The organism is Hyphomicrobium sp., from assembly GCF_051860585.1.
Taxonomy (GTDB): domain Bacteria; phylum Pseudomonadota; class Alphaproteobacteria; order Rhizobiales; family Hyphomicrobiaceae; genus Hyphomicrobium_C.
The window spans coordinates 232,381-290,051 of sequence record NZ_JBHYDS010000006.1; the positions used below are offsets into that span (position 1 = coordinate 232,381).

46 protein-coding genes, 1 tRNA gene and 1 pseudogene (1 of these 48 running past the window's edge) are annotated in these 57,671 nt (G+C 63.3%); 16 read left to right on the forward strand and 32 right to left on the reverse strand.

Annotation, left to right across the window (positions count from 1 at the left end; all coding sequences use genetic code 11):
- Positions 1-153: 153 nt before the first annotated feature.
- The 8 genes from ACTIFK_RS11840 to ACTIFK_RS11875 form a co-directional block, all read right to left on the reverse strand.
- Complete coding sequence (locus ACTIFK_RS11840) at positions 154-1,326, reverse strand: biotin/lipoyl-containing protein (RefSeq protein WP_439543274.1); 1,173 nt, start codon at positions 1,324-1,326, stop codon at positions 154-156.
- A 178-nt stretch (positions 1,327-1,504) separates the two neighbouring features.
- A complete protein-coding gene (locus ACTIFK_RS11845) occupies positions 1,505-2,527 on the reverse strand; it encodes an alpha-ketoacid dehydrogenase subunit beta (RefSeq protein ID WP_439543275.1) in 1,023 nt (340 codons plus the stop codon).
- A 159-nt stretch (positions 2,528-2,686) separates the two neighbouring features.
- Positions 2,687-3,574: a thiamine pyrophosphate-dependent dehydrogenase E1 component subunit alpha gene (locus ACTIFK_RS11850; RefSeq protein WP_439543276.1), complete on the reverse strand. Its 888-nt coding sequence runs from the start codon at positions 3,572-3,574 to the stop codon at positions 2,687-2,689.
- A 228-nt stretch (positions 3,575-3,802) separates the two neighbouring features.
- Complete coding sequence (locus tag ACTIFK_RS11855; protein WP_439543277.1) at positions 3,803-4,075, reverse strand: hypothetical protein; 273 nt, start codon at positions 4,073-4,075, stop codon at positions 3,803-3,805.
- Positions 4,076-4,187: 112 nt separating this feature from the next.
- Positions 4,188-5,456: a flavodoxin-dependent (E)-4-hydroxy-3-methylbut-2-enyl-diphosphate synthase gene (gene ispG, locus ACTIFK_RS11860; protein WP_439543278.1), complete on the reverse strand. Its 1,269-nt coding sequence runs from the start codon at positions 5,454-5,456 to the stop codon at positions 4,188-4,190.
- 84 nt (positions 5,457-5,540) lie between these two features.
- On the reverse strand, positions 5,541-6,344 hold the full coding sequence (locus ACTIFK_RS11865; RefSeq protein ID WP_439543279.1) for a metal ABC transporter permease: 804 nt from the start codon (positions 6,342-6,344) through the stop codon (positions 5,541-5,543).
- Complete coding sequence (locus ACTIFK_RS11870; RefSeq protein WP_439543280.1) at positions 6,341-7,303, reverse strand: ATP-binding cassette domain-containing protein; 963 nt, start codon at positions 7,301-7,303, stop codon at positions 6,341-6,343. The genes ACTIFK_RS11865 and ACTIFK_RS11870 overlap by 4 nt, the downstream gene beginning before the upstream one ends.
- A 12-nt stretch (positions 7,304-7,315) precedes the next feature.
- Positions 7,316-7,822, reverse strand: a complete 507-nt coding sequence (locus tag ACTIFK_RS11875; protein ID WP_439543281.1) for a Fur family transcriptional regulator — start codon at positions 7,820-7,822, stop codon at positions 7,316-7,318.
- A 492-nt stretch (positions 7,823-8,314) separates the two neighbouring features.
- Between ACTIFK_RS11875 and ACTIFK_RS11880 the strand changes: the two genes are divergently transcribed.
- Together ACTIFK_RS11880 and ACTIFK_RS11885 are read left to right on the forward strand one after the other, a co-directional pair.
- A complete protein-coding gene (locus ACTIFK_RS11880; protein WP_439543282.1) occupies positions 8,315-11,629 on the forward strand; it encodes a hypothetical protein in 3,315 nt (1,104 codons plus the stop codon).
- A 166-nt stretch (positions 11,630-11,795) separates the two neighbouring features.
- Complete coding sequence (locus ACTIFK_RS11885; protein ID WP_439543283.1) at positions 11,796-13,163, forward strand: vWA domain-containing protein; 1,368 nt, start codon at positions 11,796-11,798, stop codon at positions 13,161-13,163.
- Between the two features lie 290 nt (positions 13,164-13,453).
- Here the strand turns inward: ACTIFK_RS11885 and infC are convergent, their stop codons facing one another.
- Together infC and ACTIFK_RS11895 are read right to left on the reverse strand one after the other, a co-directional pair.
- Positions 13,454-13,981, reverse strand: coding sequence for a translation initiation factor IF-3 (gene infC / locus ACTIFK_RS11890; protein ID WP_439543284.1), 528 nt, complete (start codon positions 13,979-13,981; stop codon positions 13,454-13,456).
- A gap of 214 nt (positions 13,982-14,195) precedes the next feature.
- The gene (locus tag ACTIFK_RS11895; protein WP_439543285.1) at positions 14,196-15,389 is read right to left on the reverse strand and encodes a glycosyltransferase family 4 protein; all 1,194 of its coding nucleotides are present in this window, start codon (positions 15,387-15,389) and stop codon (positions 14,196-14,198) included.
- Positions 15,390-15,454: 65 nt separating this feature from the next.
- Here ACTIFK_RS11895 and ACTIFK_RS11900 point away from each other — a divergent pair, with 65 nt between their 5' ends.
- Positions 15,455-16,249, forward strand: a complete 795-nt coding sequence (locus ACTIFK_RS11900; protein ID WP_439543286.1) for an alpha/beta hydrolase — start codon at positions 15,455-15,457, stop codon at positions 16,247-16,249.
- Between the two features lie 71 nt (positions 16,250-16,320).
- Here the strand turns inward: ACTIFK_RS11900 and ACTIFK_RS11905 are convergent, their stop codons facing one another.
- The 7 genes from ACTIFK_RS11905 to ACTIFK_RS11935 all read right to left on the reverse strand — a co-directional run bounded on the left by ACTIFK_RS11905 (position 16,321) and on the right by ACTIFK_RS11935 (position 25,759).
- Positions 16,321-17,694, reverse strand: a complete 1,374-nt coding sequence (locus ACTIFK_RS11905) for an oligosaccharide flippase family protein (protein ID WP_439543287.1) — start codon at positions 17,692-17,694, stop codon at positions 16,321-16,323.
- A complete protein-coding gene (locus ACTIFK_RS11910) occupies positions 17,684-18,889 on the reverse strand; it encodes an O-antigen ligase family protein (protein ID WP_439543288.1) in 1,206 nt (401 codons plus the stop codon). The genes ACTIFK_RS11905 and ACTIFK_RS11910 overlap by 11 nt, the downstream gene beginning before the upstream one ends.
- A 78-nt stretch (positions 18,890-18,967) precedes the next feature.
- Positions 18,968-20,494: an undecaprenyl-phosphate glucose phosphotransferase gene (locus ACTIFK_RS11915; RefSeq protein WP_439543289.1), complete on the reverse strand. Its 1,527-nt coding sequence runs from the start codon at positions 20,492-20,494 to the stop codon at positions 18,968-18,970.
- Between the two features lie 389 nt (positions 20,495-20,883).
- On the reverse strand, positions 20,884-22,719 hold the full coding sequence (locus ACTIFK_RS11920; protein ID WP_439543290.1) for a hypothetical protein: 1,836 nt from the start codon (positions 22,717-22,719) through the stop codon (positions 20,884-20,886).
- 134 nt (positions 22,720-22,853) lie between these two features.
- A complete protein-coding gene (locus ACTIFK_RS11925) occupies positions 22,854-23,726 on the reverse strand; it encodes an SDR family oxidoreductase (protein ID WP_439543291.1) in 873 nt (290 codons plus the stop codon).
- Positions 23,727-23,885: 159 nt separating this feature from the next.
- On the reverse strand, positions 23,886-25,040 hold the full coding sequence (gene queG, locus ACTIFK_RS11930) for a tRNA epoxyqueuosine(34) reductase QueG (protein WP_439543292.1): 1,155 nt from the start codon (positions 25,038-25,040) through the stop codon (positions 23,886-23,888).
- A gap of 14 nt (positions 25,041-25,054) precedes the next feature.
- A complete protein-coding gene (locus ACTIFK_RS11935; protein WP_439543293.1) occupies positions 25,055-25,759 on the reverse strand; it encodes a glutathione S-transferase family protein in 705 nt (234 codons plus the stop codon).
- Positions 25,760-25,969: 210 nt separating this feature from the next.
- On the opposite strand from ACTIFK_RS11935, the gene ACTIFK_RS11940 reads away from it, so the two are divergent.
- Positions 25,970-26,767 carry an undecaprenyl-diphosphate phosphatase gene (locus ACTIFK_RS11940; RefSeq protein WP_439543294.1) on the forward strand — a complete coding sequence of 266 codons (798 nt, stop codon included), beginning with the start codon at positions 25,970-25,972 and terminating at the stop codon, positions 26,765-26,767.
- Between the two features lie 140 nt (positions 26,768-26,907).
- Here the strand turns inward: ACTIFK_RS11940 and ACTIFK_RS11945 are convergent, their stop codons facing one another.
- The 5 genes from ACTIFK_RS11945 to ACTIFK_RS11965 form a co-directional block, all read right to left on the reverse strand.
- Positions 26,908-27,372 (reverse strand): PTS sugar transporter subunit IIA, encoded by a 465-nt coding sequence (locus tag ACTIFK_RS11945; protein ID WP_439543335.1) that lies wholly within the window; start codon positions 27,370-27,372, stop codon positions 26,908-26,910.
- A gap of 523 nt (positions 27,373-27,895) precedes the next feature.
- On the reverse strand, positions 27,896-29,404 hold the full coding sequence (gene rpoN, locus ACTIFK_RS11950; protein WP_439543295.1) for an RNA polymerase factor sigma-54: 1,509 nt from the start codon (positions 29,402-29,404) through the stop codon (positions 27,896-27,898).
- 331 nt (positions 29,405-29,735) lie between these two features.
- Positions 29,736-30,581 (reverse strand): LPS export ABC transporter ATP-binding protein, encoded by an 846-nt coding sequence (gene lptB, locus ACTIFK_RS11955; RefSeq protein ID WP_439543296.1) that lies wholly within the window; start codon positions 30,579-30,581, stop codon positions 29,736-29,738.
- A 122-nt stretch (positions 30,582-30,703) separates the two neighbouring features.
- A complete protein-coding gene (lptC, locus tag ACTIFK_RS11960) occupies positions 30,704-32,737 on the reverse strand; it encodes an LPS export ABC transporter periplasmic protein LptC (RefSeq protein WP_439543297.1) in 2,034 nt (677 codons plus the stop codon).
- A gap of 346 nt (positions 32,738-33,083) precedes the next feature.
- A complete protein-coding gene (locus ACTIFK_RS11965; protein ID WP_439543298.1) occupies positions 33,084-33,704 on the reverse strand; it encodes a ribonuclease D in 621 nt (206 codons plus the stop codon).
- A 255-nt stretch (positions 33,705-33,959) separates the two neighbouring features.
- Between ACTIFK_RS11965 and ACTIFK_RS11970 the strand changes: the two genes are divergently transcribed.
- Positions 33,960-35,381 (forward strand): DUF2793 domain-containing protein, encoded by a 1,422-nt coding sequence (locus ACTIFK_RS11970; protein ID WP_439543299.1) that lies wholly within the window; start codon positions 33,960-33,962, stop codon positions 35,379-35,381.
- 276 nt (positions 35,382-35,657) lie between these two features.
- Here the strand turns inward: ACTIFK_RS11970 and ACTIFK_RS11975 are convergent, their stop codons facing one another.
- Positions 35,658-36,308 carry an SDR family NAD(P)-dependent oxidoreductase gene (locus ACTIFK_RS11975; RefSeq protein WP_439543300.1) on the reverse strand — a complete coding sequence of 217 codons (651 nt, stop codon included), beginning with the start codon at positions 36,306-36,308 and terminating at the stop codon, positions 35,658-35,660.
- Between the two features lie 90 nt (positions 36,309-36,398).
- Here ACTIFK_RS11975 and ACTIFK_RS11980 point away from each other — a divergent pair, with 90 nt between their 5' ends.
- Positions 36,399-37,325, forward strand: a complete 927-nt coding sequence (locus tag ACTIFK_RS11980) for a LysR family transcriptional regulator (RefSeq protein WP_439543336.1) — start codon at positions 36,399-36,401, stop codon at positions 37,323-37,325.
- Between the two features lie 67 nt (positions 37,326-37,392).
- Here the strand turns inward: ACTIFK_RS11980 and ACTIFK_RS11985 are convergent, their stop codons facing one another.
- The gene (locus ACTIFK_RS11985) at positions 37,393-38,694 is read right to left on the reverse strand and encodes a PepSY-associated TM helix domain-containing protein (RefSeq protein ID WP_439543301.1); all 1,302 of its coding nucleotides are present in this window, start codon (positions 38,692-38,694) and stop codon (positions 37,393-37,395) included.
- Between the two features lie 151 nt (positions 38,695-38,845).
- Positions 38,846-41,128: a TonB-dependent siderophore receptor gene (locus ACTIFK_RS11990; RefSeq protein ID WP_439543302.1), complete on the reverse strand. Its 2,283-nt coding sequence runs from the start codon at positions 41,126-41,128 to the stop codon at positions 38,846-38,848.
- Between the two features lie 815 nt (positions 41,129-41,943).
- On the opposite strand from ACTIFK_RS11990, the gene ACTIFK_RS11995 reads away from it, so the two are divergent.
- The 3 genes from ACTIFK_RS11995 (at position 41,944) to ACTIFK_RS12005 (ending at position 44,040) form a co-directional block, all read left to right on the forward strand.
- Positions 41,944-42,627 (forward strand): hypothetical protein, encoded by a 684-nt coding sequence (locus ACTIFK_RS11995; protein ID WP_439543303.1) that lies wholly within the window; start codon positions 41,944-41,946, stop codon positions 42,625-42,627.
- Between the two features lie 80 nt (positions 42,628-42,707).
- Entirely contained in the window at positions 42,708-42,923 is a 216-nt protein-coding gene (locus tag ACTIFK_RS12000; protein ID WP_439543304.1) for a hypothetical protein, read from the forward strand.
- Between the two features lie 340 nt (positions 42,924-43,263).
- Entirely contained in the window at positions 43,264-44,040 is a 777-nt protein-coding gene (locus ACTIFK_RS12005; RefSeq protein ID WP_439543305.1) for a hypothetical protein, read from the forward strand.
- Here ACTIFK_RS12005 and ACTIFK_RS12010 read toward each other — a convergent pair whose 3' ends face one another.
- The gene (locus ACTIFK_RS12010; protein WP_439543306.1) at positions 44,041-44,382 is read right to left on the reverse strand and encodes a hypothetical protein; all 342 of its coding nucleotides are present in this window, start codon (positions 44,380-44,382) and stop codon (positions 44,041-44,043) included. It lies immediately after the preceding gene.
- A 146-nt stretch (positions 44,383-44,528) separates the two neighbouring features.
- On the opposite strand from ACTIFK_RS12010, the gene ACTIFK_RS12015 reads away from it, so the two are divergent.
- Entirely contained in the window at positions 44,529-45,140 is a 612-nt protein-coding gene (locus ACTIFK_RS12015; RefSeq protein WP_439543307.1) for a recombinase family protein, read from the forward strand.
- Between the two features lie 13 nt (positions 45,141-45,153).
- On the opposite strand, the gene ACTIFK_RS12020 is transcribed toward ACTIFK_RS12015, so the two are convergent.
- On the reverse strand, positions 45,154-46,320 hold the full coding sequence (locus ACTIFK_RS12020) for a hypothetical protein (RefSeq protein ID WP_439543308.1): 1,167 nt from the start codon (positions 46,318-46,320) through the stop codon (positions 45,154-45,156).
- A gap of 225 nt (positions 46,321-46,545) precedes the next feature.
- Complete coding sequence (locus tag ACTIFK_RS12025; RefSeq protein ID WP_439543309.1) at positions 46,546-49,788, reverse strand: hypothetical protein; 3,243 nt, start codon at positions 49,786-49,788, stop codon at positions 46,546-46,548.
- A gap of 227 nt (positions 49,789-50,015) precedes the next feature.
- Here ACTIFK_RS12025 and ACTIFK_RS12030 point away from each other — a divergent pair, with 227 nt between their 5' ends.
- A complete protein-coding gene (locus ACTIFK_RS12030; protein WP_439543310.1) occupies positions 50,016-50,774 on the forward strand; it encodes a hypothetical protein in 759 nt (252 codons plus the stop codon).
- Positions 50,775-50,803: 29 nt separating this feature from the next.
- Here ACTIFK_RS12030 and ACTIFK_RS12035 read toward each other — a convergent pair whose 3' ends face one another.
- On the reverse strand, positions 50,804-52,045 hold the full coding sequence (locus tag ACTIFK_RS12035) for a Fic family protein (protein ID WP_439543311.1): 1,242 nt from the start codon (positions 52,043-52,045) through the stop codon (positions 50,804-50,806).
- A 244-nt stretch (positions 52,046-52,289) separates the two neighbouring features.
- Between ACTIFK_RS12035 and ACTIFK_RS12040 the strand changes: the two genes are divergently transcribed.
- Positions 52,290-52,607, forward strand: a complete 318-nt coding sequence (locus tag ACTIFK_RS12040; RefSeq protein ID WP_439543312.1) for a hypothetical protein — start codon at positions 52,290-52,292, stop codon at positions 52,605-52,607.
- A pseudogene (locus tag ACTIFK_RS12045) lies at positions 52,604-53,626 on the forward strand (recombinase family protein); the annotation flags it as partial. The gene ACTIFK_RS12040 and the pseudogene ACTIFK_RS12045, both read left to right, overlap by 4 nt.
- 132 nt (positions 53,627-53,758) lie before the next feature.
- On the opposite strand, the gene ACTIFK_RS12050 reads toward ACTIFK_RS12045, so the two are convergent.
- A complete protein-coding gene (locus ACTIFK_RS12050) occupies positions 53,759-54,082 on the reverse strand; it encodes a hypothetical protein (protein ID WP_439543313.1) in 324 nt (107 codons plus the stop codon).
- Positions 54,083-54,125: 43 nt separating this feature from the next.
- A tRNA-Leu gene (locus ACTIFK_RS12055) sits at positions 54,126-54,210 on the reverse strand.
- A gap of 190 nt (positions 54,211-54,400) precedes the next feature.
- On the opposite strand from ACTIFK_RS12055, the gene ACTIFK_RS12060 reads away from it, so the two are divergent.
- On the forward strand, positions 54,401-55,384 hold the full coding sequence (locus ACTIFK_RS12060) for a complex I NDUFA9 subunit family protein (protein WP_439543314.1): 984 nt from the start codon (positions 54,401-54,403) through the stop codon (positions 55,382-55,384).
- Between the two features lie 56 nt (positions 55,385-55,440).
- A complete protein-coding gene (locus tag ACTIFK_RS12065) occupies positions 55,441-56,229 on the forward strand; it encodes a DUF2939 domain-containing protein (protein WP_439543315.1) in 789 nt (262 codons plus the stop codon).
- Positions 56,230-56,251: 22 nt separating this feature from the next.
- Here the strand turns inward: ACTIFK_RS12065 and ACTIFK_RS12070 are convergent, their stop codons facing one another.
- Complete coding sequence (locus ACTIFK_RS12070) at positions 56,252-56,899, reverse strand: tetratricopeptide repeat protein (RefSeq protein ID WP_439543316.1); 648 nt, start codon at positions 56,897-56,899, stop codon at positions 56,252-56,254.
- A gap of 179 nt (positions 56,900-57,078) precedes the next feature.
- On the opposite strand from ACTIFK_RS12070, the gene coaBC reads away from it, so the two are divergent.
- Positions 57,079-57,671, forward strand: the start of a protein-coding gene (gene coaBC, locus ACTIFK_RS12075) for a bifunctional phosphopantothenoylcysteine decarboxylase/phosphopantothenate--cysteine ligase CoaBC (RefSeq protein WP_439543317.1). 670 nt of this gene lie beyond the right edge of the window; only the first 593 of its 1,263 coding nucleotides appear in the window; the start codon lies at positions 57,079-57,081; the stop codon falls past the right edge of the window.

The following is a 57,671-nucleotide window of genomic DNA, read 5'->3' on the forward strand; positions in this document are numbered from 1 at the left end:
CGGCGCGGGCCTCAGCCCTCGCGGCAATCCAAGCAGGACGGCAAACGGAGATCACCGTAGCGGAGTTGGCTGCACTACCATTACCGCTCGTTAAGCTAATGCTTTCGGACGAATGGCCGACGATCTGCGAAGAATTTCTAAAAGATTGTTAAATCAGCGTTGGCGGAATTCGTTCGTCGAGCGCGCCTTGACGATCGTGTTCGCCGGGACGGAGCTCGTGAGCGTCGTTCCCGAGGCGATGATGCAGCGGTCGCCGATCGACAGGTACGGCTCGATGCCGACGTGCATGCCGAAGCGGATGAAACTGCCGATCGTGACGCGTCCACAGGCGGTGCAGCGCGGACCGAAGGCGTTGTGGTCGCCGACCGTGCTGTGATGCTCGATCACGTTATGGCTGGCAAAGAAGTTGTTGTTGCCGATCTCCGCTCCGGCCGCGATGAAGCCGTTCGACATGATGGTGTTGCCGACGCCCATCTTGACGTCGGACCGGATCGAGACCGAAGGATCGATCACGTTCGTCATGCGCACGCCCTCAGCGATGAGGCCGTTGAACAGCTCGGCCCGGTCGTCGATGTCGTCGGTGAACAGGATGATGGCGCCGTCGAAGCGACCCTCGTTCCAGAGCGTCGGAATGGCGGTGCGGTCGCCGAGCACCGGCACGCCGTGAACGATCTGTCCGTGCGTTTTTGGGTTGGTGTCGATGATGCCGGCCGGGCGCTGATGCGATGTGCGCAAAATCGCCTCGACGGCGATGGCGCCGGCGCCGCTCGCGCCGCCGATTAGGAGAACCCGTTCGAAATGCTGGCCGACGCCAAGATAGGCGCGCGGCGCGACCGGCACGGCCGGGGCGACCGGCGCTGCCAGGGCTGAGACCGCCGGCGCCGCTGCGGACGCTTCGTTCGGCTCGCCGGATTGCGCTGCCAATACGTCGGCTTCGGTGAGAGTCGTGCCGGGCTTCTGCTTTGCCAGCGCGTCGATGTCGATGCCAAGCCTGCGGGCGACGATGGCGGCTTTCTTGGTCCAGCGCTTGTCGGCCTCTCCCTTGGCCGGAGTGCCGTCGGCGGCGAGCAGGGCTGAGTGATCAGCCGCGAGATCAGCTTTGATCACCGCGATGGGCGCGCCGACCTGCTGGCTCGCTCCGGGCGCCGCAAGCGGGACGAGGTAGCCGTCGGCGTCGGCCTCGACTTCGACCGTGCTCTTGGTGGTCTCGATCTCGCAGACGAACTGGCCTTTTTTGACCGCCGCGCCTTCGTCCACCATCCAGCGTACGAGGATGGCGCTGTCTTCGTTGGCGTTGACGCCCGGCATACGCATCACATGGATCATGCTCGTGCTCCCGACGATCGAGCCTTTTCCCCTCCCCCTCGTGGGGAGGGGTTAGGGGTGGGGGGAATCCCGACGGAAATGCTGCGGGTTGCCCCCCACCAAGCCACCCCCACGAGGGGGGAGGGATGGTAGAGCGAGGGGCGGGAGAGAACGGCAAGCTTCGCCGTCGGGTGGATCATTATTCGAGTTCCTCGTAGACGGCCGCCTCGATGTCGTCGGCGCCGATCAGGGTTGCGGCTTCGCCGTCCTTGGACGTCGGGATGATCGCCGGCTTGGACGCCAAGCGTCGCACGGGACGATCGAGCTTGCCGAACAGCGTCTCATGCAAGCGCGCCGCAACCTCGGCGCCCCAATCGAAACCGGCCGTGCCTTCTTCGACGACGATCGCGCGGCGGGCGCGAGCTGCTTCGCGGGCGATAGGCGCGATATCGAGCGGCGAGATGACGGCCGGCAGCACGACGGAGATGTTGATCTCCTCATCCGCAAGCCGTTCCGCCACTTCGAGCATCAGCGGCGCGACGCCGCCATAACCGATCAGCACGGCATCCGGTTCGCCGCTCTCGAAATTGCGCACGATGCGCGTGGCATATGGCTCGGCGGCGGGCTCGACGGTCAGGCTGTCGCTGCCCGTGAACAACGGCATCGGGTAGAGCGCCTTGTATTCGATGAAGAGCACGGGCTGGGTTTCGCTGGCGATGGCGTGGCCGAGGAGATCGCCGGGGCCGTGCACGTGCGACGGCGAGATGATCTTCAGTCCCGCGATGCCGCAGAAGTGCTTCTCGATACTCTGGCTATGCGTCGGGCCATAACCACGACGGCCGCCCATGGGTGTGCGGATCACCATCGGGACGGACACGTCCTGGCCGTACATGGCGCCGAACTTCACGGCATGATTCAAAATCTGATCGAATGTCAGCGTCAGGAAGTCGCCGAACATGATCTCGACGACGGGCTTCAAGCCGCGCAACGCCATGCCGCTCGCGAGGCCGGTGATCGCACCCTCCGAAATCGGCGTCGTGTGGACGCGGTCCGGGAAACGCGTCGAGAGGCCGGCCGAGACCTTGAACGCGCCGCCGTAAGGATCGAGGACGTCTTCGCCCGCGAAGTGGACGCGGGTATCGGCCTCCATCGCCGCGTGCAGGCCGCGATTGAGGCTTTGCAGATAGGTCGAGGCCGGGGCCGGTGCGGTGTGTGCTGTCATGCTAGTGGCCCGATTCCGAAGTTCGCTTGAGTTTGCGGCTAGGTCCCGGAGCGAACTTCGGAATCATAAGGGACACTAGAAGCATCGACTTGCTCGTGTGATTCAGATCGAGAAATTCGCTCGATACCTGGTCGCTCGATGTGGCGAATTTCTCGATCATCACACTAGTGCTTCGATGATGTCACGGACCTCATTGGCGACCGATTGGTCGACGGCGTCGCAGAACTCGCCGGGGAGTTTTTCGCGGGCGCGGACCATCGGCTCGCGCGTCCAGGCGTCGGCGATCTCCTGCTTGTCGCGGATGTCGTCACCCTTCGAGTGCGGCGCGAGGCGATAGGTCGTGCAGTAGAGCATGCCGGGGCCGTCACCGGTGCGGATGCGTTCGATCATGGCTTCGGCGGCCTCGTGGACCGCTTCCGCGTCGTTGCCGTCGACCTCGGCCACCGGGATGCCGAAGGGCTTCGGGCGGTCAGCCAGCCGGCCGGCCTGCTCAAGGGCTTTCGGCGTGCTCTGGGCGTAGCCGTTGTCTTCGACCACGAGCAGGTACGGCAGCTTCCAGAGGGCGGCGATGTTGAAGCTTTCGTAGAATGCGCCTTCGGCGAGCGCGCCGTCGCCTGCAAACTGGACGACGACGGCGCCGGACTGCGCGGTCTTCTCGGCCATGGCCATGCCGACCGAGACGGGCGCCATGCCGCCGAGGATGCCGTTGGAATAGAAGTTGCGCTTATGAAGGTGCTGGCTGCCGCCGACGCCGCGGCAGACGCCATGGGGCAGGCCCATGACTTCCGCGATGAGGCCCTTCGCGTCGCCGCAGTAGGCGAGGTAATGGCCGTGGCCGCGATGGTTGGAGCAGATCACGTCGCGGTCGAGATCGAGGGCGGCGATGACGCCCGCGGCGATGGCCTCCTGGCCGATGCCGGTGTGCACGGTGCCGCGCAGCTTGCCCTTGCCGAAGAGATCCAGGAGGTTGGTCTCGACCGTTCGGATCAAGGCCATCGTCTCGTACATGGCTCTCAAAGAGCCGCGATTTTCGAGGGTTTTCAGCATCCGCGCGCGCTTTTTTCAGCGTGCTTCAAACCGGACTTATGTGTCTGCATGGCTGCGCCATGACCGCTCCACACTTTCCGGAAGCACTGTGGGTCGATGCAACTCAGACGCAAACGGTTGCTCGTGCTCCGGGAGCACGTGACGCGGCACAGATCTAGCGGTAAGCGGCCAAGCTTTCGGGGAGCTTACGGCCTTGGCTTGGTCCCGGTCGGATCGGCTTAAGCCGGATCAAGCCAGGCGCGCTTCGCCGGTCTTGAGGCCGACGTGGGCGACCTCGGATGGCGACAGGCGACGGACGGCCGTCATCGGCGCATCTTCCGCCGCGCCGGCTTTCTTGCGCGCCGCCTCGATGGCCTTTTCGCTAACCGCGACGGCCACATTGTAGAACTGGAAGGTCGGAGCGTCCGCAAGAGCGGGGCCGCGCCATTGATCGCCTTCGACGGCTTTTCCCGGGATCGAAAGTTGGACGACCCATCCGGCAGCTGATGATTTTTCTGTCATGGCCGGACTATGGGGCCAGCCGGGTTCGCGCGCAATCAGGATCGGTGGAACTCTGCCGCGACACAGCGGTGGTGGCACGCGTGAGGCGGGGCAAAGATGGCGAACGGGGGCGCTAGACCGCGGTTTCGGTCGTCTCGCGGCGGGCGCCGACGCCGAAGCGGCGCTCGATGTAGTCTTCCACCAACGTCTTGAAGTCGGCGGCGATATTGGGGCCGCGCAACGTCATCGCCTTCTTGCCGTCGATGAAGACGGGAGCGGCGGGACTTTCGCCGGTGCCGGGCAGCGAGATGCCGATGTCGGCGTGCTTCGATTCTCCTGGGCCGTTCACGATGCAGCCCATGACGGCGAAGGTCAGCGCCTCGACGCCGGGGTAGCGGACTTTCCAGTCCGGCATGCGGTCGCGGATCATGTCCTCGACGTCGCGGGCGAGCTCCTGGAATACCGTCGAGGTGGTGCGGCCGCAGCCGGGACACGCGGCGACGACGGGCACGAAAGTCCGCAGTCCCATGGTCTGCAGGATCTCCTGGCCGACCTTCACCTCCAACGTGCGGTCGCCGCCGGGCTCGGGGGTCAGCGAGATGCGAATGGTGTCGCCGATGCCTTCCTGCAGCACGATGCCGAGCGCGGCCGTGGAGGCGACGATGCCCTTCGAGCCCATGCCGGCTTCGGTCAGCCCGAGGTGCAGCGCATAGCGGCAGCGGGCCGCCAGCATGCGGTAGACCGCGATCAGATCCTGGACGGCCGAGACCTTGGCCGAGAGGATGATCTTGTCCGCGCCCATGCCGAGCGTTTCGGCCAGCTCGGCCGACAGCAGCGCGGACTGCACGATGGCCTCGTGCATCACGTGCCGCGCATCCTTGGGTGTGGCGGACGCCGCGTTCTCGTCCATCAGGCGCGTCAGCAGCTCCTGATCGAGCGAGCCCCAGTTGACGCCGATGCGCACCGGTTTGTCGTGCTTGAGCGCGATGGCGATGATGTCGGCGAACTGGCGGTCCTTCTTGTCCTTGAAGCCGACGTTGCCGGGATTGATGCGGTATTTGTCGAGCGCTTCGGCGCAGGCCGGGTTTTCGGCGAGCAGCTTGTGGCCGATGTAGTGGAAGTCGCCGACGAGAGGCACGCGCACGCCGCGCTTCAAGAGCCCATCGCGGATGTGGGGCACGGCCTTGGCGGCCTCGTCGCGGTCGACGGTGATGCGGACCAGCTCGCTGCCGGTGCGGGCGAGGGCGGCCACTTGCGCGATAGTGCCTTGGATGTCGGCGGTGTCGGTGTTGGTCATCGATTGCACGACGACCGGGCTTGAGCCGCCGACGACGACGCCTGCGACGTCGACCGGTACGGACCAGCGGCGTGGCGCGATTTGGGAGTGCGAGGCGTCGGTCATGAATTCATGGGTCCAGGGCGTGGCCGAAGTGCCTTACAAGCTCTCATTTAATCCAGGTCGCCGCCGTCTGCCAGCGGCCCGAAGTCACGTCCGCCGCGCGAGGGCTGCGGAGGCGACGGACAGGCCAGCAATGATGGCCATGAAGACGACGATCGCAGGGCCGCCAGGGACGTCGAAATTGACCGAAAGGCCAAGGCCGAGCAGCACGCTGACAGCGGCGATCAGGGCGGCGAGGATCGCCATGCGCTCGGGTGTAGACGACAGCGGACGGGCGGCGACGGCCGGGACGATCAGGAAGGCGATCACGAGCAGTGCGCCGACGATCTTGATGGCGATGGCTATGGTCAGCGACAACAGCACGATGAAGATCGCTTTCACGGCGTCGCGGTTGACGCCTTCCGCGGAGGCCAGCTCCTCGTGCACGGCGAGGCGCAGCATCGGCTGCCACAGCCAAGCCAGGACGGCGAGCACCAGCGCTCCGCCGCCGAACACCCAGTAGAGATCGGTCGTGGTGACGGCAAAGATGTCGCCGAACAGGTAGCCCATGAGATCGACGCCGGGGCCGCTCAGGCTCAGGGTGGCGATGACACCGAGCGCGAGCGTGCCGTGGTGCATCAGGCCGAGGATGGCATCCAGCGGCACGATCTTCTGGCGCGAGAGCAGAATGAGAAGGCCCGCCATCGCGAGCGTGACGGCAATGACGGGTGCGGTGATGTCGATGCCGAGGGCCAGGCCGAGCGCGATGCCGAGCAGGCTCGCCGTCGAGATCGTCTCGCCGAAATAGGCCATCCGGTTCCAGATCACGAGCGAGCCGAGGGGGGCAGCGACGACGGCAAGCGCCAGCGACGCGGCGAGTGCGCGGAGGAGAAACGGCTCGAGTTCGATCACGGTCTGCCTCCGGCAGGGCCCTTTCGCTCGGCGGAGCCGGTGTCTTCGGCAGAGCTCCTGCCCTCGGTCAGGGAGGGCGCGGGATCGCCGGCCAGATCGTGGCGATGATCGTGGTGGTGCTGGTAGACGGCGAAGTTGCGCGCCTGGTCGGGGCCGAAGAGGCGCATGTATTCGGGATGCTGCGCCACGGTCTCGGGTACGCCCGAGCAGCAGACGTGACGGTTGAGGCAGATGACGCGGTCACTCTGCGCCATGACGACGTGCAGGTCGTGCGAGATCAAGATCACGCCGAGGCCGCGCGTGTCGCGCAGGCGGCCGATCAGCCCGTACAGTTCCGCCTCGCCGACGTAGTCGACGCCGCGAACCGGCTCGTCGAGGACCAGGAGATCCGGATCGTTCAGGAGCGCGCGGGCGAGCACGACGCGCTGCAGTTCGCCGCCCGACAGCTCGACCAGTTGCTGGCCGGCGACGCGTTCGGCGCCCACTTCTGCCAGTACGCCGGCCACGCGCGGTTTGCGTGACGTATCGCCCAGGGTCAGAAAGCGCGCGACCGTCATCGGCAGCGTGCGGTCGACGTCGAAGCGTTGCGGGACGTAGCCGATGCGAAGGCCTTTCCTGCGCAGGATCGCGCCGCCGTCCGGGGGCTCGAGGCCGAGCAGGGTGCGTACGAGGGTGGTCTTGCCGGCGCCGTTGGGGCCGATCAGGGTCAGGATCTCGCGCGGGTGAATGTCGAGGTCGATGTCGGTCAGGATGGTGCGTCCGCCGCGAACGACCTTGAGGCCGCGGGCGCTGATCAGGGCGCTGGGATCGGGCGGCAGGCTGGCCGATGGGCCGTGGCCGCCGCAGCAGGCGCCGGCATGGACGTGATGATGATGGGCATGACCCGACGATGCGCCGGCGCCGCCCGCAAGGGATGCGCCGCCAGCCCTCGCGGAGTCTCCAAGGCGCTGCTCAGTCATTCGGGGCGTAGCCTATTCCTTTTCGACCGCCGCGGCGCAGCGGGGACAGAGGCCCTGGACTTCCACGAACTTAACACGAGCCTGGAATTTCGCGCCAACAGCGGCTTCGCCGATCAGGTCGAAGATGTGCTGCCCGTCCACCTCGCCCACGGCGCCGCATTTCTCGCACGAGAGAAACAGCGGACGGCGTCCGGTGCGATGATCCATGCGGCGGCAGGCGAAGAACGCGTTCTTGCTTTCGAGGCGGTGGATGACGCCCGCTTCGAGCAATGCGTCGATGGCGCGATAGATCGAAATGGGCGCGACGCGCGTGCCCTTGTCGGCGAGGCGCGCGAGGATTTCATAGGCGCCAATCGATGCGTAGGTGGCCGCGATTTCCCCGTAGACCATCTGGCGCAGCTTGGTGAAGCGCAGGTTCTTGGCCGCGAATTCCTCGCTCGCGCGCTCGACCGCTTTCGCCAAGCGCTTGCCGTTCGTCTTGTCCGGCGGGGGAAATGCAATGCGTGCAACTTCAGACATCGGTGCCCGTGAAGTTTCTGATGGCCTTCCGTTACAAGATACCATGACGGACCCGGCTGCCCAGGAAAATCGCACCGGATGCGATCGCGGGCGCTGAATACATCGTGATGTGCCGTGTAACTCCGAGTGGGGGATCGGGCCGCGTCTGTATAGCGCCAGTACATTTGGCGGACCGGCCCGATCGAAACCGCGTTTTATTGCAGTCCGTCCGATATTTGGCGGTGCGTGTGAAGGGGCTTTGCGCGCTCTCGCGCCAGCGCTGGCGGGGCTTCGCGACGGATTCCCGATGTCCGCGACGTCTCGTGTTAACGACATTAAATCGCAGTCATGTGCTTCAAGCGCCGCAATCCCGCCGCGATGAAGCTGGGGAATAGTCGGACCTGTACATACGGGGCCTTGCCGTCGGGGCGACCGGATGCGGTTCGCCACGGGGCCAGAGATGCGCCGCGCCCCTCGATGGATGACAGCCGGCGCGAGCGAGGATTTCGACACATGGGCTGGGACGTCAAGGCCACTGCCGACGGGGTTGTTCAGTCGCTGCCGTCACTTCCGAGCCTGCCGCAGGACGTTTCCCTGCCCCAGGCCGCCAACTGGGTCATGATGGGCCTCGTGGTGCTCGCGGTGGCGAGCGTGCTGGTGCGGCTGCTGCCCAAGGTGTGGGCGGCGATCGAGCACAGCCTGTTCACCAACTGGCGGCTGGCGCTGATCGGCAGCTCCGCGCTCATCCTCTCGCTCGCGGGTGCGTGGACGACGTGGGACGGCATGCGGAACTTCACGGGCGAATCCGTGCTGTCGGCGATGTTCACGTTCGGCATCCATGGCGTGATGCTGATCGTTGCGTGGCTGATCGGCGAAAGCTTCGCCACCGGCATGAACCAGGTGCAGGGCCGGCATGGCCGCCGCGTCAGCCCGCCGATGGTGGCGCTGACGGTGCTGGGCGGGGCGCTGCTGGTGATCGCGGCGGCGGTTGCGATCCTGCACGCCGGGTTCTCGAGCGATCAATTGCTCTATGGGTCAGCCGGCGCCGGCGCGTTTCTGCTGGCGGTCGCGGCGATCATGCTCTTTTCCAAGAGCGACGTGATCCAGCCCTATGCGCAGGGGCTGCGCATCGTCGCCAAGAATTCGATGCTGTGGGTGATGTTCCTCGCCTGCATGGCGACGAGCGTGTTTTTCTCGTTCGACAGCCGGTTCAACGTCATCTTCCCGAAGGACCAGCGCGCGCGCGCGGCGGAGATCCGCACCAAGAACCAGGTCGCGGGCGTCGTCGCCGATATCGGCGAGACCATTTCCACGCGGCGCATGAGCGAAGCCGAAAAGCTTTTCCAGAGCGAAGGCTGGGCCGCCTACGAAGGCCAGCTCGCCAATCTCTCGCGCGCGTCGGAAGGCGCGGAGGCAGAGATCGAAGCGCATTTCACGCGCCAGATGGAGTCGCATCGCTCGTCCATCGCCCAGCAGCAGGAACGCGTGGCCACGGCCACCAGCGGCCAGGCCGGGCTCGCGAGCAAGAAGACGGTTCTGACCGACGAGCTGTCGCGCCTCAAGGCCGAGCGGCCGGGGTTGGCTGCTGACTATTCCGGCAAGAAGAGCGAACTCGACGCGCGCGCCAAGGAGATCGACGCCAAGCGCGTCGAGGCGATGGCCGAGGACAAGGGCGTCGAAGGTTCGCTCAAGGCGGGCAAAGGGCCGATCTACCGCGAACGCGTGGGCGAGATGAGCCGGCTGCGCGACTACTACAAAATCGGCGAAGAGCGCGTGCGTGACGCGCAGAAGCGGTTGGATGCGGTCGACACGCGCGTGACGCAGATCGAGCGCGAGCTGGCTGGCGTCGACGGCGAACTTGCCAAGCTCAAAGGCGAGGCGGTGACGGCCGAGCAGCGCATCGTGGCGGCGGAATCGTCCCAGCTCGGCCAGGAGGGCCAGAAGGTCGATCCGGCCCGCGTGCGCGCCGCGTTCGAACAGGCCAGGGCCGGGTTTCGCCAGCAGCCGGACGCCGAGCATCTGAGCACCCTGCATCAGTATTGCACCCAGCTTTACGATGCGATGATCTCGACCGCGGCGACCAAGGATCGCGTCCGCAACATCGATTGCGATCCCAAGCAGGCGGTGGAAGCCGCTGCCGCGATCTTCACGCTCAATGCCGGACTGCAGGCCTTCGCGGCCAACTGCGCGGGCGGCGACAAGGTGCCGACGACAGGCGGCGTCGATCCGTTGCTGACGTTCGGCCGCAAGTGCCTGCGCGACTCCGGCCTGCCGAGCAACGACGCCAACGTGATGGGCGAGCGGCTGTCGGCGATCGATCTCAATCGTGACGACAAGGCACATAACTTCGTCGTGTCGCTCAACGCCTTCCAGGACGGCAACCGGCTGGCGTATCTCGCGCTTGCCATCGCCATCGGCATCGACAGCCTGATCTTCATGACCGGTCTGTTCGGCGCCAATGCCGTGCGGTCGCCGCTCTCGGACGTGCCAAGCCTGAAAGCTCGCAATTCGCAAGAGCTGAACGCGATGATCGAGACGGCGCTGCTGCCGGACACGTTCCGCAAGGCGCGTCTCGTCGGGCAATCGATGCATCCGATCGAGAACGTGGACGGCTATTCGAACGAGGTGCGGCTGCGCGAGCTCGATCCGGAGACGGCGGTGCAGGTGCGCGAGGTGCTCAACGCGGGGGCGATCATCGGTGCGGTGCGGCGCGGCGACGACCCCGGGCATTTCCTCGTGCGGTCCGAACTGCTGGAGTTCCTCAACAGCGTCATCAAGCGCGAGCTGGAAGCCAATCCGGAGAAGGCCGCGCGCGGCCTGACGATGGATCAGCTCGAGGATCAGGTCGTGGTGGCCCTGCTGCCGCATGTCGGAGACTCGTGCGCGGCGGTGATGAACGAGCTGGTGCCGGTGGATGACGTCAAGGCGACCGGGTTCACGTCGATGCTGTCGCTGGACGAGGCGCCCGAAGAGTCTCGCCCCGCGATTCTGAACGTGCTGAATACCGGCGCGACGTTCTCCGTCGTGCAGCGCGACACCAAGAGCGACGACTCCTATTTCGTGCATAAGGATCTTTACAAAACGCTGGCCCGCATCCGTGCGCGCGAAGTGGGACGAGGACAGGCCGTGAATTTCGATCGGCACCCGCAGCTCGTCGCGGGCCAGGATGCCCGGGCCGGCGGCTCACTTACTCCGGATAGAGCGCCTCAGCGCGCCATTGCCGACCAGACCCAACGGGGAGGCGAGGCAAAGGCCTCCACCAACCCGGACGACGAGCGGGCGGCGGCAGTCGAAGCACTTTTGACGCCGCTCGGCATCCGCCCCGAAGACTTCCTCGACATCGAGCAGGACGGATATCAGGCGGCGCTGGCGGCCGTGAAGGTGTTCCAATCGCTGCGCGGCGTCCATCGCGCGTTCGACCGCGCCCTGGTGGAGCGAGAAGAGACGGCGCGCGGCGTGTTCGAGCATGCCCTCGCCCATGAAGAGGATGCTTTGCAGGCGAATGCGGGCTGGAAGTTGCAGACCCTGAGAGCCGCGATCGACGAGATCGACCAGAGCTGGCCGATTGTGATGCTGTTGCCGCGCGGGCCATACGAGGAGGCGATCCAGTCCGTCGTCGATACGCTCGAGCCGGACAGCGCTTCGGGTACGCTTCGCCGCGAGGACCAGGCTTTGTTCACGATGGCTCAGGCGCTCGCCAACGAACTCGCGAAAAATCCGCGCCGCAGCGCGAGCGATTGGATGCAGCTCGAGGTGCTGTTCCACAAACTGCCGCGCGCACCGTCCCAGCAGGTTGCCAGCGGCGATGCCAAGCGCACGCTGAACTGACGGCCAAAAAAATCGTCTAAGGAAAAGCCCGCGTGGCGCGTTTGCCTCACGCGGGCTTTCTTATTTTTGCCATCGGCGCTGCGCCGTTCCGACACAGCATCCGCACCATTCCGCCAGTCCTCGCAATTATTCTGAGTACTCATTTATTTGATCGAGGAGATTTCCAATGTCGCTCAAGCGGACGCTTTCTTCTCTCGTTGCCCTCGCCGCTCTCGCCGGCGCCGTATCCCCAAGCCGTGCACACGCCGCCGAGATCCAGTTCGGCGCCGAACTCAGCCAGTCGACCATCGACCGCAAGAGCCGCGACCGCGTTTACCTGCGGCTGTCGCTCAAATCGCTTGCCGCGGCCGAGCGACGGAAGCGGCCGCCGATCAACGTCGCGCTCGTGATCGACCGGTCCGGCTCGATGAGCGGCGACCGGCTCGCGGCGGCGAAGAAGGGCGCACACGTGGCGCTCGAACGGCTTTCCAGCGAAGATATCGCGGCGCTCGTCTCCTACAATCACGAGGTCGATGTCGCCCGCAAGGCCGACAAGGTCGGATCGAAGCGCGATGCGATCGAACGCGCGATCGACGAACTCAGCGCCAGCGGCACGACGGCGCTCTATGCCGGCGTCAAGGAGGGTGGCGAGCAGGTCAAGGCGTTCCGTTCCGACATGCAGGTCAACCGCGTCGTACTGCTGTCGGACGGCCTCGCCAACGTCGGTCCGAGTACGCCGGGGGATCTCGCCGATCTCGGGCGCGAGCTTGCCGCGAAGGGCATCAGCGTTTCGACCATCGGCCTCGGGCTCGACTACAACGAGGACCTGATGCAGCGCCTTGCGGCGGCCAGCGACGGCAACCACGTGTTCGTCGAGCGTCCGAGCGACCTTGCCGAGGTGTTCGATCGCGAGTTCGGAGACGCGCTTTCCATCGCGGCGCGGGACATCATCATCACCATCGAGTGCAAGGCCGGGTTCACGCCGAAGCGCGTGCTGGGACGTGACGGCGAGATCGCAGGCAATCGCATCACGCTGAAGCTCAACCAGCTGCAGGCGGAGAACGAGCGCTATGTCGTGATCGAACTCGATCCTCCGTCCAGCGGCCTCGACGGGGCCGAAGCGGATATCGCGAGCATCGAGCTCGACTACATGAACATGGAGAGCGGTTCGCGCGGTTCGAAGCAGGCGAGCGTGAAGGCGCGCTTCACGGACGATGCGAAGGACGCGGAGGGCAGCGTCAACAAGAGCGTCATGAGCCAGGTGACCGAGCAGGTGGCGACGGAAAACACCGAGCGCGCGGTCGAATTGCGCGATCAGGGCGATGTCGCGGGAGCGCGGAAGGTGCTCGAGGACAACGCGAGCTATCTCTCGACGCAGAAGGGCTCGCTTGGCGCGGGTCTCGCTGCGGCACCCAAAGCATCGATCTCCGCGCTCGACAAGCTGGAAGCGAAGAGCCGCGAGGCGGCGGAAAATCTCGACGGCGAGAAATGGGACCGCACCCGCAAAGCCATGCGCCAGGATCAGCACAAGTCGAAGGTGCAGCAGGCGTATTAATCGGATCGTTGCCACAAAAATTAAGGGCGGCCCGCGTGAGCGGTCGCCCTTGATCAGTTCTGCTGCCCGGTTCAAGGCCGCTATCGATTGCTCATGTTGAAGCTTGCGTAGGCCCGGGCCTTCGCCGGGGTGACGTTGTATGGTGCGGGAGCGGTCACGCAAACCGTCATGCCGGCGTCATGCCGGCGTCATGGCGGAGCCATGCTTCGCATGGCACCCACGCCAGTCAGCCGAACAGGAGCCGCAAGTGTACTGGGGCCTATGCTTCAGCAGGTGGTGCCCGCTTGGGGTCACTTCGGAGCGAGAACCATCACCATCTGGCGGCCCTCGAAGCGCGGCTCCGATTCGACCTTGGCGATCGGCTCGGTGTCGGTCTTGACGCGCACGAGCACGGCCATGCCGAGCTGCTGATGCGCCATCTCACGGCCGCGGAACCGCAGCGTGACCTTGACCTTGTCGCCTTCCTCGAAGAACCGTCGGATCGCGCGCATCTTCACGTCGTAGTCGTGATCGTCGATGCCGGGTCGCATCTTGATCTCTTTGATCTCGACGATCTTCTGATGCTTGCGGGCTTCGGCAGCCTTTTTCTGTTCTTGATATTTGAACTTGCCGAAATCGAGAATTTTGCAAACCGGCGGTTCGGCGTCAGGCGACACCTCCACCAGATCGAGCCCAGCAGCTTCCGCGCGGGCCATTGCATCAATCTTGGTTACAACACCGACGTTCGTGCCGGTTTCATCAATGAGCCGCACTTCACGTGCCCGGATCGCATCGTTGATCTTCGGACCGGTCGGCTCGCGCTCGACGGCGCCTCGCATAGGTTTGCGGATGTTCAGTCTCCTTAAATCGTTTCGTCAGTCGGCCATAGCTAAGTCAGCTTCTGGCGGAATACAACGGCTTCATACTGCGGAAAGCGCAGTTTGCCGGGAATTGTCGGCCTGCCGTTACGCGCCAGAATCGGGAAGATGCGGCTGCAAGTCAAGCGCGCAAACCCTGGCCCGACTGGCAGAAGCAACAAATCGGCCAAGCAAATCAGCGGTAGCGGGCCTTCAGCTCCGTGCCGAGCAGACCATCGTACACGCCGAGCGTCTCGAGGCGCATGTTATCGAGCCCGAAGTGGCCGAGGGCGCGCGCGCGGGCGCGGGTTCTCAGGGCTGCGCGCGCGTCTGTGCCGAGCCCGAGGGCTTGCGACATTGCTTCCGCCAGGGCGCGGGCGTCGCCCGGCGGGACCAGCCAGCCCGTGGCGTCGGCCGGATCAACCTTGGGCGGAGCGGCAACCGTTTCCGGCGGCGCGCCGATGTCGGTCGCGATGACGGGGCAGCCCATCGCCTGGGCTTCGGTGGCGACACGGCCGAAGGCTTCCGGCTCGATGGACGCGACGATGGCGAGATCGGAGAGAGCGAGGGCGGCGGGCACATCTTCGACATGGCCGGGAAGGATGATGGACTGGTCCAAGCCGGCGGCGTGGATTTCATCCGCGAGCCGCTGGCGGTAGGCGTCGCGCCCCTGGGCATCGCCGGCGAGCACGATCAGCACGTTGCCAAGGCGGCCTTCCGCCTTGAGGAGGCGGGCGGCCTCGATGACGGTGCTCTGTCCCTTCCACGACGTGAGCCGCGCGGGCTGCAGGACGATCGACGCGCCGGGTGCCGCGCGCCACTGGGCCAGCAACGCCGCCTTGCGCTTGTCGGAAATGATTGCGGGGTCGAACTTCTCGCCGTCGACGCCGCGGTAGATGACGCGGATGCGCTCGGAGGGTGTGCCGTAGCGGCTTTCGATCAGGCGCTTGGTATATTGCGAATTGGCGATGACGACGTCGCCCTTCGCCATGACGGCGTTATAGGCGCGCTTGAGGCGCGTGCGCTCGTTATAGGCGCCGTGATACGTGGTGACGAACGGCACGCGCGCGCGGCGGGCGGCGATCATGGCGCTCCAGGCGGGCGCGCGACTGCGGGCGTGGACGAGGTCGACGCCCTCGTCGGCGATCATGCGGCGGATCAGGTGGGCGTTCCACAGCAGGCGGACCGGGTTCTTGGTCGCCGCGGCGAACGGGATGAATTCGCCGCCCGCCGCCGCGATGCGCGGGGCGAGACGTCCGCCTTCGGAGAGCACCAGGGCGCGGCCTCCGGCGCGGACGATGGCATCGGCGATTTCGACGGCCGAAAGCTCGGCGCCGCCCGTATCGAGCTCGGGAATGATCTGAAGTATGGTGGGGCGCTTATCGGCCAAATCCGGGCTCCGGTTTCAAGGCGCATGGGTCTCAAAGTACATGTTCGACAGCAAGGCTTCATAGGATGACGGCGAGCGAACCGCAAATCATCACAGTCGGCACAGGTGACCGCGCGCGACGGATTGCCACCATTGCCGCGCCCGCCGCGCGGCCGGGAGCGCCGGGCCTGCTGTGGCTGATCGGGCTCAAGTCGGACATGGGCTCGACCAAGGCCGAGGCGCTCGCTGAGTGGACCGCCGCGCGCGGGCTCGGCTTTACGCGTTTCGACTATTCGGGACATGGCCAGTCCGGCGGGGCCTTCGAGGAAGCCACGATCTCCGACTGGCTCGAGGAGAGCTGCGCGGTGTTCCGACAACTGACGCACGGGCCGCAGGTGCTCGTCGGGTCGAGCACGGGCGCTCATCTGGCGTTGCTGCTGCTGCGGCGCTTGATGGTGGCGCATCCCGAGGACGCGCGCCGCGTGCTCGGTCTCGTGCTGGTCGCGCCGGCGTGGGACCTGACCGAGCTGATGTGGGATCAACTGCCGGAGGATGCGCGCGCGCGCATCCTGACCGAAGGCCAGTGGATGCGTCCCTCGGCCTACGATCCCGTCGGATATCCGATCACCAAGCGCTTCATCGAGGATGGGAAGGACCATCTCTTCAAGGGCGCGAATTTCGATCCCGGGCGGCCGGTGCTGCTGCTGCAAGGCGCGGAAGATCGCGACGTGCCGATCGCGCATGCTCGTGCGTTGAAAACCGTGCTGGCGGGCGACCGCGTGCGGATCACCGAAGTCGCGGACGGCGAGCATCGGCTGTCGCGGCCGCAGGATCTCGACAAGCTTTATGCGCTCATCGACGAGGTGCTGGTCTTTGTGTGATCGTGCTTCTTATCGGACACCGTTGCTGGCATGTCTTCGCCATGACCGGTTCCTACTTTTCCGGAAGCACTCTAAGGCTTCACGCGCGTCTTGAGGTTGGCGAGGATGAAGAGGTTCAGCCCTTCGAGCTTGCGCACGGCATACCAGTTCATGACGGCCATGGCCGCATAGGCCGTCGACGTGGCGATCGCGGCGCCCGTCACGCCCCAGAGCGGAATGAGAATGAGGTTGAGCACCACCGCGAGAACGGCGGCCGCGCCGAGCGAGAGCGCCGTCGCGCGCTGGTGGCCCATCATATTGAGGATGGTGTCGGACGGGCCCATGGCGGCCTTCGTCATGATGCCGGCGGCGAGAATGAACATCAGGGGATAGGCGTCGGTGAAGGTCGCGCCGAACTGGGCGAGCACGAAATAGCCGATGACGAGGATGCCGGCGGTCATGACCGCTGCCGGGATGAAGGTCCAGCGCACGGCCATGCCGACGAGCGATTTGATCTCGGCGGTGTTGTGGAGGGCATGCGCGGCGGCGATGCGCCCGGCATAGGCGGTGGCGACGGCGTAGAGCACGAAGAGCGCGAGCCCGGTCGTTTTCGCCGCGGCGAAGTAGTGGCCGATTTCTTCCGACGGGCGGAAGAAGTTCAGGACCAGGACGTCGGCGTTGAGGATGATGATTTCGCAAATGCCGCCCGCCAGGAGGGGCAGCGAGATCGTGAACCACTTGGCGTAATTCAATGCGGCGCTGGCCTGCGGGATTTCGCGGGCGACGCGCTTCTCGATCAGCACGGTCTGCATGACCGCTGCCAGCAGGGTCGCGATGAGGGCGATGGTCATCGCGGTGACGGCATTTGCCGCCATGCCGATGCCGAATACGATGCCCACGAACAGCAGCATGGCGAGCGGGCGGAAAACGTAAGCCGGGACGATAGCGTCCAGCGTCCAGCCCTGGCCACGCCCGAACCCGTCCTGCACGTCCGTCAAGGCGTAAGCCGGCAGACAGATCAGGCCGAGCATCAGCGGCATGGCGAGCGCGGCGCTGTCTTCGACGTAGAACGACGTGATGATGGCGACGCCGACGGCGGCCATCAGCACCGACGTGATCAACGCAACCTGGCGTCCGGCCTTCAGGAGACCGCGAAAGGCGGCGTAGTCCTGGTTGGCGGCATATTGCGGCGCGAGGCGCATCATGGCGATGTTGAAGCCGAGATGCGCGAGGCCGCCGAGCACCACGACGCAGGTCCATGCCGTGACGTAGAGGCCGTATTCGGACGCGCCCATCCAGCGCGCGAACGCAATCTGGGTGAGGAACAGCAGCACGGCGCTGATCGCGCGCACGCCGAACACGCCGATCGCGTTCCAGCTGTCGGCATGCGTGGTGCGGCTCGCTTGCAGCGCGTCGCGTGCGGCTTTCAGCATCGATCTGGGCTCGGTCTGGGTGTCAATCATCATAGCGAGCCTCCGCGGCGAACTGCGACGGGATCGCGTCCACGAGGCCCCAGATCAGGCCCATCAAAATGAAGAAATGCCGCCAGTGATCCGTATCGATGATCGCGCCTTCGATGACGAGCCCGAGGAAGGCGGCGGTCGTGACGATGAGCGGGCCCTGGAGGGCGGTCCGTTTGCGCAGCGCGAACAGGCCGGCGGCGAGCGTGCCGAAAACGGAGATCGCGTAGAGCAGGCCGCCGAGCCAGCCCGCGTTCATGAACTGGCTGAGGTAGACGTTGTGCGCTTCCTCCGGATGGTAGGTGTCGCGGAAGGTGTACGTGCCGATGCCGAGGGGGTGATCCAGGATCAGGCCCACGGCCTTTTTCTGTCCGCCGAAGCGGCCATCGGGGCCTTGGTCGTAGGATTGATCCAGGCTCGCACGTTCCTCGAACAGGCCGCCGACGGCTTCGAGCCGCAGGGCGGCGCCGATCGCCAGCACGAGCGTGATGACGCCGATCACGGCGACGACCGTCATGCGCTGGACGTCGGAGGCGCGCCGGGTTGTGACAAGGCCGAGCCAGGCGACGATGACGAGCGAGAACGCCGTGCTCGCCCAGGCGCCGCGCGAGAACGACAGCAGCAGCGCCAAGCACAGCGGCAGGCAAACGACGGCCGCGATCATGGCGTGGCGGATCGGATGGCGCAGCGTAATCCAGGCGGTGTAGACGATGGCCGGCGCCAGCGCCGCGCCAAGCACGTTCGGATCCTTGAAGGTGCCGCGGGCGCGGCCGAAATTCGTGAACAGGTCGTAGGCCGACGGGATGAGCTGGAAATAGCCGGCGAAGGCGGCCGCCGTGGCGATGATGCAGCCGGCGACATAGCAATTCATGACGAGGCGGAAGCGCGGCTCAGGGTCCGCCGAGACATAGCCCGCGAGAACTAATGCGCCGAGCGCGAGAAACAGCGTCACGACCTGGTGCGTGATGGCCGTGTCGATGTTGGTCGAGACGGAGCAGGCCGCGAGGCCGAGCGCGACAAAGGCGAGCCAGGCCGCGAAATTCAGCAGGGTCACGGTGCCGAAGCGCGTGACGCCGAGCAGCGGCAGTCCGACGATCACGGCCGCCATCAGAATGTCGGCGACCGCGGGCTCGGAGAATACGATCGAGCTGGTGGCCATCGCGCCCGCCACCGCGAACGCGGCGAGCTTGTTCGCAGACACCATCCATCCGTTGCCGCTCGCCGGTTCGGGGAGCGCGCGTGCGGCGTGTCGGGATGTGAGCGAGATGACGGCCACGGGTCAGTACGCGTTCTTGCCGGTGAGAAGTGCGAACGGCGTCGCCGCGATGATGTAGAGATCGAACAGCAACGACCAGTTGTCGATGTAGTGGAGATCGGCTTCGACGCGGCGCTGGATCTTCTCGTGCGTGTCGGTCTCGCCGCGCCAGCCGTTGATCTGCGCCCAGCCGGTGACGCCGGGCTTCATGCGATGACGCGCGAAGTATTCGCCGACGACGGTCTGGTAGAGATCGGAGCTGGCCTTGGCTTCGGTCGCATGCGGGCGCGGGCCCACAAGCGCCATCTCGCCCTTGATGACGTTGATGAGCTGGGGCAGCTCGTCGAGGCTCGTCTTGCGGATGAAGCGTCCGACCGGGGTGACGCGCGGATCGTCCTTGGTGACGAGCTTGGACGCCGACGCATCGGCCATGTCGGTGTACATGGAGCGGAACTTGAGCACTTCGATCAACTCGTTGTTGAAGCCGAAGCGGCGCTGCTTGAAGAGGATCGGGCCCTTGCTGTCGAGGCGGATGGCGAGAGCGACCAGCGCCATCACGGGCGCGGCGAGGATGAACAACACCGTGCCGAGAACGCGATCCTCGATGTTCTTGATGACGCGATCCCAATCGGTGAGCGGGCGGTCCATCAGCGCCAGCATCGGCACGCGGCCGATGTAGGAATAGGCGCCCGAGCTCAGGCGCAGCTTGGAGCTGAGCGCGGAAATGCGGATGTCCACCGGCAGCGTGAGCAACACTTTCAGGATCTGCATCAGGCGCTGCTCGGCCGCCATCGGCACGGTGACGACCATCAGGTCGACGCTCGACGTGCGGCAGAAGGCGGGAAGCTGGTCGAAGTTGCCGAGTTTCGGATAACCGTTGATGCTGTCGGCGGAGCGCTCGTCGAGACGGTCGTCGAAGACGCCGAGGATCGACAGCTCCTTGAGGTTGTCGGCTTCGAGGGCGGCAATCAGTTGCTCGCAATCGGGACCGCCGCCGACGATGACGGTGCGGCGGACGAGACGTCCGGCGTCGGTCAACTCGTCGAGCACGCGGGCGAGCGCGAACCGCGCCGCCGACATGATTGCGAAGGATCCCGCCAGCCAGAGCAAGCCGACGGAAGGCGAGAACGGTTCGGTGCCGATCATGTAGCCGGCGCCTGCGGCGACGCAGAAGACCGGCAAAAGGCTGCGCGCGATCTTGCCGGCCTGCTCGCCGGGCCGGCGCAGGGCGCGGATCGAATAGGACCAGTTGCGGCGCAATTCGAGCGTGGCCGCCAGCGCGATGAGCACGGCCCACACGGCCAAGCCCACGCTGGACTGTTCCGGGCTGCCGATCGCGAACGATGAGAGGAAACCGGTGACGACGACGATGGCGACGTCGGTCATGCTGGTCGCGAAGAGAACTTTCGGGCGCGAGACGTTGCGGTGCTTGTCGCTGAAGGCCTGGTCGATCCGCTGGCGCACGCCGTCGAGGACGCGAGCTGGAGCCGAGACACGCCCGTCAAAGGGCGCGCCCGCGTTGTCCCGGGGATCATGAGATAGAATGGCCATGTCTTAAACGCTCGCAACTCTGGATACTGACGCATCCTTGAGCACAGTTCGTCTCAAACCCGTAAAATTCGCGGGATCGGCGGCATATAAGTCGCTGCGGGCGGGTCAACTCGGCGGAGATGGTTAGCAAAGCGTTATCGCGCGGGCGGGCCCGCGCACGCTTTTCCGGTTCAGGTGGAAGTCCTGCAGCGCCGCCTCACCCGGAAGCGAAACCATGCTTCGAATGGGCGGGGAGAGAGGCGAAGAGGGTTGCCGTCTGCGGTTTCGTCGACCTCGTTCCCTCTCCCATCATGGCGGAGCCATGCTCCGCATGGACGCGGAGAGGGTTAGGGTGAGAGGGTCCGGAAAGATCCGAGCGTCCATGAAGCGACTCTCGGCGTCAGGTGCGCTCAGCGGTTCGTAAAGGTCAGCGCAGCCGACGGCTGGGCGGTGAGGCCGCTGGCCAATGCGGCTTCGAGCGCGGCGGTTCCAGCTTCAGTGGCCAGATGCTCCGGCACGACCCAGGCTCGCCACGTCCGCGACGCGTAGGTCTTTCCGCATGTCAGCGCGCCGGCTGCGACGCGGCAGGTCGGGTCCGCGGCGAGCGCCAGAGGCTCGCGGCGGTCGTGGCGCATGATGCGGAGGTCGATGGGCTGCACGGCGGCGGTCAGGGCTTTGACGTCCAGGTCGCGGAAGGCGCAGGCGAGGTGCTGATTGCAGGCGGCGGCGCGCTTGCCGAGCGTGTTGCCCGGACCGAGGGCGCGACCGCGCGGCACGGCGCTTGCGTTGCGATCGGTTCCGGCGCTGATCCAGCAGGTCGGGCCGGCGCAGATGACGGGGTCTGCGGTCTTCTGACCGAAACGGCGAATGCCGTTGGTGCCGGGCTCCATGACGAGCAGGACGGTCACCCGCGACACGGGGCGCGCGCCGCTGGCGATTGACGGCGCTGCGGGCGCGGTGACGTGGGGGAGTGGCGGGGCAACGCCGAGGCCCATGCGGTCGCGGTCGTCCGACGGTGGGGGCTGCGCCGCCATACGCTCGTGTTCCTGACGCCGCTGCTCCATGGCCTGGAGGCGCTCGGTCAGGCGGCGATGCTCGGCTTCCCGCTCGGCGGCCATCGCCGCCTGCTTTTCGTCGGCGGCGCGCTTTTCTTCCGCGAGGCGTTGTTCTTGCGCCAGCCGCTTTTCCTCTGCGACGCGGCGTTCCTCGGCCTTTTTCTCTTCGGCCAACTTTTCCTGCGCCACGCGCTGCTCCTCGGCAAGGCGACGCTCCTCATCTGCTTTTTTCTGCTCAGCGAGCCGCTGCTCTTGGGCCCGGCGCTCATCTTCGGCCACCTTCTCTTCAGCTAAGCGTTGCTCCTCAGCGACGCGCTTCTCTTCCGCGAGGCGTCGCTGCTGCTCTTCTTCGGCTATGCGGCGGCGGTCTTCGTCGGCCTTCTTCTGCTCTGCCAGCCGCCGCTCCTGTTCGATACGCCGTTGCTGGTCGGCTGCGCGACGCTCCGCGTCGACGGCCGCGCGACGCTCCGCGTCGACCGCCACGCGCCGTTCTTCTGCGACGCGATTTTCCTCGGCGATGCGTTTTTCTTCCGCGAGACGCTGCTCCTCGGCCGCCTTCTGCTGTTCGGCGGCAAGGCGCTCGGCCTCCGCGGCACGGTCGGCGATGAATTTTTCGCGTGCGATGCGCTGGTCTTCGGCAAGGCGTTGCGCTTTCTCGGCATGCTCACGCTCCACCTGTTCGGCCGCAAGGCGGCGGTCCTCTTCCGCCTTGGCGTCGCGGGCTTCGGCTTCGGCGCGCGCCTTGTCGGCAGCGGCCTTGCGCTCGTTCGCTTCGTCCCGAGCGCGCTTCAGCATCTCCGCTTCTTCGGTCTGGCGCTGCTCCGCAGCTTCCGTTTTTTGCTGCTCCGCGTCTTGGGCTTTGCGATGCTCCGCAGCTTCTATTTCGCGAAGCTCCGCATCGACCTTGCGACGCTGCGCGTCACCGGCTTTGCGCTGCTCCGCAGCTTCTATTTCGCGAAGCTCCGCATCGACACGCCGCTTGGCTTCTTCGGTTTTGCGATGCTCCGCATCTTCTTGTTTGCGATGCTCCGCATCGGCGGCCTTGCGCTTCTGCTCCTCCTGCTCGGCGCCGCTAGCGAACTTCTCCGCCAGCGCGTGGCCCGCGTCCTGGCCGGTGGCCACCGCCGCCGAGACCGCCAGACATGCGCTCGCGATCGCCGCGAGGAACGGGGCGCTTCTGAGCGAGGTCATGGGTGTCTCCGCATGGGCGCGAATGGAGGTCTAGAGAAATGAGGTCCGCATGGCGGTTAAAGCCGCCAGGACGAAGACATCATCGCTACGGATTCCGGCAACATAGTGGATGAAGCGCGGCAGCTTCGCGCCGTTCAGGGCGTGCGGCCGGCAAGAATGGCGGCCAAGCCTTCGCGGTAGGACGGGTAGGCGAGGTGGACGCCGAGGTCGTCGCGGAGGCGCGCGTTCCTGACCCGCCTGTTTTCTGAATAGAAGCTGAACCCCATCGGAGAGAGCGCGGCGGTCTCGAACGGGGTTTCCGGCGGCGGGTCCTTTCCGATCAGGCTCGCGGCATAGGCGACCACATCCTGGGGCGGCGCGGGCTCGTTGTCGGCGACATTGTAGACGGCGTGCGCGCCCTTGTTCGCGGCGGCCGTTTCCAGCACGGCGGCGATATCCTCGACGTGGATCCGGTTGAAGACCTGGCCGGGCTTGACGATGCGGCGGGCCGTGCCGGCGAAGAGGTCGTCGATGGCGCTGCGGCCCGGTCCGTAAATGCCGGCGAGCCTGAAGATTCGTACGGCCCGATCGTGCGTGGCGCCGAAGTCGCGCCACGCAGTCTCGGCCGCGAGGCGGCGCACCGTGCGCTCCGAGCCGGGCCTGGGTGGCGTGTCCTCATCCACCCACGCTCCGCCGAAATCGCCGTACACGCCGACCGTCGACAGGTAGCCGATCCAGCGCACGTCGTGCGCCTTGGCGATTTCGCGGCTGTGGTGGCGCAACACCGGATCGCCGTCCGCATCGGGACCGGCGGAGACGAGGACGTGCGTGACGCCCGACAGTGCAGCGGCGAGTGCGGGCGTGGGCTCTGTGCCATCGAAAAACACGCCGTGGTAGCCAAGGGACTTGATGCGCTCGACGCCTTCGGCCGTGCGGGCCGTGCCGGCGATGCGCCATCCGACCGGGGTCAGCCGCCGCGCAAGCGCTTCGGCGCTGTAGCCGAGACCGAAGCAGAAAAGGCTGTTCATCCTAGTGTCCTGATTCCGAAGTTCGCCGATGCTGCAAGCGAACGCGGGAGCGAACTTAGGAATCTAGAAGGACACTAGAAATCATAGATTTGCTAGTGTGATTCAGATCGAGAAATTCGCTCAGAACCTGGCTGCTTGATGGGGCGAATTTCTCGATCATCACACTAGTTCGCTTTCCCATTCGCGGCGTACGTCGGCGTCGGGCTCCGCATTGCGGCGGGCGGCCTCGGCGGCGCGCCGTTCGCCGTCCGTCGCCAGCCGCCTGAACGCCCACACCGCCATGGCGCGTACGACGGGGGACGGATCGTCCAGCAGCGGGGTCACGGCCGGCAAAAGGGCTGCATCCTTCGCATTGCCGGCGGCGATCAGGCAGTTGCGAATAACGCGGTCGCGGCCGGTGCGTTTCACGGGCGTGCCGCGAAAGCGCATGCGAAAGGCGGCGTCGTCGAGCGCCAACAGATCGGCCAGGGGCGGATTGTCGAGTTCGGCCCGGATTTCAAGGCGCGTTTCGTGGCTCGCTTGGGCAAACTTGTTCCACGGACAGACGGCGAGGCAGTCGTCGCAGCCAAAGATGCGGTTGCCGATCGGCGCGCGGAACTCGTCGGGAATGTGCCCTTTGTGCTCGATCGTCAGGTAGGCGATGCAGCGGCGCGCATCGAGCTGGTACGGCGCCGGGAAGGCCTTTGTGGGACAGACGTCGAGGCAGCGCGAGCAGTTGCCGCAGTGGTCCTGCTCGGGCGCGTCGGGCGCAAGCTCGGCCGCGGTCAGGATCGCGCCGAGGAACAGCCACGAGCCGTGCTGGCGCGAGACGAGATTGGTGTGCTTGCCCTGCCAGCCGATCCCGGCGGCGGCGGCAAGCGGCTTTTCCATCAGCGGCGCGGTGTCGACGAAGACCTTGACCGGCAGGCCCGTGTCGCGTTCGAGGCGGCCGGCGATGTCCTTCAGCTTGCCCTTCATGACATCGTGATAGTCGCTGCGTTTGGCGTAGGTCGAGACGACGCCGTTGGCCGTGTCGGACAGCGCCTCCATCGGATCGGTCGCGGGTGCGTAGCTCATGCCGAGCATCACGACGGAGCGCACCTCGGGCCAAAGGTGGCGCGGGTCGCGGCGGCGGTCCGCATGGGTTTCGAGCCAGCCCATGGTGCCGTGACGCCCGTCGGCGAGGAACGCCAGCAGGCGGTCCCCGGCGCCGCCGATGGCCTCCGGCCGCGCGATGCGCACCGTGTCGAAACCGAGTTCTCGGGCATGCGCTTCCAATGCCGATTTCGCGGCCGCGGAGGACGAGGCGTCCAAGTTTCCGGCGTTGTGCGACATGCGGCAGGCCAGGCTCAAAAATCGAGGTCGGCGTAGACGGCGGCCGGGGCGATGCCCGCCATGCGATCGGCGAGGAGCGGCCGGAACGACGGGCGCGACTTCATGCGGGCGTACCAGGATTTCGCGGAGGGGTAATCGTCCCACGCGATCTCGCCCAGGTAGTCGATGGCCGAGATATGCCCAGCGGCGGCGAAGTCGGCGAAGCTCATCTCGGTGCCGGACAGCCAGGGCCGCTCATGAGCGAGATGGTTCACATAGCCCATGTGATAGCGGATGTTGGCGCGGATCGCGCGCAGGGCATCCGGATCGGGCGCGTGCGAGCGATCCGGCAGCAGATGGCCGTAGATGCGCTCGAACAGCAGTTCGCGGGTGACCTCGCGGTCGAGCTTGCCGTGGAACCAGTCGACCAGGCGCCGCTGTTCGGCGCGCTCCTCGATGGTGCCCGGAAACAGGGGCGGGATGCGGCCGCCCTTTTCATGGTTCTGCAGCAGCTCCGCGAAGTATTCCGAAATCACGTACGCGCCGCGCAGCACCAAACCGCTGTCGAGGGTCAGGACGGGCAACTCGCCGGCCGGATTGAGGGCAAGGAACGACTGCCGCCATTCCCATGGGCGTTCTTCCGCCAGCGTCGCCTCGATGCCGATCTCGGCCAGCGCCAAGCGGACGGAGCGCGACCTGGGACAGAGCTTGAATTGCGTCAGTGTCGGCGTCGCATGCACGGGGCTTGGATCCGTTTGGATGAGTGTGGCGGAAATGCGTCTGGCACGTGCTGCCCGTCATAGGGGCGCTGCTTGCGGAACGTATCCTCGTTTTGGCAATCGTGCTACCGAGTGCCGCGCTGCGCGGCAGCGTTTCGTCACGGCCACTTGGATCGCCCGCCTTTTGCGCCAGTCGGTGCGTATTTCCATCGCCATCCGGAGAGATCCTCAATGCCGATCTGGCAAGCCATTCTGCTCGGGTTCATCGAGGGGCTGACGGAATTCCTCCCCGTGTCGTCCACCGGACATATCCTGCTCGCCGGTCATTTCATGGGGTTCGACTCGCCCGGCAAGACGTTCGAGGTCTTGATCCAGCTCGGAGCCATCCTGGCCATCGTCTACGTGTACTTCTGGCGGCTGATCGAAATGGTGCGGTCGCTGCCGCGCGACCCCAGCATGCGCCGGTTCGCCGTCGCGCTGTTGATCGCGTTCCTGCCGGCTGCGGTGTTCGGGGCGCTGCTGCACAACTACATCAAAGACGTGCTGTTCGAGACGCCGGTGCTGATCTGCGCCATGCTCATCCTGGGCGGGTTCGTGCTGCTGGCCGTCGACCGGGTCAAGGTCCCGGTGCGGTTTACGGACGTGACCGACATCTCGACGCCGCGCGCGTTCGGGATCGGGCTCTTTCAATGTCTGGCCCTTGTGCCGGGCGTGTCTCGCTCGGGATCGACCATCGTTGGCGGTCTGCTGCTCGGGGCCGACAAGCGGACGGCAGCCGAATTCTCGTTCTTTCTGGCGATGCCGACCATGGCCGGCGCTTTCGCACTCGATCTCTACAAGAACTGGGAGAAGCTGCATGTGGCCGATGCGCTGCCGATCGGCGTCGGTTTCATCGTCGCGTTCGCGACGGCGGTGATCGTGGTGCGCTCGGCGCTCGAATTCATCGGCCGGCACGGATTTGCACCGTTCGCGTGGTGGCGGATCGCGATCGGGGCGCTGGGGCTGGCGGCGCTTGCCGTGTTCGGCTGAACGCCGCGAGACGACCAGAGCCGTTCCGCTTCAAGTGGAATCGCGGAACGACTCTCGATCTCTGTTTTATCGTGCTTCTTTTCGGGCACTATTGCCGGCATGGCTGCGCCCATGACCGGTTCCCACTTTCCGGAAGCACTTTAGGCCGCGTGCGAGGTGACGGGCAGGGTCAGCGCGCGCTTCAAGGCGGCGAGATCCGGCGCAGACCGCAGGCGCTCGAGGGCGGTGGGCTCGCGCACGAGGCGCGAAATGCGGGCGAGTGCCTTCAGGTGGTCTCCGCCCGCATGATCGGGGGCGAGCAGGAGGAAGATCAGGTCGACCGGCTCGCCGTCCGGGCTTTCGAAGTCGATCGGCTTCGCCATCCGCGCGAACAGGCAGACGATGCCCGGGATGCCTTCGATCTTGATGTGGGGGACCGCGATGCCGCGACCAAGGCCAGTCGAGCCAAGCCGTTCGCGCTGCAGGAGCGTGTCGTAGATCGTGCGGGCATCGAGGCGCGTGACCTCGGCTGCCTGCGCCGCGAGGTCGAGCAGCGCCTGCTTCTTGCTGGTTGCTTCGAAAGCGGGAAAAATCCCACGAGGTGCCAGGAGATCGCCTAAATCCATGTGTCCGGTCCCATCGGGTCTACGATCGACATTGCCGCCGATCTTTTTCAGCATTTTCAAAGGGCCCATCAACGCGGCCATCGGATGGCCGTTGAACTCCCAGGGTTTTCGCCTCCGTCTCAACGACGACGGCTCAAACCGGTTTCAATCACGTTCAAATTCAATCGAGCGGCGCTACCTACCCCCCAATTTGGGCGATTCGGCAGCCATGACGCGATTGCTCGTTCCGGGCCAATTGCGCCGCCCACTGTGTGTTTTCTAGCTGCAACCTCGAAGTAGGGTTAGCGGATCCAGAGCACTTCGCGCCGCCGGACAATCTGCCCAACGACGGGACGCAAAATAGCACAAGCAACTCAGCGCTTTCTTTAATTATTACAATTCTTTGGTTCGGCCCCCGTGGCTCCGAGCCGCGTCAAGAAACGCTAGTGCGGCGGGGGGGTGGTGTCAATCCCGGAGCGGACCGCGGTCCCCGGGGAAAGGCGGGCCCGCGGACGGTTTCGACGGCCGTTTTCGGCGACCGTCTTCAGCGACCTGTCCGCTCGAGCTGGCGCTTTTCGCGGCGGCGCTGGACGGACGAGGGAATGCGCATCGCCTCGCGATATTTGGCGACCGTGCGCCGGGCAATGTCGATGCCTTCCTTGTTCAGCTTCTCGACGAGCTTGTCGTCCGACAGGATCGCGCGGGCGTTTTCGCCATCGATCAGTTGTTTGATGCGATGGCGGACGGATTCCGACGAATACGCTTCGCCGTCCCCTGCCGATTGGATCGCGGATGTGAAGAAGTACTTGAGCTCGAAGATGCCGCGCGGGCTCGCCATGTACTTGTTCGAGGTGACCCGCGAGACGGTCGATTCATGCATCGAGATGGCGTCGGCGACGGTGCGCAGGTTGAGCGGCCGCAGGTGCTGGACGCCGTAAGTGAAAAAGCCGTCCTGCTGGCGGACGATCTCTTCCGCCACCCTGAGGATGGTGCGGGCGCGCTGATCGAGGCTTTTGACGAGCCAGTTGGCCGTCTGCAGGCACTCGAGCAGGTAGTCCTTGTCCTTCGCCGTGCGCGTCGTGTTGTTGACCTCGGCGTAATAGGTGCGGTTGACGAGCACGCGGGGCAGGGTGTCGCTGTTCAGCTCGATGAGCCACGTGCCGTCGGCGGCCTGCCGCACAAGGACATCCGGGACGACGGGCTGGAGCTGGACCGATCCGAATTTAAGGCCAGGCTTTGGATTGAGGCGCTTGATCTCATCGATCATGTCGGTGATTTCCGACATTTCGGCGCCGACGGCCTTGCGAAGCGCGGGCATGTTGTGCGCCGCCAGCAGGTGCAGGTTGTCGAGCAGGGCGGCGATCTGCGGATCGTAGCGGTTCTGCTCCTTGAGCTGGAGCGCCAGGCACTCGCCCAGCGAGCGCGCAAAAACGCCGGCCGGGTCGAAGGTCTGGAGCGTCGCCAGGACCTTTTCAATCAGCTCGAGCGGCGCTCCGAGCTTGGCCGCGAGTTGCTCGAGGTCGGCGTGCAGGTAACCGGCCTCGTCGACCATATCGATCAGGTGCTGGCCGATGAGGCGCTCGGCCTGGCCGTGGACCGAGAGCGGCAGCTGCTCGCTCAGGTGATCGCGCAGCGACGGCTCGCTCGAGACGAAGGCTTCCGGGTTGATTTCCTCGCCGTTGAAGGAGTTCATCCGCTGGCGCACGTTGGCCCAGCCGGACTCTGCGTCCATGCTGCCGGGAGCAGCGGCGCTGTCGCTGTAGGATCCGTCGTCGCCGTCCAGGCCGCCGTCCGCTTCGGCGACGGGCTTGGCAAGATCGAGCCATTCCTCATCGCCGGCGGGTTCGCTGCGCTCGACGGGGACGTCATGCTCTTTCGGCGAGACGTCGGGCGTTTCGTCCATTTCGAGCAGCGGATTGCGCTCGAGCTCGGTCTCGACGAACTGGCCAAGCTCCAGATTGGAGAGCTGAAGCAAGCGGATGGCCTGCTGCAACTGGGGTGTCATCACCAGTTGCTGGCCTTGCCGCAGCTCAAGCTTTGCCGTTAGCGCCATACCAAACTTTCAGTTTCCGACGCGTCCAGTTCCGATGCGGCGCATCGACGGCTGCCGCGATCGGTTCGGCCCGGTTAGCGCCAAGTGCAAGGTCTCGCGCCCATCATGGCTCACGCTCCCCTCCGCGTGGCGGCATATTTTTTGCCGGCACGACGGCGAGCATGCCCCATGGAAATGAAAACCACGTTGACTTTGGCCCTGCGGCGCGAACTGGGTCGCCGCAGTGTGCATGCACCGTGTCAGGTGAAGGGTGGCAGTCCGATCGGTCCTCATGACTTTACGCTCCAGCGCGGGCGCAACGTTCCAGAGTGGACCAAGGCCAAGGCTTTGCTCAGCGCGCGTTAACGAACATGTCTCCCAGGTAGACCCGGCGTACATCTTCATTGGCAATGATTTCCGCCGGCTTACCCTGAGTGAGAACCTGTCCGTCATAGATGATGTAGGCGCGGTCGATCAGGCTCAGCGTCTCGCGCACATTGTGATCCGTGATCAGGACCCCAATCCCGCGGTCCGTCAAGTGGCGGACCAGCTGCTGAATGTCGCCCACGGCAATCGGATCGATGCCGGCGAACGGCTCGTCGAGAAGAATGAACGACGGCCGGGAGGCCAGTGCGCGAGCGATCTCGCAGCGCCTCCGCTCGCCGCCGGACAACGCCATGGACGGCGATTTTCTCAACCGCGCGATGTGGAATTCCTCGAGCAGGCTGTCGAGCTGTTCCTTGCGCGCCTTGCGGTTCGGCTCGACCAGCTCGAGCACGGCCATGATGTTCTGCTCGACCGTCAGGCCGCGGAAAATCGAGGCTTCCTGAGGGAGATAGCCGATGCCGAGACGGGCGCGGCGGTACATCGGCAGCGCGGTCACGTCCTGGCCGTCGATCGAGATCTGTCCGGCGTCGGCGGGAACAAGGCCGGTGATCATGTAGAACACGGTCGTCTTGCCGGCGCCGTTCGGACCCAGCAGGCCGACGGATTCGCCGCGGCCGACCGCAAGGCTGACGCCGCGCACGACCATCCGCTTCTTGTAGCTCTTCTGGACGTTCTCCGCGACGAGCCAGCCCTGATGGGAGGCGAGGCGGCGCTCTTCGTTCGATTCGGCGTAGCCTTGGGCTGCTCCGTCATATCCCGTGGGATCGGAGGCTTGCGCGTTGCGGGCTGACCGGAGGGGCCACAGTTTCATTCGGGCGGACTGCCGTGCTGAAGGTGAAGGGTGCGGACAACGGTGGGTGGATGGGTCCTACGAGACGGCGTTTGGCGGCGCGAGTCAAATGCGGGGGACTTCGGGAGCATGGATCGCCTGGCTTAGTCCGGCGAACTGGCCGGCGACTCTGTTGCGGACCATCCGTCGACGGCCTTGTCCTGAGGGGCGGGCTTGGCCTTGTCCTTGTCCTTGCCGGACCCGCCCTTTTCTTCTTGCTCCTTCATGTCCTGCGGAAAGAAAACGGCGCTGGCGCGGCCCTTCCCCTCGGCGGCCGGCTCGGCCGGCTGCTTGGTCACCCAGCCGCCACCCGACGGCGCGGCGACCGTGTTTTGCGGGGCGGTATCGATCTTGCTCTCGCCGGTCGTCATGTCGATCAGTAGGCGTGTGCCGCGAACCATGTTCTTGCCGCGCGACAGCACGACGTTGCCGCCCATCGTGATCTTGTTGTTCTTCGCATCGTAGTCGGCCCAGTCGCCGGTCGCGGACTGCCCGTCCTTCGAGGTGACACGAACGTCCTTGCGGGCTTCGAGGCGGGTTAGCTCCGAAGCAGGCTTTTTGCCCTCGGCCGGCTCCGTGCCCATGCTGGCTGCGTCCACCAGCCCGGCCTCGCCCTTGTAATGCGCCGTCAGCTCCGCGCAGCGGATCTTGAAGCCGTCCTGGGTCGCGTCGACGTCGCCCCGGAAGACGGCACGCTTGCGCTGATCGTCGACTTCGAGCGCATCCGCGTTGAGATCGATGGGCGCGGTCGGATTGGTCTTGAACGACATGGGCCCGGAGGAGTCTTGATCGTCCGCAGCAGCCTTGGCGGGTTGCTTCGCCTCGGCGTCGCGAACGAGGCGCGCCGTGATGCGCCCCGGTCCGAACGATCCTTCCGGCGGCGTCGTGAGGTGCGCCGTGCCGCCCTTGCGATCGATGGCGAGGCGGCCGCCTTGCAATTCGTTGCCGGCCTGCCTGACCGCCACGTTGCCCGAGAGCACGATCGCGCCGGTGGCCTCGTTCAGTTCGACCTGCTCGCTCGTCGCGCGGCGATCCGTGCCGGAGGTCATGACGACTTCGCCCGAGAGGATAGCGGTCTGCGACGGCGCGTCGAAATCGGCCATGTCGCTGGTGACGATGTCGCCGTTGGCGCGCTTCATGACCACGGGCTTCTTGGCGACGATGCGCTTGACCTTTCCGGCCGGAGAGGCGCCCGGCGCGGCGGCCGGCGTTTGCGCCTTGCCGGTCGGACCCATCAGGCCTTCGCCTTCGTAGGTGACTTCCAGTTCGGGGCTCGTCAGGTTCGCGTCGCCCTGGCGGGCGCGCACGTTGCCGACGAAGACGGCTTTCTTGCTGCCGTCGTTGAGATCGAGCCGTTCGGATTCGATGATGATCGGTCCGTTCGACGGCGTGAACATCGCGGTTGCCGCGGCGTCCTCGGTTGCGACGGCGGGCGTGTCCTTCTTCTCGTCCGGTGGCGGGGTGAGCTCGGCTATGACGGCGCCGGCGAAGGTTGCTTCGCGCGCCTTCTGGCGCAGCGTCATACGTTGCGACTTCACGGAGCCGTTCGGAAATTCGACGAGAACCGGCTTGGACGACGTGAGGAGATCTTTCTTCGTTTGGATCGTCGCTTCCGTGAGGCGGGCCTTCAGGCCTGTCTGAGAGTCGACGTTGATCTGATCGAAAAGTTGAAGAACGCCGCTGTCGTTCTGGAATTGACCGCGCTTGGCGGTGATGTCGGTGCGGGTCTTGTCAGCCTGATAGACCTCGCCGACGATGCCGTTCATCTGGATGACGTTCGGCTTGAGAATGTCCTGCTGCGCGGTCTTGGCGGTGAAGACGTAACTGCCGCCATCCTCGTTGAACCCTTCATAGCGGGGGTTCTTCATGACGAGGTCGGTCGGCAGAACCTTGCGGATGGAGAGCTCGGGCAGGGAGTCGGGCCCCACGATGCCGGTCGTTTCCGCGATGGAGAGGGCGTAGACCCCGATCAGCCCAAGCGCGGAGACGGGAAGCACGACGCGCAGTGTGCGCACGATCCGGCTGCGCTGCCTCGCCTTGCGGAATTCGCGTACGCGGTCGACGCTGGCAAGGGCCAAGCCGTCGCCTGTGCGGCGACCGATCGACGGGGCGATCTGGTGATCAGCAGCTACGACCATACGTGGTCCGAGATCTCCGGCATCATCGCCTAGTTCTGGGCCTAGTCCTGGGGCCTAGTCCTGGTCAGATACATTCCGGCCCAGGCCTTAACTTCATCCGGGCCTTGCTTCATCCGGGGCAGTCATTCTGTCCGGGCGGTCCGGTTCGGGCGCTGCGGGAGCAGGGTGCGCATGGCATCCAAACCCCGCGTCGCGCTTCGAGGTCCGCCTACGCACCTTGCACGTGGGAAAGCCAGCGGACAATCACTTCGAATTGGGGTGAGATTGGGACTTGGGCGGGGCGAAGTCCCCAGAAATTGTTGAAGTTTTTTCGGCTGCAGCGGCCGCCGCGGGGGCAATAACCGGTTCAGTGCGCGAAAATGTCGTCTTCGCCGTAGCCGGCGAGATCCAGCTTCGCGCGGGTGGGAAGGAATTCGAAGGCGGCCTTGGCATAGGCGCCACGGCCTTCCCGCTCCAACATTGCGTCGAGCTTGGCCTTCAGCGCGTGCAGGTGGAGCACATCCGCGGCCGCGTAGGCGAGCTGCTGCTGGCTGAGGGTCGTGGCGGCCCAATCCGAGCTCTGCTGCTGCTTCGAAAGCTCGATGCCGAGGAGTTCGGCCGTGAGGTCCTTCAACCCGTGGCGATCCGTGTAGGTGCGCACCAGCTTCGAGACGATTTTGGTGCAGTAGACCGGGTTGACCGAGACGCCGAGGTATTTTTCCAGCACGGCGAGATCGAAGCGGGCGAAGTGGAAAATCTTGACGACGGAGGCGTCGGTAAGCAGCGCCTTGAGGCGCGGGGCGTCGTAGGTCGACGGGTCGGGCTGGACCAAATGGGCGCTGCCGTCGCCGGCCGAAAGCTGGACGAGGCACAGGCGATCGCGGTTGGGATTGAGGCCCAGCGTCTCGGTGTCGATGGCGACGCTGCCCTTGAAGGTGACGCCGGGGCCAAGGTCGCCCTTGTGAAGCGTGATCGATGGGCTTGACATGATGGGACACCCTCGCGCGATGCGCACGGTCTGCGCAAATGATACAAGCTATTGAAAATGCTATTTTATTAGCACATCACGTTCGCGGGTGTAACGGGTCCGCCGAGGGAATGCAAGAGCGCGCGGACGTTCGTCCGCTGAAAATTGCCGGCGAGCGCATTTATCCTCGCAGTCATTTATCCTCGCAGTCATTTTATCCCCGCAGTTTGGCGCGCGGCGATAGTGGCGGGAGCTTCCGCAACGAGCCCGCGCCCCATGGATGAAACCACGCTTCTCAAGCTTCCCTACATTCTTGCGGCGCAGTCGCAAAAGCATGTGACTCACAACGAGGCGCTGCGTGCACTCGATGCGGTGGTGCAGCTCTCCGTGCTCGACAAGGATCTCGCCACGCCCCCGGGTTCGCCGGCGGCCGGTGCCTGCTATATCGTCGGCGCGGCGCCGACGGGAGTATGGTCCGGGCAGGCAACGCACATCGCGGCTTATCAGGACAGCGCGTGGGCCATCTATGTTCCGCTCGAAGGCTGGCTGGCGTGGGTTGCGGACGAGAACGTGCTTTACGCGTTCGATGGCACCAGCTGGATCCCCGCGCCGGGCGCGGGCGGGAGCGTGAACCCGGTGGCGATGGTCGGCGTGAACGCCACCGCGGACACTACGAATAGATTGTCCGTTGCGAGCCCGGCGTCGCTGTTCAATCACGACGGGGCAGGCCACCAGCTCAAAATCAATAAAGCCTCCGCGGGGCAGACCGGAAGCGTGCTTTTTCAGACGGGGTTCTCGGGCCGGGCGGAGTTCGGACTGGCGGGCGACGACGATTTCCAGGTGAAAGTGAGCGCCGACGGCAGCACGTGGAAACAGGCGATCGTCACGGACCGGTCAACCGGTGTCGTGCAGTTCCCGTTCACGCCCAGGCGCGAGGTGCTCACCGCGAACCGCAACTACTATGTCCGGACCGACGGCAACGATGCGAATACGGGGCTCGCGAACACGAGCGGCGGCGCGTTCCTGACGATCCAGAAAGCGCTCGACATCATCGGGGCGCTCGACATCTCGATTTATAGCGTCACGCTCAATGTCGGCGCAGGCGCATTTAATTTAACGGGGTCCAACACACTCAAATCCCCCGTTGGCTCTGGGGCGGTCACGATATCAGGCGCAGGCGCAGCGTCCACCACGGTTACCGCAACAAGTGGATCGTGTTTCTACGGGCCCAATCTGGGCGGCGTGGTCTTCAACATCAGCAATATGAAGCTGGAAACCGTTACGAGCGGCGAATGCCTGTGGGCTTTTGGAACAGGTGAAATTCGGCATTCGAATATCGAGTTCGGCGCGTGTGCAGGAAACCATGTGCGCGCATCGCAAGGTGGTCAGGTCACGGCGCTGACCAACTACGCAATTAGCGGGGGAGCGCTTCGGCACCTCTTTTCCGAAACTTTCAGCAACGTCACGACAACATCTCGAACGGCTACCCTGACGGGAACCCCTGCGTTCTCCTCATCATTCGCAGCAGCATCGTTCAACGCGCTGATGCGCGCGAACGCCATGACCTTCGTTGGGTCAGCGACAGGTGCAAGATATTCCGTGAACACTGGCGCATTGCTGTACGTCAACGGCGGGGGTGCCAACTACTTCCCAGGCAGTGTCGCCGGATCCGCCACGGCGCCCGGGAACTACATTTGATGCAAAATATTGCGTTGTCGGCGGCGACACACTGTTCGCTTACGTCATGACGAGGCGTTCGCTTACGTCATAACGAGGCGGGCCTCGGTCAAGGCAGGCAACGTGACCAACGGAAGCCGATACGCCTGAGCGCGCGGGTGGCGCGCCCGGGCACGAGGCGCGAAATATCATCAGCGTTGGGAGGCGTTCCGGCTCAAGGGCCGGCGCCTCCCAACGTTATTCGGACGTTTCATGCGCCTTGCCGCATCGGCTCAGGCTCGAGCATGACTTCGCCTATCAGGCGTACTGGACCTCGTTCGTCCAGGAGCCGGGCTTTTCATTGTGCAACTGCCAGAAATGCTCCGCGACAGCGGTCGCGTGGTCCGACGCTGGAGATACCCACGCGCTGACCGTGACCGTCGCGACGTGGATGCCCTTCGTCTTGAAGTCTTCGAACAAGCCTAGGGCCAGCGCGCGGATGCCGGCCTTGCCGATGCTCAGCGAGATGTAGTCGGGCGAGGGGGCGAGGGCGAAGCCGCCGCCGGTCAAAAGAATGCTGCCCGCGCCTTGTGTGGCCATCGCCTTCTCGGCCGCCTTGGCGGCAGCCATTGCGCCGCCGATGTTCGTCGCCAGGTCGGACACGAACGTGTCGGACGGTTGATCGCCGATCTTGGACTCGCGCTTCGATGCGGCGTTGTAGTGGACGACATCGACAGAGCCGTGCCGCGCCTTCACGTCGGCCACCAGCGCTTCGACAGCGGCCGTATCGGATGTGTCGATCGTCGTCGCCTCGGCCGTGAAGCCCTTGGCGGTGAGTTGCGACGCGAGATCGCGAACTTTATCTGCGCTGCGGGCGGCCAGCACGACGGCGTAGCCTTCCTTGGCGAACCGTTCTGCCGTGGCAAAGCCCATTCCAGGGCCGGTGCCGATCGAGATGAAGGTCTTCATGGCAAGTCTCTCCTGCGTTTGACTGGCCCTGATGTAGCCTTTAAGAATGGATCGATAATCGCCGCTCGGAGCATTTGACTCGTGCAAACGATGCAGGAATTGGCGCGCGCCGATTTCGACGGGATCGAAGCGTTCGTTGCCGTCGCCGAACTCGGCGGCTTTGCCGCCGCCGCCAAAAAGATCGAGCGGGATGCCTCCGTCGTTTCGCGGCGCGTCAGCCAGCTGGAGGCGCGGCTCGGCGTTCGCCTGCTCGTTCGCACGACGCGGCGCGTGGCCCTGACGGAAGCGGGAGAAGCCTACCTCAAGCGCCTCCAGGCCGTTCTCGAAGAGCTCTCGGCGGCGAACCTCGAGGTCAGAGACATGGCCGCGGCGCCGCAAGGGCTGCTGCGGGTTTCGGCGCCGTCGACGTTCGGGCGTCTGTGGCTTGCTCCGCTGATCGCGGGGTTTCTCGAGCAGCACGCGTTGATCCGCGTCGACCTGCGTTTCTCGGACAGGATGGTCGATCTCTTGGCGGAGGGGTTCGACCTCGCGGTCAGGGTCGGCGTATTGCCGAGCAGTTCACTGCAGTCGCGAAAGATCGGCGGCCATCGCATGCTGCTGGCGGCCGCGCCGGCGTATCTCAAGCGGAGGGGCACCCCCAAAACGCCCGATGATCTCGCCCATCACGACTGTATCGGATTCACGGGCAACGCGTCTTGGCCGGACTGGCGCTTGCAGTTCGGTGCGAGACGCAAAACCGTCCGGCCGCCTTGCCGCTATGTCACCGACAATTCGGAGGCCGCGCTCGCGGCTGGGATCGGCGGGGCGGGCGTGATCCTCGCGCCCGACTGGCTGGCCGGGCCTGCCCTTCACGACGGCAGTTTGCGCGAGATCTTGCGGGGGTGGACGGTCAAAGGGGACGGCGGCATCTACACCGTGCTTCCGACCGGACGCCTGATCCCGAAAAAGAGCCGGGCGTTCATCGACTATCTTGCGGCAAAGCTGAAGGTGACCGGGGATTGGAAGCGGACGCCGTGAGAGGGAGCCAGGGCGGCTTCGCTTGCATCGCTCGCGACGTCGGCCTCAGATATCTTTCCGATGCCGATCAGTTGCTGTCGCCAGCCAGGGCAATGCCTGAGTGAGTCCGCGCAGCCCTGCGTTTTGAGATGCGGCCGGCGCGTTTTTTAAACCAGATGATCATGCCGGTCGCCGACAGCAGCGCTACGACGACGCCCATGACCGACAGGAAGACGCGACCCGGAAGGCCGGCGATGCGCCCGGAATGGAGCGGAAACTGGAGCTGCATGAAGATGTCGGCCGCGGTGCCTTCCCACGGTATGCGTCCGCCTTCAGGCGCACCGGTGGCGCCGTCGAAGAACAGCATTTTGACGCCCATGCCTCCTGAGCCGTGATCGTCGCCGGGCTCGAAGAAGCTGATCGAATAGATCCCGTGCTCGAGGCCGTAGAACGCGGCGCCCGCCGGTTCCGTCCAGCCACGGCGGCGCGCTTCTTCGCTGGCGATGTCGATGGCCTGCGGGAACGTCAGCTTCGGCTCGATCGGCTTGTTACTAGGGACCGGCGTACGGTCGTCGAATGCATCCGGTGTCAACGACGATAAACGGCTGAGGATGGGCCGCACGACCTCGTTGTTGAGATTCATCGAAATCGACGTGAATGCCAAAATCAAAAGCGCCGCCCAAAGCCACAGACCAAATGCCCGGTGCAGATCGAGATTGCGGCGATAGGACCCGGCCCCGCGCTTGATCGTCCAGGCTGGCTTCCAGCGTTGCCACCAGCTCCGCCGGGCTCCATTCGTGACGGGGCTCTGTTGTTCCTCGATCTCGGAGCTGACCTGTCCCGCCCGTCGAGGCAGGGTGAGGTAGAAGCCGACGAAACAATCGAACAGCCACACGATGCCGACGATGCCCATGAACCACATCCCCCAGCGATCGATGCCCCAGAAGTCCGGGATGTGCATCGAGTAATGCAGCTTGTAGAGGAACGGCAGGATGTTCTCGCGATCGAGCGAGACGGCGCCCCAGAAGCGCTTGCCTGCGACGTCTCCGCTGACGGGATCGATGAAGACCTGATTGTACTCGACGTTATAGAGCTCGCCGGTCTTTGGATCGACGCGCGGCTCGACGAACAAGCTGGCGTTGTGCCCGTCCTCGAACGACAGCGGGAAGTAGCTGACACGTATCCGCGGATCGGCAGCCTCCGCGCGGCTGACGAGTTCATGGGGGGACAGCGTCTTGCCCGTCGCCTTGGCGTCGAAGAGATGCGCGTTCAGCCATTCATCGAGTTCGTGATCCCACGAGATCACGGCGCCGGTCGCCCCTGCGATGAACAGGAACACGGCAATGAAGAGACCGGCCCAGCGGTGGACGACAGTGAAAGTAGCTCGCATCGAAACCCTGAACCGTGTGCGCGGTTGCGTAAACTTGACTCGAAAAGACTACAATATGGTGCCGAACGCAACGTTGAATGCACTCGGAGACGCAATGCCGCTCGGAGTGCATTCGTGATCAAGCATTACTCGCCGCAACGGGCTGGGGCCTTCAGAACTTGTAGGTCAGCCCCGTGGTGATCGTCCGCGCGGAACCGTACCAGCAATCGCCGCGGCCGAGACACGTCGAAAAGTATTCCTTGTCCTCGAGATTCTTGCCGTTGATCGACCAGCGCCAGTTATCCTGCTCGTAGGCGATCATGGCGTCGAACAGCGTGACGTCCGGTGTCTCGATTGTATTCGAGCTGTCCCAGGAGGCGCCGATGTAGCGCACGCCGGCTCCAACTGACCATCCCTTGAGAGAAGGCTGGTCGAACGCCCACACGCCCCACATGGATGCCAGGTGCTTGGGAACCGACTCGAGCTGATTGCCGTCGATGTCAGTGCCGTCGTCGTATTGCGCGTCCGTGTAGGAGTAGCCACCAACGACCTTGAGATTCTCTGTGACTTGGCCCGTCAGCTCGATCTCGAAGCCCCTGATGGATACCGCGCCAGTCTGCACACTGAAGCCCCCGTCGAGGGGATCCGACACCAGCCGATTGCTCTCGGCGATTTCGTATATGGCGCTGTTGATCATCCACTGAGCGCCCGTCGGTTGATACTTGAAGCCAACCTCGTACATACGACCTGCTTGAGGATCGAACTGAGTCTCACCCCTGGCCGGCGAGGTCGTCCCAACAACCGGGACGAAAGATTCGCCATAGCTTACGTAAGGGGTGAAGCCCGACGCGAACTCGTACATGAGGCCGGCGCGGTAGGTGACCGCGTCGTCCTTCTGGGTGCTACCGCCTGTCTCATTCTCGACCCAGTCCTTGCGCGCACCAAGGACCGCGATCCAGTTCCCGAGACGCATCTGATCCTGAAGGTACAGGCCGCTCTGGGTGACTTTCTGATCCGCGAAGGAGCAGATATCAAGACTGGGTAAAGACGTGGTTGTGCCGTCATAGGAATTGCCGGCGCAATCCGTCCCGGCCCACCGTCCCTGCCCATAGACCGGATTGTAGACGTTGAAGCCTTCGACATCTAACGCGGTAGCTGATCCTTGGCGGGCCTGGAAATTCGAATAATCGACACCACCCAGAACCTTGTGGGTTAAGACACCGGTCGAGAACTTGGCTTCGAGATTGGTGTCCTGGTTGAAAGTCTGCGTATCGGTGATCACTTTCCACCTCTCGCGATACAGCTTTTCCTGGTCCACGTCCGCGTAGCCAAGCCACCACGCAGCGTAGGTGCTGTCGTAGTTGTTGTGAATGTCCGCAAAGCGCGACACGTGGCTTAGCTTGAACACCGAGTTGAACTTGTGCTCGGCAATCAGCGTGCCCGAGGCGACATCCGTGTCGTAGTGATCGGTCGGCTCTCCAATGAAGCGGTCGCGCGGGATGGTGCGGCCATTCACGTTTGGAAACAGCGTGCCGACGATCGGGAAGAACTGCGAGGTGGAGCCGGTCTGGTCCTTCTGAAAATTGCCGAGAACCGTAATGCTCGTGTTGCTGTCGGGACGGAAGGTGATCGCCGGCTGAATGGCGTAGCGATCATCGTCGACGTAGTCGACCTGCGTCTCGGAATCGCGCGCAACGCCGGTCAGGCGGTAAGACCATTTGCCGTCCGATGTCACGAGCCCCGTGGTATCGAACTTGACTTGCTTGAAGTCGAATGAGCCGTACTCCACACTGACTTCGCCGCTTTGCACGTCCTGCGGACGCTTGGAAACGGAATTGATGATGCCGCCGATAGGCGCCTGGCCGTAAAGCACCGACGCGGGGCCGCGCAGCACCTCGATGCGCTCCATAAAGTACGGATCGATGCGATAATTATAGGTGTAGTAGTTGAACGTGCGACGCAAACCGTCGACATATTCAGCTGCTTCGGCACCCCGAATGAACGTGGTGTCCGTACGACTGTCGACGCCGTAACCGTCGGCGACGACGCCCGGCACGTAACGCAACGCATCCTGCAGCGACTGAGCCCCCTGGTCACGGATCTGCTCGGCGCCGACTACGCTGACCGACTGCGGAACCTCGCGCAGCGGCGTGTCGGTTTTGATGCCCGTGGTCGTTTCTTTCGCGGCATATCCGTTGACAGGGCCGGTGCCAGGAGAAGCCCCACGCGGGGGCTCCGTCGCGGCGGCAGGAGCGGGGGCGGACGCTTGCGGCGCGGGCGAAGATTTTTTCACCGCCGGCTTCTTGGCGGCTTTCTGCTGCTTGGCAGTGACTTCGAGCGGAGGAAGCTCGGTGGCCTCCGCGGGCTTAGCCTGCTCCTGCGCCTGAACGCTGCTGACGACTATTGAAGCGCTTGCGATCACAACCGTGCGCAAAAAATCTGCCCGAAACGCCATAAACCGATCCCCTGTCCCAACTTCAGAGCCAAATCTCTACTTTAAAAGTATAGAAATGATAGGGGGCTCGGCAAATGATTGAGGTGCGTTGCGACAGGGTCACATTGGGTGGGGCCGCGACCGGCGGCTGGTGCGAGAGCCTGCTATTCCGCCCGAAGATCGGCACCGAGAGATCGTGCTCCAAGTGCGATGGCGAGCAGATCTGCGCGCACCTCGACGACGGGAGCCTTGCGCCGCTGTGGATCTGCGGAGAGGCGGCGGGTGCACCGACGCACGCCGATGATGTCACGGGGATCATTCAAAACGCGCCGCGTTTGACGCTGAAGCGCACGGTTTTGGTGCGAAATACAGACAGACCGCGCTACGCGCCCAGCGTTTGCGCCTAAGTTTGGTGCACCTAGAAGGACAATCCTTGAACCAACTCCTCGATATTCTTGAGGAATGGAACATCGAACTGGAGGCGCACTTGCCGGGGCTCGATGCCGATATGTAACATTGTTACATTTTTAACGTCAAGGATCGAGCGAGAATAACAATCCGATCATCGCGCCTGTTGGCTCGCGCCAGTGCCACTGTTCCGCGATAGCAATGATGCCCGCTTTTCGGTTTCGCTTACCGCTTCCGCCCAGATTGGCAGCGCACGTTTGGCACACACTCCGGCATGTAGGCCGACGAGTGCCCAAAACATATAGAACCCAGAGCCCGCCACATCCTCTCCGTGCCAGTGTCACCGGAGCAGATTACTCGACTTCGTATCGCCGTGAACTGATTATGCTAAAACCTCGCTTATTGGCCGATTTTTAGTGGGGGTCTCTATGTTGCGAACAGTTGCTTATGCGCTTGGTCTTTTTAGCCTCTTTTGTGGGTCTTCACATGCTCAGGAACGCCCGCTTGATCCGGCCCCCTATGTTAGCGATCTCAATGTAATAGCCGAGCACGTTAACAAGCAGAGCTTGTTGAATGGAGATGTGGCGATCATCGCAGGCGCTGCTTGCGCTTCCATGCGGACGGCCACACGGGATGGGGTGGCTGCCAAGATGTCCGCCTTTCTTGAGGACTACCCGGATCCGGAAGCCCTCCAGAAGGTTTCCCAAGACAAGTTCATCTCCTACGAAATCACAGCCTTCAAGCAGTTCGGCGCTAGCCGCGAGACGGCGATCTACGTCGAGGATACGATTAAAGCATCGCCCACGATACCGAGCCAAACGCCGAGCAAAGCCGAGAGCCTCGCCAATTCTATTTTTCAAATGGAATTGCGGTCATGCGAGCTGCGGGAAAAGATATCAAACGAACTTTCTGCTCCTGCGCCGCCCAAGCAGGCGTCGACCGCCAAACTTTTAGGGAAGGGCGTGGTGGGATTGGGCGCGATGGTGGTGGATGTCGCTCTGGCGGCGAAAGCGCCCTACCTATTTGTGGGGGTGCTGTCTGCAGCATCAGCCAGTTGGGGCTGGAACAGAATTGAGGAAGTCTATTTTGAACTAAAGGCAGATGAAAAATAGTAATTGCTATATTATGTCGCAGGATTTAATGATGGGAAAGTATTTCCAACCACAAGAAGGAGAATAAGGAGCAATAAAAAATGCTGAAAGATCGTTTTTTTTGGGAAAGCTACGGCAAATATAGTTTGGCGGTTGCGACAGGCTTGGCGCTGGCAACTATTGGTTTGGATGTTCCGCCTGAGGTGAGCGTGCGGTTTGGCGCGGGGGCGATTGCTACGTTTCCAGCAGCCTACGCCTTTGCATCGCGAAGAAGGCCGGATCAACCCGTTGGTGGGTTGGGAGCGGGGCCTGCTTAACGGAGCATAGCGTCCAGCTCGTACTGCGCTTTCAATCGTCGCTGGGAAGCCATGCGGGAGTTTTTTGCAAGCTCGTGCGCGAATTTTACGCTTGCTTTGATCACCGCAAGCCGATGTGACAAGCCCTCGGTAGGCCGTCCACGCTCGTATTCACAATCAGACTCTTGGCGAATGACTTCTTCGGCGCTGGAGAGCAGGTCGGCTACGACTTCGCGATAGATATGTGCGGCCTCGCAAGCGTAAAGCGCAGCAGCGCACGGACAAGAAATAGCGGCGCTATTTTTGACTTCGATGCTCCGTTTACGGTACAATAGTCATAAAACAACGGATGTAGTGGGAAGTGGCGTACGACAAAGGCGAACTGACTAACCAGTGGGAGATCGAGGCCGCGCGCACGCGCGAGGAAGATCGCCGCGATAATGAGCGTGAGCTGGCCGGGATCGACATTGGCCGCGAGGCCCGCTTCCACGGCACCGAATTCGTTGAAGAACGCCGTCAGGGCCGCTCCGGCGCATCCAGCGCCCAGAGATCGGCGCAGCGTGAATTCACTTCCCGCCTTCAGATGCTGCTGGCCACCAATCCGGGCTATGCCGCACTTTACAACGACACCATGGGTGCCTTGGGCGATGCCGAAGATGCGACTGACCGCGCTATCGTCAAAGCCGAAGCGGCGCATAAAGCGGCACAGGAGAAGCTGGAGCAGACCCGGAGCCGTGCCGCCAAGCTGCCGACTGATGACAGCCCGGTCTTCAAGGACAAGCACGGGATAGTTCGGAACGAGCGCGGCGAGGCTGTGAACGATGATATCGCCGACCGGATCGAATGGCGGGGCGATGAACCTGCTTACGAGCAGTTTTTAGAAGACAGTGAGTCTGTCAAAGACAGACTCACTCGCCTTGAAGCGCTTCAAGGCTTTCGCGTCGATACGCTGGGCCGGTTCCGCGACCTGATGGATGATAAGGACAATCCAATCACAGAAACCGAACTCCGTGAAGGACAGCGCGAGATCGCGGAAAAACTCGTGGAACACCGCGTGCATGAAACAATTGGCCGGTCGGCCGCCATCGTGGATCAGCCTCGCCCAAGCGCCGGTGTCGCTATTCCCGACATTCCCTGACTATCGCTTTGCATAATCGAACGACCCGCATGACTTCTGGAGAACCGCGATGATGACCCCGGTGGGGTGATACTCCGGGAAATTCTGCATTGCTTCGATGACCGGCTGATACCCGGACGCAATATGCGTTGCTGCCCATTTGTCGATGCAGCGGGCCTGCTCGGGCACATTCTTAGACGCAATCACGCCAGCCATCATGACAGCCGTTCCGATGTAGCTGCTCTGCGATTCCGCCGGGTACGTCAGAAACTTGCTGCTCTTGAAGCCATCATCGGCGACGGCTGCGCCGCCGCATACGATGGTACTCAGGGTTGCCAGTGCTAGGGCTTTTCTGCGAAACATAAACGATCGTTATTGTACACGGAGGAAAACAGCACGAGAATGAGACGACAACACTTTGGAAGCAGCGGTTTCCCGCCAATATGCGGCGCTAGCACTAGCACTCACAGCGCCTCGTCAGAAAGGATCGATTCTGTCGAGGTTGCGTCATGACGAACTTCTTTTTCCCAAGCATTGAAGTCACGGGGCGGCGCATAGGATACGCGCGGGTTTCCACCGCCGACCAGAAGCTGCGCATGCAGCTTGATGCGCTCAAAGCCGCGCAGTGCGATCACATCTTCAAGGATCATGGCATCAGTGGCGGCAAGGCCAGCAGACCGGGCCTCGATCAGGCGCTCAAGACGCTCAAGCGCGGCGATGCGCTGGTGGTGTTTAAGCTCGACCGGCTGGGCCGCTCGGTTCAACACCTCTCCGACCTGCTGGTGCGGCTGGGGAATGATGGCATTCACTTCTGCTCAATGGCCGAAGGCATCAACACCACAACACCCGGCGGCAAGCTGATCTATCACCTCTTCGCCGCCTTCGCCGAATTCCAGCGCGACGTGATCAGCGAGAACACCGCGCTAGGCCTAGCAGCCGCGAGACAACGCGGCACAGTCCTAGGACGACCGCCATTGCTCACCATAGATCGAATCCTAGCAGGCCACCGGGCCGTCATGCAGCAGGGCCTGCCGATCACCGAAGTCGCCAAGCGCTACAAGGTCTCTCCCGTCACCGTAACACGCGGGTTCAAACGCGCGGGGGTGGAGTGGCTGCACTGAGCGAGCTGCGTTCTCAGTCCCGGTATGTCCAGTCAGTGACCTTCGAGATTTCGCCAAATATGCCCTCGACCCCACGACATACAGGATCGACGGCTTCCAAATAGGCCTTCGCCCAAGCGATCCAGTCCGCTAGGGAGCGATCACCGATCATGACAGAGGGATCGCTTGCCGTTCTTTCGAGCGCTGCCAAAAGGTTTCGTACCTTAGTCGCGGTCTCATGACGCTCCGCTTGTTCCACGAGGGAGCGCCACTGATTGCGATCCTTTTTCCGCCTCGCTTGCTCGATCTGACGAAGCCGCTCAGCCTCTTCGCGCCTCCGCTTCTCCTCCTCCCGATCTTCCCGCAATTTGACAAGCGCAGGGCCAGCGAGGAGAAGCGTCGCAACAATATCCGGGACCATTGCCTCAAACCGCTTCGTCGTGGTTTCAAGCCATTCTCGCCTGAGACGACTCTCGTGGCCGAAATAGTCTTCAAAACTGAAGATCAAATTTCCGGTCGGCTCCAGAACCTGCGTCCAGTTCTGGCCGCTCGACCAGCGCATTTCTTCGGCTGTCTTAGGCCGCCGCACCTGCTTGTTTTTCTCACGCAAGCGGCAGTGGATTTTTTCCGTCTTGTACTCGAAGTAAAACGTGCTGAGGTCTTCTGATCTCACCATCAGGCCGTTCTTCTCAACGGCGCGAAATATCGCATCGAGAATCCGATGCTGGCGATGCTCGCCGTCAGTCCAGTCCGGCATTGCAGGGCGATAGGGATTGCGGTCAATGCGATCACGCCTTTTGCGCTCCTTATGCTCCGCTAGCCACCCAGAGATGATCGCATGCGGACGCTTCAGTTCATCGGGAACGACAATCCCTTCGGCCTTTGAATGCGCGGCGGCGTTGGCCTCTTGAACTTCTGGTGCGAGTTTTGGCGGCGTTGGCGTGGGCGTGATAGTCACCTCACCGGGCGTATCGCTATCGGGCTTGAGCAACCGAAAGCGCACGACTTCCTGTCCGGCTTCCTTACGCGCCCAATAGCCACGCGGCGGATACGGAATCTTGAGCCGGTCGCAAATCTTGGCCAACCCGTTGCCCGATATTCCAAACTCCGCTGCCAGCCTGCTCATGGGAGATTCCCATACGCGCCGGTAAAGCTCATCACGCGCAATCGTAACTGGTTGACGCGGTTCCAGATCGTCCATGGCTCCCTCCAAGCGATGTTGCAGGAAGTCTAATGGGCCGGTGTCCAGATGCACATATCTGCGTAAGATGGATGCAGGGAAAGGAAGAAATCCCGGAACTGAATGTCAGTATGGTGTTCCGCCAGATGTGTGCTGTATGACAGCACATTTGGCTCGGCGGTCTTCCGCCCACCTCGGCAAGGGGGCCCGCTGCGCGCCCCCGTTGCATCCCCCCGGCCAACGATTTCAGGATGCGAACTTTAGCCCGCGCAGCCGAAGAGCGAGCGATTCGATGTCATGCTCTGAAACTTCCGCGGCCGATTTTACCGTGAGGCTCTGCTTGCCGATGGCGAGGTCAAAGATAAATTCAGGATCCGTTGTCGCTGTCGAGGGCAGCACGGCGGGCAGCAAGTAGTATGCTCCAACACGCCCGTAGTCGGTCAGGAACATGTCAAGGTTCCTGCTATCCAGTGGCGTCATTGTCATGGAGCGGGTGGCAAGCATGACCGGCTTCGCGCCCTTTCCGCCGCTTGATGGTTCTCCCTTTGAGGCCACCTGCACGCAATAGTGATGCGCGTTCTCCCCGGGCAGGTGCCGAATGATCGAGATCACGATTTCTTCGCCAGTGTCGGCTTTGCCAAACCTCGCCCGCAGCCGCTCGAAAATCTTTCGGGCGGCGGCTGCGTTCTCGAACAAGAAAGCCATGCAAGGCGGTTGAGTGCGGTCAAACCGCAGATACCCGCAGCCCCGCCACACGGCTTTGTCCCAAGCGTGAACGTCGATGACGGAACTAACGCGCATACCCCGGTGGTTGCTGATCTCGAACGGGTCCTTATCGGGTTCGTCCTCTTCGTCCGGATTTTCATCTCCACGAGGAAGCGCAATCCGGGGAAGATCAGCGCGTTTGCCGCGAAGCGGATATGAGCGGCGCACTCCTTCTTTCCACTCGGATAATTGCAGGAACGTCTTGGCTGATACGCGGCTGTAGCTGTTCGCCGCAACAGAAACCATTGTGATCCGCTGCTGAACTCCTTCGTCGGTGAAGAGCTTGTGCAGCAGCTCCTCGGTATCGCGCACCGAACAGGTTGCGCCCATGACGTGTACGGATAATTCCGACAGGAATGCCAGCACATCTTGCTGCTGGTCGAATTGGGTTACCGAGAGCCCGCTCGGCCACGTGACCGATGAAGTCATGTCAAGCTCGCAGGTTTCGATGAGAGGCTTATGGATTTGGCCACTTCGCGTAACCACGATACGGAAGAGTTCCGTGTGAGGCGCGACGCTCTGACTAATAACTGTTGCAAAAAATGCTTCCAAAGCCCCCAGAATGATCTCAGCAATGAGGATCGACTCGCTGCTTTCAATCTCGACCTCGATCCGCATGCCAAGGACCGTGTTTGCAAAAATCTGACGTCCCACGTCATTCAAAACAAGAGGGCCGTGCAGACCATCAGCGATGGGCTGGCTCTTGAGAAGAGAGAGCAGCTGCTTCACTCCCTCATCCGTTTCCTCCTTCGGTAGACTGCCATCCTCCCGCAACACGTCTTGGTAGCCGAGGACGTATAGCAGCGCCGTGCGGGCCATAAACAGGCCAAGCCCTTCGAGCACATCAGGCAGCTCATCAAGCTTGCGAAGATCCGCTTCGCCGAGGTTCAGCAGAAGGCAGCCGAAGGCCACATCCAGTTCCCGAATGTCTTCGGACACCTTGGCCTTCGACTCCTCCGTCAGCGGCAGCGCCGCGACGAAACCATTCATGAGCTGTATGGCGAACAGAAAATCGGGCACATGAGAGAGTTCAAGAGCGTTCCACGCCCAGACCTTCATTGTCGGCACTATCCCGACCGGCATTTCGCTTTCCTGCTCTCCTTCGATAACGAGGGACGCAGCGGCGAATACGCTGCTCGCGCGGGCAGCCCATGAAAGCCCGGCGCTTCGATACGCAAGCGACAGGAGCTGTGTAGCCTCGATCAGGTGTTCCGAATATTCACGTTTCGTAAGTCCAACTGCCGCCTTGCCTAACCACCGGATCATGTCGAGACGGTCGGAGAAGTCGAGCTTCTGCGCGCGCTTGAGAAGGATGATCGCACCTTCGCCAGCGCTTCTTCGGGATGCCACAAAGCCTGCAAGCTTCTCGATCAGATCGTTGTAGGCAGAGTCGTTTCCAGCAGCTTGCCCGGCAACCTCAATGAAATTGATCAGGGTGTTGGCGTCAAACTCGCCCAGTCCTGCCGCTTTGTCCAAAATGGCGCTGTAGCCTCGCCAGACTTTCGATATGGCGGCAGGATCATTCTCAATCATTGCTTGGTTGAGGCTGATGCGCATGAGGTCTGTCTGCGCTTCAAGGCTGTTATTGGGCCTGTGCGCGTCCTCCGCGATTGCTTCCAACGCCCTCTTCAGCCTCTCCGTGCGTTCATCAAATTTGCATCCCTCCCGCGAGAAATGCCGGTGGACCATAGAATTGACGAGCAGTTGGTGCAGATTGCCAAGATACTCGAGATTTTTGGCGTGATCCGACTGCAGCACACGTGATTCAAATTCGTCGTATGACGCATTCAGGAATGTGAAGTCGTCATACCACCAGTAAGCCGTCCAGATCTGCTCGTACTGCGCTTCCAGTTTTTGCCGGAAAGATCCGTGGGCCTCAGCAAGGCGTATAGCTCTCGCGAACCGCCCGTCAGTTTCGATGCGCGGACGCTCAAGGCCGCGCGAGAGTTTGGCTGCAACTAGCGCTTCCGCAGCCAGCTGGCGTTCCATCCCACGGAACGCTTCAGGGTCGTCGATTTCCCGTTCCGTGTCCGCAAGCTGTTGTGACCGGGAATAGTCGGTCGGGCCCAACCTTGCAGGAGCTTCGGATGACTCGCCGACCTTGAGGTAGTTGAAGGCGAGATCGGCGCGGTCGTTTTCAATAACCTCCTTCACGATCCATGAACGGTCATGGATCGTGACGGGGATTCCGTACTTCTCAGTAAGGTCCTGCTCTAAACGCGCGCGGGTTTTGGCCTTAGCAAAGCGACTTGTGACGCAGATTATTTGGTCGTAGCGCCTGCCCGTAGCAACGATACCGGCTACGTCGTTACGCACCTTTTCCGCCCATTTAGCGTTGGCGCTGAATGCGAAGGCCCACCTCTCTTTGCCGGCGTTAGCCTCCCCGATGTAGGTCAGCCTGGCGATTTCATCGGCGACGGGAAACGTTTCAGTGTCAGTTTTGCTGTCGCCGCCACCATCCGGGCCAGTCTGTGGTCGCAAATTAGGGCAGATCGTCCGCTCACACAGCTTCCTGCAAAAGACCTCGAACTCGTGCGTCTGGTTTCGAGATGTTATGGAATCGAGGTGGTACTCCAGCGTTGAAGCGGTCAGACCGATGGTCCGGCTCTCTCTGGTGTCCGAATAATACTCCGGCCTAAGTTCACGCATGAACTTTGAGGGCGAAATACGCCCGGACGCGTCTGCCTCGTCACCTTCTCTATCTTTTGCGTCATCGTCCTTCATGCGAACAATTATAGAACAAAATCAACCCCACAACCACAATGTCAGTCGTCGGCTGCGGATTCGAATGTGGATAAGCGGCACCGCGCGGACTTGGTGAGCGAAGCCGCTTTTGATGGGAATAAAGTGTAGCGGAGGTTCTGGAAAATCAGGCGACCTCTCGACGTAAGACCGCCTTCCGTGATGACGTAGCGGTAGCGTGCAAAAAACAAAACGCAAAGCGAGGGGCTATGTTTTTCACGGAAGAGCAAATCGTCCAGCTTGCGGAAGATTACGCCGCCCTCGATGACAGGTACAACGATCTGCGGCAGGCCTATATCAACCACCCTTGGGTGACCGATAGGGGTAGGGAGTTCGGCGTCAATGGCTTTGCGCGAAGATTGCAATGCCTACGCCGCTGCATTCACAACGTGTTTGAAAATCTTCCACCTGAGCTCGCGCAAGCGCCTGATCGCGACACGCGCCACGATGCAGAGCTGCAAATTCAGGCTTTCGTGTTTCACGCTTTCGGCGCAGCTGACAATCTTGCATGGATATGGGTCAGTGAGAGGAACATCACCCGCAATAACGGAACGCCCTTGCCTGATGGCGCTATTGGAATTCGCAAGCAGCAGGTGATCCCGTCATTCAGCGAAGCTTTCCGCGCTCATCTTCAAGATCGCGAAGAATGGTTCGACTATCTGGAGAATTTCCGGCACGCACTCGCTCACCGGATTCCGCTCTACATACCACCGTATGTTGTCACGCAGGCGAATGTTGCTAGGTACAACGAGCTGCAAGCGGGGATGAACGCAGCTATCGCTGCGGCGAACGTGGCCCGGTACAACGAACTTGAGGCGCAGCAAATGCTGCTCACATCATGGCAGCCCCTCATGCAGCATTCCTTCATAGAGGAAGCGGGGACGATCGTTTTTCACTCGCAGCTCATTGCAGACTTCAACACCATCCATGAGCTTGGCTCCATGATGCTAGAGGAGCTTGGGGATTGAGCAGCGCGCAAGAGAAAACACTGGAGTGCTTAGGGGAACAAGCCCGGCATCAAACGGGGCGCGAGTTTGGCCGGAAACGCGATCTGCCAGTCATCCCGCGGGCCGGGCGAGAAGATGATGCCCTCTTTACTGAGGGCCGTTGTGACATTGCGGGCCGAGCGGTCGGATTGATCTATGACCCCGGCCACCTCGCTGCGCGGCAGCGATCCTTTGAACAGGATAGCGTCCAACGCCTTGGATGAGGCGGCAGGAATGTTGCCGTATCGAACCTCGTCAGCGGCCCACGCAAGAATGCGGTCACGCAGTACCCTTGGCTGCATGAGCCCTTCCATGAAGCTCACCTGATCGAGGCAGATCTTGAGGAAGAATTCTACAAAGGCGATCGTTGCCTCCTCGCTTAGATGGCCGCGACCGTCGTAGTCGTTGCGGCGCTGGAGATCGCAATCGGCCAGATGGCGTTTGTATTCTTCGACTTTGCGGGCAAGCCCACGGGAAACAGACCATAAGCCGCCTGTATCGAGCGCAGAGCGGAGGGCGGCATACGACATGAGCCGCGTGACGCGGCCATTGCCATCGGCAAAGGGGTGTATCCAGAGCAGACGGTGGTGCATCGGGCCGGACGCGATGATGCGCTCGAATTTCCCAAGCTTGCCGTAAACCTCTTCAAAGCGGGCCATGAAGCGCGGGATAGCGCCGGGGCTGACCGCAATGTGCAGGCCGACCTTCGTATCGTTGTGACGTTGCTGGCCGGGAACAACGCGAATGCGCTTGCCCGTTTTGGGATCTTCAACCCACAGCAGCTCATCGGGGAGAAGGCCTGTAAACTGCCGATGGATCTCAAACAGCCCTTCGGTCGTCAGCTCCCGCCCATCGAGATGGCCTTCATCGATCCAGCGCTGAACCGCGATATGGGCCTTGGCTTCAAGCTGGAGATCCCGCTTCTTGGGATCGTTGCTCAGTTCGTTGTGAATCGCCTTTTCGATCTCGACCGGGTGCGTGTTGTGGCCCTCGATCAGGTTGCTGTAATAGCAATTCATCGAACGGACGAGATCAGCGAGCGGGGCCGTGAGTCCTGCCGGGAGGCTTGCGCGGAACGCAGCCGAGGCCTTGCTCAGTTCGAAAGCAAGTTCGGAAATCGTGGCGCGGGCCTTAGTGCCTTCGGAAACCAGCATCGGCTCCATGAGAGCGATGCTCTCTCCGTCATCGCGCAGGGGCGCTGCCGGAGATTTTTCCGCCTTCTTTGCCGCTATTTTTGCCGGTTTCTTTGCCACGTCCGTGTCCATAATATATAAGTAATACCATAGACTTAATTAATCGTGTAGCAGTTTCTTGCCGCTTCCGTTGCCGCCAATATTGCCGGATAGATTGCCGCTTTTCCTGCCGCCAGTCCAGTGGCTCGCCTTCCGCCCAACCGCCTTCCCCCCGGCTTTGCCTTCTGCTGAGGGCATCATTTTTTCATAACTATAGTCGCCAGCCCTTTCGCCGGGCGATGCGCGGGGAAGGACTGACACGGACATGCCGCTCGATCTCAACAAGTACAGGCCGTTTCTCGACGGCTTCGATCTCACCGATGACCAGAAGACCGCCATGATCGAGGCGCTGTGGTCGATTGCCGAAGCCGTGACCGATCTGGCCTACGGCGTTCATTCCACACAATTATATCAGCCTACGAACGATAATAATTCCGTGTGCAACATCAATGTGATAGAATTCTTTCAACTCGCCTCCAATGATCCCGTATTGGACGAGCTTGCCGAAGATATTCGGCGGCTGGCGGCAGATAACGACAACATCCCGCAATCAGACCAACAAGAAAAGGAGGCCGGGACATGAGCAAGGATAACCACCCAACCCAAGCCGTCATCTACTGCCGCGTATCCAGCAAGAAACAGGCGACCGACGGGCAGGGCCTGATCTCGCAAGAGAGCCGCTGCCGCGATTATGCGCGGGATCGCGGCTACACCGTCGCGGCGGTGTTCACCGACGATGTGAGCGGCGGCGGCGACTTCATAAAGCGTCCCGGCATGGTGCGGCTGCTCCGGTATCTCGACGAGAACGCGGATCGTCCGCATGTTGTCATATTCGACGACCTGAAGCGCTATGCGCGCGACACCGTCTTTCACCTCAAGCTTCGTCAGGAAATGGCGCTGCGCAACGCCACGCGCGAGTGCCTGAACTTCCGCTTCGAGGATTCGCCGGAGGGCGAATTCATCGAAACCGTGATCGCCGCGCAATCGCAGCTTGAGCGCCAGCAGAACGGTCGCCAAGTGCGCCAGAAAATGCGCGCCCGCGTGTTGAACGGCTTCTGGGTATTCCAAGCGCCGGTTGGCTATCGTTATGAGAAGGCCAAGGCCGGGGGCAAGGTGCTCGTCTTCGACCCAACAACTGCTCCCATCATCCGCGAGGTGCTTGAAGGCTTCGCTTCAGGGCGGTTCGTCAGCCAGATGGAGGTCAAGAACTACCTCGATCAATATCCGGGCTTCCTCTATCGGGGCAGCGCGAGCATCTACAAACAGCGCATTCGGGAGATGCTGGAGAACCCCGTCTACGCTGGCTACGTGGAGGTTCCCGCTTGGGACATTCCGCTCATGAAGGGCCAGCATGAGCCCCTCATAACTTACGAAACGCATCGGCGCGTATTGGAACGTCTGAGCAAGCCCGAAGGGACTTTCGTGCGTAGGGATATGCGCGATGACTTCCCATTGCGTGGCCTCGTGCAGTGCGCTGATTGCCAGCGCCCGATGACGGCAGCGTGGTCGAAAGGCCGCAACGGCAAGTACCCCTATTATTTCTGCCAGACCAAGGGCTGCGCCCATTGCGGCAAGTCGGTGCGCAGAGAGAAGATCGAAGGTGAATTCGAAACGCTCCTCGACCACCTGCGCCCCACGCCGCAAGTTATGGCCATGCTCCGCCTTATGGTGGAGGAATCCAGCAATGATCGGCAGCGCAGCGTCGCTGACCAGAGTGCTGCGCTGAGAAGCGAGCTAACGGGCATTGAGCGTAAGAAATCGCAGCTCTTGGACAGGCTGCTGGCCACGTCCGAGCCTGCGCTCATCTCGGTCTATGAAGAACAGATCCGCGACGTCCAGCATCGGAAGATCGAGCTGGAGCAAAAATTGGCTGGCGCGGCCCTTCCGATGGTCGATTTCGATTCGCGATATCGAACCGCGCTCGCCCTCGTCGCAAACCCCCGGAATATGTGGGGTTCTGGCGACCTGAAGCGCCGCCGACTGGTGCCGAAACTGCTGTTTGGTGGGAGGCTGCTTTACCAGCGAAATGAGGGCTATCGAACCGGCGGTATAGCCCATCCTTACAGGACTTTGCGCCTTATCGAGGGAGCAAAGTCCGGAATGGTGCCCAGAAGAGGACTCGAACCTCCACGCCTTGCGGCGCTGCTACCTGAAAGCAGTGCGTCTACCAATTCCGCCATCTGGGCAAGCCGTGGCCTGCGGCGCCATGAGTTACGGGGAGTGGGCCGAGTTGTCAATTGAGAGCGCACGCCTGCCGCGGGGCATGGGCATTTTGTTTCTGCCGGGATATCACTCTCGTCACGATTCATTGCGTTCTTGAGCTTCGGGGCTCGAGGGCTGGCGCGAGCCCGGGCTCGGGCGGAGAAGGAGGGCGGCATGGCTAGCAACGGCGGCATCAAGGGACTCGTCACGATTTTCGGCGGGCCGGGCTTCGTCGGCCGGTACGCGGTGCAGGCCCTCGCCAAGGACGGATTTCGCATCCGGGCCGCCTCCCGCCGGCCGGATCTCGCTGGCTATCTGCAACCCATGGGCACCGTGGGGCAGATCCAGCCGGTGCAGGCCAACCTGCGCTTTCCCGATTCGGTCCGCCGCGCCGTCGAAGGGGCGCAGATCGTCATCAATTCCGTGGGCGTGCTGGCGCCCTCCGGGGCGCAGTCCTTCGCGGCCGTGCATGCTGAGGGAGCACGCGCCGTGGCGCGGGCGGCGCGCGAAGCCGGCGCGCATAAGCTGATCCATATTTCGGCGATCGGCGCGTCCGCGACGTCGAAAGCGCACTACGCGAAAAGCAAAGCCGCAGGCGAAGCGGCGGTGCTCGAGGAGTTTCCGGGCGCGATCATCCTGCGGCCTTCGATCGTGTTCGGGCCGGAGGACGAATTCTTCAATCGCTTCGCCGCCATGGCGCGCATTTCGCCGGTACTGCCGCTGATCGGCGGCGGAGCGACGCGCTTTCAGCCGGTGTTCGTCGGCGACGTTGCGGACGCTGTTGCGGCGATCGCGCAGGGCGCGGGAACGCCGGGCGAGGTTTACGAACTCGGCGGGCCGGAGGTGCTGTCGTTCCGCGAACTGCTGGAGCGGACGCTGGACTACGCCGGGCGCAAGCGCGGGCTCGTTTCGTTGCCGTTCTGGCTCGCGAAAGTGCAGGCCGCGCTGACGTGGCCGCTGCCGAACACGCTGCGGCCGCTGACTGTCGATCAGGTGCGGCTGCTGCAAACCGACAATGTCGTCAGCAGCGGTGCGCTCGAGCAAGGCCGGACGCTGGCCGGTCTCGGCCTCTCGTCGCCGCGCTCGATCGGCGCCATCGTGCCCGCCTATCTCGAACGCTTCAAGCCCAAGGGGCAGTACGCGCATTACCGGGGTTAGGTCCGGCGGCGGGGCTGCGCTCCGGTGCAGCACAGCCGGTTCAGGAGGGGACTACCATGGCCCGATCACCATCCGGCACGTCCGTTGCCAGCCTGCTCAAGATGCGGTCGCTGGGAACGATCGGCTTCGCGGCCGTGCTGTTGTTCTACGTCGCGTGGCCGCTCTATGCGGGCTACGACCTCAAGAGTTCGCTCGACGGCCGCAACGTGGAAGCGCTTAACACGCGCGTCGATTTCGCGAGCGTGCGCACGTCGCTGCGGCCCTCGGTGGCGGCGAAAGTGGATAAGGTCGTCAGCGACGCTCTGCGCAAGACCGGAATGGCGGGCGGAGCGATTGCCGACCGCTTCAAGGCGCAGGTGATGCCGCGCATCGTCGACGGCGTGCTGGCCACGCTCGTGACCCCGGAAATGCTGATCCGCATTCACGCCAGCGGGCGCTCGCTCAAGGAGGCGCTCGACGGGCTGGTGGTCGAGCGCGCGTCGCAGACGCAAGGCATCGGCGGCGGATTGATGATCGTGTCCGGCGATGAGACGCAGGGCGGGCGGAGCCGTATCGAGGAGATCGCGGGCGCGCTCGGCATCGATTCCAAGAAAGCTCTGGGAGGCGCTGGCGCCCAAGATGCCGCGAACGGAGCGGCGGGCTCCGGCTCCGCCGCGTTGCCCGCCAAGGGCGGGCCGCTGCCGAAGTACGGTCTTGGCAACATCAAGCACTTCTCGCTCAACGGTCCGCTGGGGCTCTCGGTCGGGGTCTCGCGGGACGCGTCCGGCCGGAAGCCGGAGCTGACGGCGGATCTCAGCTTCGTCAACGGATCGTGGAAGCTGACGGGACTGACGCCGGCGAATTGAAGACTCGCCATTCGGTTTGCCGTCACGACGTGGCGGCGCGGCATTCCTCGTCGGCGGGGAGGGGATCGCAGGTCGTCCGCGTCACGCAGACCTCGAGCGCGCGGCGGACGTCGCTGGTGTAGTAGCCGTCGATGGGTCCTTTGTAGATGCCTTGCGCTTCAAGCCCGCACTGATAGAGCTTCACGAGGTGTTCGCCGCCGAAGCGCACGGCCTGCTCGTAGTCGCGCAGCGCGGCGGGGTGTTTGCCGAGCGCCTGATGGATGTGGGCGCGCGTATCGTGGGCGTGCGCGCTGGCGGGGGTCAGCTTGAGGGAGCGCTCGACGTCGGCCATGCCTTCGGTCAGGCGGTCGAGCTTGTAGTGCACCCAGGCGCGGTTGTTGAGCGCCATCGAGGACTGCGGGTCGAGCTTGATGGCGTTGTCATAATCCGGCAGGGCCTGCTCCAGGGCGCCGTCCAGGGAGAGCGCGAGCGCCCGCATGGCATAGGCCAGGCTCCTGGTGCCGGCGTCCAGATGCGGGCTGTCGATCAGCTCCGAGCAGCCGGCGATGCGGCGGGCGTTGTTTTCGCTGAAGCAGTCCGCAATCGTGTTCGAGATGGCCATCGACGCGCCAGCGCAGACCGCCCCGATGGCGGCCAGAGCCAAAAGCGCGGTGCGGAGGCGGGCGTGCACGGGGCTCAACCTCGATTTTCTGGTAACCATCGGGCACCGGACTCGCCCGGGCGCGGGATCCCGATATGATAGCATGAACACTTTGATATTGGCTGGCTTCAAGAGTATGGCTCGGGTCTGTGGCGAGAACATGCTCCGGTCTTGCCTGACGGAAGCAATGGCCCCACACACGAGAACCCATGAAACGCGTGCTGCTGATCATCGGCGGTGGAATAGCCGCCTACAAATGCCTGGACCTGGTGCGGAGGCTGCGCGAGCGCGGCCATTCCGTGCGCTGCGTGATGACCAAGGCGGCGCAGGAATTCGTGACGCCGCTCGCGGTCGGGGCGATCAGCAACGAGCGCGTCGCGACGGAGCTGTTCGACCTCGATGGCGAACGCGAGATCGGCCACATCCGGATGGCACGTGAGGCGGACATCGTCGTCGTGGCGCCGGCGACGGCCGATCTGATGGCGCGCATGGCGCAGGGTCATGCCAACGATCTGGCGACGGCGGTGCTGCTCGCGACGCGGGCGCCCGTGCTGGTCGCGCCGGCGATGAACCCGGCCATGTGGACCCACGCCGCGACACAGCGCAACGTGCGCCAGCTCGAACGCGACGGCGCGGCTTTCATCGGCCCCAACGCCGGCGAGATGGCGGAGCAGGGTGAAGCGGGCGTCGGCCGCATGGCGGAGGTTCTGGAACTCGTCGCGCGGATCGACGAGATGCTGGGCGCGTCCGACACGAGCGGGTTCGGATTCATTACCGTCGGCGCGGCGCGGGCGCAGCGGCC

What these genes read in the sequence shown, in the direction of transcription:
- ACTIFK_RS12065 (WP_439543315.1), top strand. Translation starts at nt 55,441, where the DNA reads ATGGCCCGATCACCATCCGGCACGTCCGTTGCCAGCCTGCTCAAGATG.
- ACTIFK_RS11995 (WP_439543303.1), top strand. Translation starts at nt 41,944, where the DNA reads ATGTTGCGAACAGTTGCTTATGCGCTTGGTCTTTTTAGCCTCTTTTGT.
- ACTIFK_RS12025 (WP_439543309.1), bottom strand. Translation starts at nt 49,788, where the DNA reads ATGAAGGACGATGACGCAAAAGATAGAGAAGGTGACGAGGCAGACGCG.
- ACTIFK_RS11920 (WP_439543290.1), bottom strand. Translation starts at nt 22,719, where the DNA reads ATGACCTCGCTCAGAAGCGCCCCGTTCCTCGCGGCGATCGCGAGCGCA.
- ACTIFK_RS11970 (WP_439543299.1), top strand. Translation starts at nt 33,960, where the DNA reads ATGGATGAAACCACGCTTCTCAAGCTTCCCTACATTCTTGCGGCGCAG.
- ACTIFK_RS11945 (WP_439543335.1), bottom strand. Translation starts at nt 27,372, where the DNA reads ATGGATTTAGGCGATCTCCTGGCACCTCGTGGGATTTTTCCCGCTTTC.
- ACTIFK_RS11940 (WP_439543294.1), top strand. Translation starts at nt 25,970, where the DNA reads ATGCCGATCTGGCAAGCCATTCTGCTCGGGTTCATCGAGGGGCTGACG.
- ACTIFK_RS11855 (WP_439543277.1), bottom strand. Translation starts at nt 4,075, where the DNA reads ATGACAGAAAAATCATCAGCTGCCGGATGGGTCGTCCAACTTTCGATC.
- ACTIFK_RS12000 (WP_439543304.1), top strand. Translation starts at nt 42,708, where the DNA reads ATGCTGAAAGATCGTTTTTTTTGGGAAAGCTACGGCAAATATAGTTTG.
- ispG (WP_439543278.1), bottom strand. Translation starts at nt 5,456, where the DNA reads ATGACCGACGCCTCGCACTCCCAAATCGCGCCACGCCGCTGGTCCGTA.
- ACTIFK_RS11965 (WP_439543298.1), bottom strand. Translation starts at nt 33,704, where the DNA reads ATGTCAAGCCCATCGATCACGCTTCACAAGGGCGACCTTGGCCCCGGC.
- ACTIFK_RS11870 (WP_439543280.1), bottom strand. Translation starts at nt 7,303, where the DNA reads ATGACTGAGCAGCGCCTTGGAGACTCCGCGAGGGCTGGCGGCGCATCC.
- infC (WP_439543284.1), bottom strand. Translation starts at nt 13,981, where the DNA reads ATGCGAGGCGCCGTCGAGCGCGAGCCGACCGGTCCGAAGATCAACGAT.
- ACTIFK_RS12060 (WP_439543314.1), top strand. Translation starts at nt 54,401, where the DNA reads ATGGCTAGCAACGGCGGCATCAAGGGACTCGTCACGATTTTCGGCGGG.
- queG (WP_439543292.1), bottom strand. Translation starts at nt 25,040, where the DNA reads ATGTCGCACAACGCCGGAAACTTGGACGCCTCGTCCTCCGCGGCCGCG.
- ACTIFK_RS11875 (WP_439543281.1), bottom strand. Translation starts at nt 7,822, where the DNA reads ATGTCTGAAGTTGCACGCATTGCATTTCCCCCGCCGGACAAGACGAAC.
- ACTIFK_RS11975 (WP_439543300.1), bottom strand. Translation starts at nt 36,308, where the DNA reads ATGAAGACCTTCATCTCGATCGGCACCGGCCCTGGAATGGGCTTTGCC.
- ACTIFK_RS11980 (WP_439543336.1), top strand. Translation starts at nt 36,399, where the DNA reads ATGCAGGAATTGGCGCGCGCCGATTTCGACGGGATCGAAGCGTTCGTT.
- ACTIFK_RS12050 (WP_439543313.1), bottom strand. Translation starts at nt 54,082, where the DNA reads ATGGGCTATACCGCCGGTTCGATAGCCCTCATTTCGCTGGTAAAGCAG.
- ACTIFK_RS12020 (WP_439543308.1), bottom strand. Translation starts at nt 46,320, where the DNA reads ATGGACGATCTGGAACCGCGTCAACCAGTTACGATTGCGCGTGATGAG.
- ACTIFK_RS11915 (WP_439543289.1), bottom strand. Translation starts at nt 20,494, where the DNA reads ATGGCCATTCTATCTCATGATCCCCGGGACAACGCGGGCGCGCCCTTT.
- ACTIFK_RS12010 (WP_439543306.1), bottom strand. Translation starts at nt 44,382, where the DNA reads ATGTTTCGCAGAAAAGCCCTAGCACTGGCAACCCTGAGTACCATCGTA.
- ACTIFK_RS11845 (WP_439543275.1), bottom strand. Translation starts at nt 2,527, where the DNA reads ATGACAGCACACACCGCACCGGCCCCGGCCTCGACCTATCTGCAAAGC.
- ACTIFK_RS12030 (WP_439543310.1), top strand. Translation starts at nt 50,016, where the DNA reads ATGTTTTTCACGGAAGAGCAAATCGTCCAGCTTGCGGAAGATTACGCC.
- lptB (WP_439543296.1), bottom strand. Translation starts at nt 30,581, where the DNA reads ATGAAACTGTGGCCCCTCCGGTCAGCCCGCAACGCGCAAGCCTCCGAT.
- rpoN (WP_439543295.1), bottom strand. Translation starts at nt 29,404, where the DNA reads ATGGCGCTAACGGCAAAGCTTGAGCTGCGGCAAGGCCAGCAACTGGTG.
- ACTIFK_RS11850 (WP_439543276.1), bottom strand. Translation starts at nt 3,574, where the DNA reads ATGCTGAAAACCCTCGAAAATCGCGGCTCTTTGAGAGCCATGTACGAG.
- ACTIFK_RS12040 (WP_439543312.1), top strand. Translation starts at nt 52,290, where the DNA reads ATGCCGCTCGATCTCAACAAGTACAGGCCGTTTCTCGACGGCTTCGAT.
- ACTIFK_RS11900 (WP_439543286.1), top strand. Translation starts at nt 15,455, where the DNA reads ATGACGGCGAGCGAACCGCAAATCATCACAGTCGGCACAGGTGACCGC.
- ACTIFK_RS11905 (WP_439543287.1), bottom strand. Translation starts at nt 17,694, where the DNA reads ATGATGATTGACACCCAGACCGAGCCCAGATCGATGCTGAAAGCCGCA.
- ACTIFK_RS11985 (WP_439543301.1), bottom strand. Translation starts at nt 38,694, where the DNA reads ATGCGAGCTACTTTCACTGTCGTCCACCGCTGGGCCGGTCTCTTCATT.
- ACTIFK_RS11925 (WP_439543291.1), bottom strand. Translation starts at nt 23,726, where the DNA reads ATGAACAGCCTTTTCTGCTTCGGTCTCGGCTACAGCGCCGAAGCGCTT.
- ACTIFK_RS11880 (WP_439543282.1), top strand. Translation starts at nt 8,315, where the DNA reads ATGGGCTGGGACGTCAAGGCCACTGCCGACGGGGTTGTTCAGTCGCTG.
- ACTIFK_RS12015 (WP_439543307.1), top strand. Translation starts at nt 44,529, where the DNA reads ATGACGAACTTCTTTTTCCCAAGCATTGAAGTCACGGGGCGGCGCATA.
- ACTIFK_RS11885 (WP_439543283.1), top strand. Translation starts at nt 11,796, where the DNA reads ATGTCGCTCAAGCGGACGCTTTCTTCTCTCGTTGCCCTCGCCGCTCTC.
- lptC (WP_439543297.1), bottom strand. Translation starts at nt 32,737, where the DNA reads ATGGTCGTAGCTGCTGATCACCAGATCGCCCCGTCGATCGGTCGCCGC.
- ACTIFK_RS11840 (WP_439543274.1), bottom strand. Translation starts at nt 1,326, where the DNA reads ATGATCCATGTGATGCGTATGCCGGGCGTCAACGCCAACGAAGACAGC.
- ACTIFK_RS11990 (WP_439543302.1), bottom strand. Translation starts at nt 41,128, where the DNA reads ATGGCGTTTCGGGCAGATTTTTTGCGCACGGTTGTGATCGCAAGCGCT.